The sequence below is a fragment of the Streptomyces ambofaciens ATCC 23877 genome, assembly GCF_001267885.1.
Taxonomy (GTDB): Bacteria; Actinomycetota; Actinomycetes; order Streptomycetales; family Streptomycetaceae; genus Streptomyces; species Streptomyces ambofaciens.
In genome coordinates, this window is record NZ_CP012382.1 from 7,172,234 (window position 1) to 7,228,743 (window position 56,510).

At 73.3% G+C, this 56,510-nt stretch carries 53 protein-coding genes (2 of these 53 running past the window's edge); 37 read left to right on the plus strand and 16 right to left on the minus strand.

The genetic code is table 11. From position 1 onward, the window contains the following. Both SAM23877_RS31470 and SAM23877_RS31475 read left to right on the plus strand, forming a co-directional pair. Positions 1-74, plus strand: the 3' end of a protein-coding gene (locus SAM23877_RS31470; protein ID WP_053140479.1) for an NAD(P)-dependent oxidoreductase. The gene continues 856 nt to the left of window position 1, outside the view; 74 of the gene's 930 nt are visible here — the last part of the coding sequence; its start codon lies off the left edge, out of view; its stop codon occupies positions 72-74. 80 nt (positions 75-154) lie between these two features. Then, positions 155-580: a PPOX class F420-dependent oxidoreductase gene (locus SAM23877_RS31475; protein WP_053140482.1), complete on the plus strand. Its 426-nt coding sequence runs from the start codon at positions 155-157 to the stop codon at positions 578-580. Positions 581-617: 37 nt separating this feature from the next. Here SAM23877_RS31475 and SAM23877_RS31480 read toward each other — a convergent pair whose 3' ends face one another. Then, complete coding sequence (locus SAM23877_RS31480) at positions 618-1,259, minus strand: LysE family translocator (protein ID WP_053140485.1); 642 nt, start codon at positions 1,257-1,259, stop codon at positions 618-620. A 163-nt stretch (positions 1,260-1,422) separates the two neighbouring features. Here SAM23877_RS31480 and SAM23877_RS31485 point away from each other — a divergent pair, with 163 nt between their 5' ends. Next, positions 1,423-1,851: a VOC family protein gene (locus SAM23877_RS31485; protein WP_053140488.1), complete on the plus strand. Its 429-nt coding sequence runs from the start codon at positions 1,423-1,425 to the stop codon at positions 1,849-1,851. Positions 1,852-1,939: 88 nt separating this feature from the next. Next, positions 1,940-3,070: a hypothetical protein gene (locus SAM23877_RS31490; protein ID WP_053140491.1), complete on the plus strand. Its 1,131-nt coding sequence runs from the start codon at positions 1,940-1,942 to the stop codon at positions 3,068-3,070. Here SAM23877_RS31490 and SAM23877_RS31495 read toward each other — a convergent pair. Next, complete coding sequence (locus SAM23877_RS31495; protein WP_053140495.1) at positions 3,067-4,308, minus strand: MFS transporter; 1,242 nt, start codon at positions 4,306-4,308, stop codon at positions 3,067-3,069. The two genes, SAM23877_RS31490 and SAM23877_RS31495, sit on opposite strands and share 4 nt — an antisense overlap. Positions 4,309-4,479: 171 nt before the next feature. Beyond that, the gene (locus SAM23877_RS31500; RefSeq protein ID WP_053140498.1) at positions 4,480-5,358 is read right to left on the minus strand and encodes an alpha/beta fold hydrolase; all 879 of its coding nucleotides are present in this window, start codon (positions 5,356-5,358) and stop codon (positions 4,480-4,482) included. Between the two features lie 148 nt (positions 5,359-5,506). On the opposite strand from SAM23877_RS31500, the gene SAM23877_RS31505 reads away from it, so the two are divergent. The 4 genes from SAM23877_RS31505 to SAM23877_RS31520 all read left to right on the plus strand — a co-directional run bounded on the left by SAM23877_RS31505 (position 5,507) and on the right by SAM23877_RS31520 (position 10,258). Continuing rightward, the gene (locus SAM23877_RS31505; protein WP_053140501.1) at positions 5,507-7,477 is read left to right on the plus strand and encodes an AfsR/SARP family transcriptional regulator; all 1,971 of its coding nucleotides are present in this window, start codon (positions 5,507-5,509) and stop codon (positions 7,475-7,477) included. Between the two features lie 117 nt (positions 7,478-7,594). Next, a complete protein-coding gene (locus SAM23877_RS31510) occupies positions 7,595-8,029 on the plus strand; it encodes a PPC domain-containing DNA-binding protein (RefSeq protein ID WP_053140504.1) in 435 nt (144 codons plus the stop codon). A 108-nt stretch (positions 8,030-8,137) separates the two neighbouring features. Next, positions 8,138-9,154: a sigma-70 family RNA polymerase sigma factor gene (locus SAM23877_RS31515; RefSeq protein WP_053140507.1), complete on the plus strand. Its 1,017-nt coding sequence runs from the start codon at positions 8,138-8,140 to the stop codon at positions 9,152-9,154. 96 nt (positions 9,155-9,250) lie between these two features. Continuing rightward, positions 9,251-10,258, plus strand: a complete 1,008-nt coding sequence (locus SAM23877_RS31520; protein WP_053140510.1) for a TerC/Alx family metal homeostasis membrane protein — start codon at positions 9,251-9,253, stop codon at positions 10,256-10,258. 7 nt (positions 10,259-10,265) lie between these two features. Here SAM23877_RS31520 and SAM23877_RS31525 read toward each other — a convergent pair whose 3' ends face one another. Then, entirely contained in the window at positions 10,266-10,613 is a 348-nt protein-coding gene (locus SAM23877_RS31525) for a hypothetical protein (RefSeq protein ID WP_053140513.1), read from the minus strand. A gap of 168 nt (positions 10,614-10,781) precedes the next feature. Continuing rightward, positions 10,782-11,345 carry an NAD(P)H-dependent oxidoreductase gene (locus SAM23877_RS31530; protein WP_053140516.1) on the minus strand — a complete coding sequence of 188 codons (564 nt, stop codon included), beginning with the start codon at positions 11,343-11,345 and terminating at the stop codon, positions 10,782-10,784. A 144-nt stretch (positions 11,346-11,489) separates the two neighbouring features. On the opposite strand from SAM23877_RS31530, the gene SAM23877_RS31535 reads away from it, so the two are divergent. Both SAM23877_RS31535 and SAM23877_RS31540 read left to right on the plus strand, forming a co-directional pair. Then, on the plus strand, positions 11,490-12,158 hold the full coding sequence (locus SAM23877_RS31535) for a TetR/AcrR family transcriptional regulator (protein ID WP_053140519.1): 669 nt from the start codon (positions 11,490-11,492) through the stop codon (positions 12,156-12,158). A 428-nt stretch (positions 12,159-12,586) separates the two neighbouring features. Beyond that, entirely contained in the window at positions 12,587-13,621 is a 1,035-nt protein-coding gene (locus tag SAM23877_RS31540) for a LacI family DNA-binding transcriptional regulator (protein ID WP_079030551.1), read from the plus strand. A 25-nt stretch (positions 13,622-13,646) separates the two neighbouring features. On the opposite strand, the gene trxA is transcribed toward SAM23877_RS31540, so the two are convergent. Next, complete coding sequence (gene trxA, locus SAM23877_RS31545) at positions 13,647-14,045, minus strand: thioredoxin (RefSeq protein ID WP_053140525.1); 399 nt, start codon at positions 14,043-14,045, stop codon at positions 13,647-13,649. A gap of 118 nt (positions 14,046-14,163) precedes the next feature. Here trxA and SAM23877_RS31550 point away from each other — a divergent pair, with 118 nt between their 5' ends. After that, on the plus strand, positions 14,164-15,597 hold the full coding sequence (locus tag SAM23877_RS31550) for a dihydrolipoyl dehydrogenase family protein (protein WP_053140528.1): 1,434 nt from the start codon (positions 14,164-14,166) through the stop codon (positions 15,595-15,597). A gap of 136 nt (positions 15,598-15,733) precedes the next feature. On the opposite strand, the gene SAM23877_RS31555 is transcribed toward SAM23877_RS31550, so the two are convergent. Beyond that, positions 15,734-16,378 carry a peptide deformylase gene (locus SAM23877_RS31555; protein ID WP_053140531.1) on the minus strand — a complete coding sequence of 215 codons (645 nt, stop codon included), beginning with the start codon at positions 16,376-16,378 and terminating at the stop codon, positions 15,734-15,736. A 141-nt stretch (positions 16,379-16,519) separates the two neighbouring features. Here SAM23877_RS31555 and SAM23877_RS31560 point away from each other — a divergent pair, with 141 nt between their 5' ends. Further along, entirely contained in the window at positions 16,520-17,941 is a 1,422-nt protein-coding gene (locus SAM23877_RS31560) for a PepSY-associated TM helix domain-containing protein (protein WP_053140533.1), read from the plus strand. 141 nt (positions 17,942-18,082) lie between these two features. Here SAM23877_RS31560 and SAM23877_RS31565 read toward each other — a convergent pair whose 3' ends face one another. Beyond that, positions 18,083-18,430, minus strand: a complete 348-nt coding sequence (locus SAM23877_RS31565) for a tetratricopeptide repeat protein (RefSeq protein ID WP_053140536.1) — start codon at positions 18,428-18,430, stop codon at positions 18,083-18,085. Positions 18,431-18,567: 137 nt separating this feature from the next. On the opposite strand from SAM23877_RS31565, the gene SAM23877_RS31570 reads away from it, so the two are divergent. Beyond that, the gene (locus SAM23877_RS31570; protein WP_053140539.1) at positions 18,568-19,533 is read left to right on the plus strand and encodes a pirin family protein; all 966 of its coding nucleotides are present in this window, start codon (positions 18,568-18,570) and stop codon (positions 19,531-19,533) included. Positions 19,534-19,633: 100 nt separating this feature from the next. Here SAM23877_RS31570 and SAM23877_RS31575 read toward each other — a convergent pair whose 3' ends face one another. Genes SAM23877_RS31575 through SAM23877_RS31585 form a run of 3 tightly spaced genes read right to left on the minus strand, consistent with a single transcriptional unit; the run spans position 19,634 to position 24,930 of the window. Then, positions 19,634-21,232, minus strand: a complete 1,599-nt coding sequence (locus SAM23877_RS31575) for a class I adenylate-forming enzyme family protein (protein WP_053140544.1) — start codon at positions 21,230-21,232, stop codon at positions 19,634-19,636. Between the two features lie 3 nt (positions 21,233-21,235). Further along, entirely contained in the window at positions 21,236-23,071 is a 1,836-nt protein-coding gene (locus SAM23877_RS31580; RefSeq protein ID WP_053140547.1) for an ABC transporter ATP-binding protein, read from the minus strand. Continuing rightward, positions 23,071-24,930: an ABC transporter ATP-binding protein gene (locus SAM23877_RS31585; protein ID WP_053140550.1), complete on the minus strand. Its 1,860-nt coding sequence runs from the start codon at positions 24,928-24,930 to the stop codon at positions 23,071-23,073. The genes SAM23877_RS31580 and SAM23877_RS31585 overlap by 1 nt, the downstream gene beginning before the upstream one ends. A 785-nt stretch (positions 24,931-25,715) precedes the next feature. Here SAM23877_RS31585 and SAM23877_RS41500 point away from each other — a divergent pair. Beyond that, complete coding sequence (locus SAM23877_RS41500; RefSeq protein WP_053140553.1) at positions 25,716-26,342, plus strand: response regulator transcription factor; 627 nt, start codon at positions 25,716-25,718, stop codon at positions 26,340-26,342. Here SAM23877_RS41500 and SAM23877_RS39760 read toward each other — a convergent pair. Next, entirely contained in the window at positions 26,332-26,526 is a 195-nt protein-coding gene (locus SAM23877_RS39760) for a hypothetical protein (protein WP_159042029.1), read from the minus strand. The genes SAM23877_RS41500 and SAM23877_RS39760 overlap by 11 nt on opposite strands. A 155-nt stretch (positions 26,527-26,681) precedes the next feature. On the opposite strand from SAM23877_RS39760, the gene SAM23877_RS31595 reads away from it, so the two are divergent. From SAM23877_RS31595 to SAM23877_RS31690, 20 genes are all read left to right on the plus strand, one after another. Next, complete coding sequence (locus SAM23877_RS31595) at positions 26,682-28,094, plus strand: condensation domain-containing protein (RefSeq protein ID WP_159042030.1); 1,413 nt, start codon at positions 26,682-26,684, stop codon at positions 28,092-28,094. An 818-nt stretch (positions 28,095-28,912) separates the two neighbouring features. Beyond that, on the plus strand, positions 28,913-30,361 hold the full coding sequence (locus SAM23877_RS31600) for an aldehyde dehydrogenase family protein (RefSeq protein ID WP_079030840.1): 1,449 nt from the start codon (positions 28,913-28,915) through the stop codon (positions 30,359-30,361). Beyond that, positions 30,358-30,903 carry a nucleoside 2-deoxyribosyltransferase gene (locus SAM23877_RS31605; RefSeq protein WP_053140559.1) on the plus strand — a complete coding sequence of 182 codons (546 nt, stop codon included), beginning with the start codon at positions 30,358-30,360 and terminating at the stop codon, positions 30,901-30,903. Before SAM23877_RS31600 ends, SAM23877_RS31605 begins: the two co-directional genes overlap by 4 nt. Then, complete coding sequence (locus tag SAM23877_RS31610; protein ID WP_053140562.1) at positions 30,900-31,793, plus strand: beta/alpha barrel domain-containing protein; 894 nt, start codon at positions 30,900-30,902, stop codon at positions 31,791-31,793. Before SAM23877_RS31605 ends, SAM23877_RS31610 begins: the two co-directional genes overlap by 4 nt. A gap of 10 nt (positions 31,794-31,803) precedes the next feature. After that, positions 31,804-32,625: a creatininase family protein gene (locus tag SAM23877_RS31615; RefSeq protein ID WP_063796800.1), complete on the plus strand. Its 822-nt coding sequence runs from the start codon at positions 31,804-31,806 to the stop codon at positions 32,623-32,625. A 47-nt stretch (positions 32,626-32,672) separates the two neighbouring features. After that, a complete protein-coding gene (locus tag SAM23877_RS31620) occupies positions 32,673-33,806 on the plus strand; it encodes a hypothetical protein (protein ID WP_053140565.1) in 1,134 nt (377 codons plus the stop codon). 49 nt (positions 33,807-33,855) lie between these two features. Continuing rightward, positions 33,856-35,160, plus strand: a complete 1,305-nt coding sequence (locus tag SAM23877_RS31625) for a nucleotide sugar dehydrogenase (protein ID WP_053140568.1) — start codon at positions 33,856-33,858, stop codon at positions 35,158-35,160. Further along, positions 35,153-36,136, plus strand: a complete 984-nt coding sequence (locus SAM23877_RS31630; protein WP_053140570.1) for an NAD-dependent epimerase/dehydratase family protein — start codon at positions 35,153-35,155, stop codon at positions 36,134-36,136. Before SAM23877_RS31625 ends, SAM23877_RS31630 begins: the two co-directional genes overlap by 8 nt. A gap of 5 nt (positions 36,137-36,141) precedes the next feature. Continuing rightward, positions 36,142-37,215, plus strand: a complete 1,074-nt coding sequence (locus SAM23877_RS31635; RefSeq protein WP_148663850.1) for a glycosyltransferase family 4 protein — start codon at positions 36,142-36,144, stop codon at positions 37,213-37,215. Continuing rightward, complete coding sequence (locus SAM23877_RS31640; RefSeq protein WP_063796801.1) at positions 37,212-37,976, plus strand: nucleotidyltransferase family protein; 765 nt, start codon at positions 37,212-37,214, stop codon at positions 37,974-37,976. The genes SAM23877_RS31635 and SAM23877_RS31640 overlap by 4 nt, the downstream gene beginning before the upstream one ends. Then, positions 37,973-39,118, plus strand: coding sequence for a DegT/DnrJ/EryC1/StrS family aminotransferase (locus SAM23877_RS31645; protein ID WP_053140579.1), 1,146 nt, complete (start codon positions 37,973-37,975; stop codon positions 39,116-39,118). The genes SAM23877_RS31640 and SAM23877_RS31645 overlap by 4 nt, the downstream gene beginning before the upstream one ends. After that, the gene (locus SAM23877_RS31650) at positions 39,106-41,031 is read left to right on the plus strand and encodes a beta-galactosidase trimerization domain-containing protein (protein WP_053140582.1); all 1,926 of its coding nucleotides are present in this window, start codon (positions 39,106-39,108) and stop codon (positions 41,029-41,031) included. Before SAM23877_RS31645 ends, SAM23877_RS31650 begins: the two co-directional genes overlap by 13 nt. After that, a complete protein-coding gene (locus SAM23877_RS31655) occupies positions 41,028-41,936 on the plus strand; it encodes an amidohydrolase family protein (RefSeq protein ID WP_053140585.1) in 909 nt (302 codons plus the stop codon). The genes SAM23877_RS31650 and SAM23877_RS31655 overlap by 4 nt, the downstream gene beginning before the upstream one ends. Before the next feature lie 6 nt (positions 41,937-41,942). Next, positions 41,943-42,749 (plus strand): class I SAM-dependent methyltransferase, encoded by an 807-nt coding sequence (locus tag SAM23877_RS31660; RefSeq protein ID WP_053140588.1) that lies wholly within the window; start codon positions 41,943-41,945, stop codon positions 42,747-42,749. A 23-nt stretch (positions 42,750-42,772) separates the two neighbouring features. Continuing rightward, positions 42,773-44,110, plus strand: a complete 1,338-nt coding sequence (locus tag SAM23877_RS31665; RefSeq protein ID WP_053140591.1) for a condensation domain-containing protein — start codon at positions 42,773-42,775, stop codon at positions 44,108-44,110. After that, positions 44,107-45,153: an alcohol dehydrogenase family protein gene (locus SAM23877_RS31670; RefSeq protein ID WP_053140594.1), complete on the plus strand. Its 1,047-nt coding sequence runs from the start codon at positions 44,107-44,109 to the stop codon at positions 45,151-45,153. The genes SAM23877_RS31665 and SAM23877_RS31670 overlap by 4 nt, the downstream gene beginning before the upstream one ends. Continuing rightward, complete coding sequence (locus SAM23877_RS31675; RefSeq protein WP_053140597.1) at positions 45,150-48,353, plus strand: non-ribosomal peptide synthetase; 3,204 nt, start codon at positions 45,150-45,152, stop codon at positions 48,351-48,353. The genes SAM23877_RS31670 and SAM23877_RS31675 overlap by 4 nt, the downstream gene beginning before the upstream one ends. A gap of 57 nt (positions 48,354-48,410) precedes the next feature. Then, on the plus strand, positions 48,411-48,776 hold the full coding sequence (locus SAM23877_RS31680; protein ID WP_053140600.1) for an acyl carrier protein: 366 nt from the start codon (positions 48,411-48,413) through the stop codon (positions 48,774-48,776). Between the two features lie 354 nt (positions 48,777-49,130). Beyond that, on the plus strand, positions 49,131-49,772 hold the full coding sequence (locus SAM23877_RS31685; RefSeq protein WP_053140603.1) for an RNA polymerase sigma factor: 642 nt from the start codon (positions 49,131-49,133) through the stop codon (positions 49,770-49,772). Further along, positions 49,769-50,770: a CU044_5270 family protein gene (locus SAM23877_RS31690; RefSeq protein ID WP_053140606.1), complete on the plus strand. Its 1,002-nt coding sequence runs from the start codon at positions 49,769-49,771 to the stop codon at positions 50,768-50,770. The genes SAM23877_RS31685 and SAM23877_RS31690 overlap by 4 nt, the downstream gene beginning before the upstream one ends. A 148-nt stretch (positions 50,771-50,918) precedes the next feature. Here the strand turns inward: SAM23877_RS31690 and SAM23877_RS31695 are convergent, their stop codons facing one another. From SAM23877_RS31695 to SAM23877_RS31710, 4 genes are all read right to left on the minus strand, one after another. Further along, on the minus strand, positions 50,919-51,314 hold the full coding sequence (locus tag SAM23877_RS31695; RefSeq protein WP_053140609.1) for a hypothetical protein: 396 nt from the start codon (positions 51,312-51,314) through the stop codon (positions 50,919-50,921). Positions 51,315-51,431: 117 nt separating this feature from the next. After that, complete coding sequence (locus SAM23877_RS31700) at positions 51,432-52,121, minus strand: class I SAM-dependent methyltransferase (RefSeq protein ID WP_053140612.1); 690 nt, start codon at positions 52,119-52,121, stop codon at positions 51,432-51,434. 33 nt (positions 52,122-52,154) lie between these two features. Then, positions 52,155-52,736: a class I SAM-dependent methyltransferase gene (locus SAM23877_RS31705; RefSeq protein WP_053140615.1), complete on the minus strand. Its 582-nt coding sequence runs from the start codon at positions 52,734-52,736 to the stop codon at positions 52,155-52,157. 229 nt (positions 52,737-52,965) lie between these two features. After that, on the minus strand, positions 52,966-53,616 hold the full coding sequence (locus SAM23877_RS31710; protein WP_053140618.1) for a fascin domain-containing protein: 651 nt from the start codon (positions 53,614-53,616) through the stop codon (positions 52,966-52,968). 551 nt (positions 53,617-54,167) lie between these two features. On the opposite strand from SAM23877_RS31710, the gene SAM23877_RS31715 reads away from it, so the two are divergent. The 3 genes from SAM23877_RS31715 to SAM23877_RS31725 all read left to right on the plus strand — a co-directional run. Continuing rightward, complete coding sequence (locus SAM23877_RS31715) at positions 54,168-54,701, plus strand: DUF2269 domain-containing protein (protein ID WP_079030556.1); 534 nt, start codon at positions 54,168-54,170, stop codon at positions 54,699-54,701. A gap of 62 nt (positions 54,702-54,763) precedes the next feature. Next, entirely contained in the window at positions 54,764-55,765 is a 1,002-nt protein-coding gene (locus tag SAM23877_RS31720; RefSeq protein ID WP_079030557.1) for an NADPH:quinone reductase, read from the plus strand. A gap of 276 nt (positions 55,766-56,041) precedes the next feature. After that, on the plus strand, positions 56,042-56,510 hold the beginning of the coding sequence (locus tag SAM23877_RS31725) for an NAD(P)/FAD-dependent oxidoreductase (RefSeq protein ID WP_053143062.1). The gene runs 833 nt beyond the window's last position; 469 of the gene's 1,302 nt are visible here — the first part of the coding sequence; its start codon is at positions 56,042-56,044; the stop codon falls past the right edge of the window.

Below are 56,510 nucleotides of genomic sequence, written 5' to 3' on the forward strand. Positions count from 1 at the left end.
TCGCCAGTTTCGACGAGACGACGTCCGATGCGGGCGGCGCGACGTCCGACGCGGAAGACAAGACGTCCGACTGAGCGCGTCCGGGGTACCGGGTGAGTGGAACGACCGGAACGCCGACGTAGCCTCGGCGCACACCAAGACCAGAGGAGTCCGCATGTCCAAGCCGCCCCTGCCGCCCGAGGCCGTCGACCTGCTGCGCCGGCCGAACCCGTGTGTCATGGCCACCCTCCGCTCGGACGGTGCGCCCGTCTCCACACCCACCTGGTACCTGTGGGAGAACGACGGACGGGTCCTCATCAACTTCGACGAGGGCCGGGTACGGCTGGGGCACGTGCGCCGCGACCCGCGCGTGACCCTCACCGTCCTGGCGGGCGACGACTGGTACACGCACGTCACCCTCATCGGCCGGGTCACGGAGATCAGCGACGACGAGGGCCTCACCGGCATCGACCGACTCTCCACCCACTACACGGGCAACGCCTACCCGAACCGGGACCGGGCCCGGGTCAACGCCTGGGTCGAGGTCGAGCGCTGGCACGGCTGGGGTGCGATGCGAGACAGCGACCAGGCGTCCGGCTGAGCCGCGGCCCGACGGCGCCCGCGGCCACGGACGCCACTCAGTCCCCGTGCCCGGTCGTGGCCACGGTGACGCCGAGACCGATCATCGCCAGGCCGCCCGCCCCGCCGACGGCGGACAGCCTGCGCGGTGAACGGGCGAACCAGTCGCGTGCGCCGGCCGCGAGCAGCCCCCACAGGCTGTCGCAGGCCAGCGCGATGGCGTTGAAGACCAGACCGAGCAGCAGCATCTGCACGGCTGCCCCGCCCCGCTCCCGGTCGACGAACTGCGGCAGCACGGCGGCGAAGAACACGAGGGTCTTGGGGTTGGTCACCCCGACGGCGAACCCCTCCCAGAAGGTGCGCCGCAGGCCTTCACCCCCCTGCGCGTCGTCCGCGAACACGGCCTGCGGACACCGGCGTTCGCGCCACGCCCGCACACCGAGGTGCACCAGGTAGGCGGCGCCCGCCAGCTTCAGCACGGTGAAGACGACGGCCGACCGCTCGACGACCGCCCCGACGCCCAGGGCGACGGCGGCGACGAGGACGTAGGCGCCGAGGGTGTTCCCGGCCACCGTGGTCAGCGCGGCGCGGCGTCCCCGCGCCAGCGCCCTGCCGACCACGAACAGCACGCTGGGACCCGGGACCACGATCAGGAGCAACGACAGCGCCGCGAAGGCGAGCAGACGGTCGGGGGACACCATCGCTCCATGCAAGCACGGGGCGGGCGCGGCGTTCCACGGGATATCACCGGGTATCGACACCCCGGGGGACCTCGCCTAGGATCCACGGCGCGGCATCGCGTGTCGGTCACCGTCCGGGTGAGGCATGGAGGCGCCGCGGAGATGCCCGTGGAGGCATTGACCCGTGTCAGTCGAGTTCAACCACACCATCGTCCACTCCCGGAACAGGGAGAAGTCCGCGCACTTCCTCGCCGGAATCCTGGGGCTGGAGGTCGGCGAACCCGCCGGAGTGTTCCTCCCCGTGACGACCGCCAACGGCGTCACCCTCGATTTCGCCACCGTCGACATCGACATCCCCGTGCAGCACTACGCGTTCCTCGTCTCCGAGGACGAGTTCGACGCGATCCTCGCCCGGCTGGTCGAGGGCGGCATCCCGGTACAGGCCGACCCGCAAGGTCGCCACCCGGGCCGGATCAACCGCAACGACGGGGGCCGGGGCGTGTACTTCAGCGATCCGTCCGGGCACGGCATGGAGGCCTTCACCCGCCCGTACGGAAGTGATCCGTCGTCGCCGCTGAACGGCGTCACACAGGACGTCCCCGGGGCACGCTGACCGGTCGGCGGCGGACCGTTGTCACACCCCCTCCCCATACTGGTGGCCTCAGGGACCTCAGGGAGCGGACGCCGAGGAGGGGGTGGGCATGCGGACGGTGTACAGCGGTGAACTGCACGTCGCCCACGGGCGGTTCCATGTGGACAGCAGACCCACGCGGGACGCTCCGGGCACGACCCCGGCCTGTGCCGGACAGGCCAACGGACTGTGCGGCGCGGCCGTCCCCGGGCACCTCCTCCTCGTCACCGGGCTGCACACCGGCCGGGTCGGTCTGACCGTCGAGGTGCACGGGGCGGCGCCACCGCTCGACGACGGCTGGGAGGACGTGGTGGAGGCGTCCTTCCGGCCGGCCTCCGCCTCGACGGTCGTCCTGCCGCCGGGCGACGGTCCGCTGTGCGCCCTGGACCTGCTCCCGACCGACCACCGGGTGCGCTACTGCGGGCGCGGCATGGACCGGGTCAGGGAGGAGGAGCGCGCCGTACGCGAGGACGGCCCGCCGGTCGACCACTACCTGCTGCAGTTCTGGCCGGCTCCACCCGCCCCGGACCTCGTCGTCCGGCAGACCTCGCACAGCGCCGCGCACCGGCACCGGCACGCCCGCGGCCTGCCGCCACCGCCGAGGCCCGAGGACCGGTCCGCGGCCGAACTTCGCCGGCGGGCGCAGTGGAGCGCGGGCGAGCGGCCCGCACGGGAGCACGCGGAAGCGCTGTCCTGGGGCGGACGGCTGCCCAGTCGCCGCCTGCGCGAGGCCGGCGGCGACGCGCGGGGACTCGCCTCGCTCGACCGCGAGCTGGTCGACGCCGTCGACACGGTGTGTCCGGCCACCCAGCGGGACCTCGCCCGCTGGGCCGCCCGTCGAGCCCTGTCCGTGGCCGGGCTGGACGGTATCGACTGGATCGAGTCCGCGCTGGCGGCGCTGGACCGCGGGGAGCCGCTGCCGGACCCCTTCGACGATCCCCGGCACGCCTGGGACCGGTTCTTCGCCGACGACCGCGTCTTCGGTCCGGCGGCGGACGCGCCGGACGGATGCCGTGGCGACCTGCTGCGACAGGCGATGGCCATGCCCGCGCTGCTCGCCGCGGCCGGGCCGGACCCGTTGAGCGCCGCCCTGGACGCGCTCTTCGCCGCGGCCGTCACCCACGGCACCGACTGCCCCGCCCTGTTCGCGCAGGTCCGCCGCCGGTTCCCCGCGCTGGACCGCGGAACACCGGGGCCCTAGACCGGCGCGTGGTCGTGCCGGGGCAGCAGCAACGGGGTCGCCAGCATGAGCACCCCCGCGAGAGCGATCGCGGCACGCGGCCCGGCGAGGCCGGCCAGCAGGCCCCACAGGGCGGTCAGGGCCGCGGTCGCCAGCTTGCCGCTGACCGTCCAGGCGGACAGGGTGCGGGCGACCCGGTCCGAGGGGGTCAGTTCGAGCCGGCGCGTGGCGAGCACCGGGCCGAACACACCCATGCAGGTGATCAGACCGAACTCGACGACCATCACGAGGACGAGCCCGCCGGTGCCGGGACCGACGAAGGCCAGCCAGACGGGCCAGCACACCCGCAGCACCCCACCGACGACCAGCACCCGGTGCTCCCCGAAGCGGGCCACGAGCCGACGGGCCAGGCGTGACCCGACCAGCCCGCCGACGCACGGCACCGCGAAGGCGAGGCCGTACTGCCACGGCGTGAAACCCAGGTCGCCCAGCATGAGGACGGCGAGCGGCGGCGCGGTCGCCATGATCAGACCGTTGACCAGCAGCGAGTTGAGGAACAGCGGACGCAGGCCCGGGGTGGCGAGGACGTACCGCCACCCCTCCAGCAGGTCACCGGCCCGCAGCCCGGCTGCGCCGTCGGCACGCCGGGGACGCGGCTCCCCGCCGCCGATCGCACGGATGCCCAGGGCCGACAGCAGATGGCTGACCGCGTCGACCGCCACCGTCACCACCGGACCGGCCAGCTGGATCATCACCCCGCCGACCGGCGGCCCGAGCATGGTCGCGGTCCAGGTCGTCGCCTCGAAACGGCCGTTCGCGGCCAGCAGGTCCTCCCGGCGCACCAGTGCCTTGAGACAGGCGCCCGCGGCGGCCCGGAAGGTGATGTCCGCCGCCGCCACGACGACCGACACCACCAGCAGGTGGGCGAAGCCGAGCCGGCCGAACGCGTACGCGACGGGCACACTCAGCAGCACCGCGCACCGCACCAGATCCGTCGCGATCATGACCGGTCGTTTGCGCCGGAACTCCACCCACGGCCCCAGTGGCACCGCCACCAGCGCGCCCACCGCGAGACCGGCCGCGGCCAGCGCCGCCACCCGCGCGGGACCGGCGTCCAGCACCACGACCGCGATCAGCGGAAAGGCGTCGAAGGCGAGCCGCGTGCCCAACGTGCTGACGGCGTACGCGCCCCACAGCCACCCGAACCGCCGCCCCAGCGACCCGCTCCTCGACCCATCCGACTTCGACACGCCCGCCATCCAAGCGAGCGGCGGCCCCCGTGATCAAACAACCGACCGGAGACGGGACACAACCGGCGGTTGTACGCGGGTGGCGCCGCCTTGTCGCGCGGTGGCCGTGCGGGTGGCGCGGCCTCAGCGCTCGGGCACGTGCCCGGCCCGCCGGCGGCCTCAGGCCGGCACGGACCCGGTCTACCGCCTCAGCAGCTCCCGCAGTGCCCCGCTGACCTCGCCGGGTGCCTCCTCCGCCATGAAGTGGCCGCAGTCGACGGTGTCGTGCCGCAGGTCCGGGGCCCAGGCCCGCCACAGCGCGGCGGCGTCGTAGCCGAGGGCGGCGCCCCAGTCCTGCTGGAGGACGGTGACCGGCATGCGCAGCCGGTTGCCACCCTCGCGGTCCGCCCGGTCGTGGGCGACGTCGATGCCGGCCGAGGCCCGGTAGTCGGCCACGATGGACGGCACCGCCTCGCGGGACGCCTTGAGATAGGCGGCGCGGACGTCGGCGGGCAGGGCGTCCGGGTCCCGGGTCCAGACGTCGAGGAAGTGACCGAAGAACGCGTCCGGCGCGGCACCGATCAGCTGCTCCGGCAGCCCGGGCGGCTGCGCCATCAGGTACAGGTGGAAGCCCACGGCGGCGGAGGTGCCGCGCAGGACGTCCCACATGTCCAGGGTCGGCAGCACGTCCAGCGCCGCCAGGTGGGTCACCGCGTCCGGGTGGTCGAGTCCGGCCCGCACCGCGACGAGCGCGCCCCGGTCGTGGCCGGCCAGTGCGAACCGCTCGTGTCCGAGCGCCCGGGCGAGGGCGACGACGTCGGCGGCCATGGTCCGCTTGGCGTAGGCGGTGCCGTCGGGGTCGGCGGGCTTGTCGCTGGCACCGTAGCCGCGCAGGTCGGGGCAGATGACCGTGTGGTCGGCCGCGAGGTCGGCGGCGACGTGCCGCCACATCAGATGGGTCTGCGGAAAGCCGTGCAGCAGCACGACCGGGCTGCCGGAGCCGCCGACGGCCACCCGCAGGGCGACGCCGTCGGCGACCGCGACGCGGTCGTGGGTGAAATCGGGGATGGTCGGTGCCATGGCTGGGCTGCGCCTCTCTGTTCCACGCCGGGTCCGTTCGCCGGCGTGCCGGTGACGTCTTCGAGCCTGCCGGGCGCGAATCAGCAACGGATCAGCACGCGTACCGTGGTGGCCGGGCGGGCGCGGTCTGGAGCGGAGCGGACGGAACATGGAAGCGGTCACGTTCTCAGTGCTCGGACCGGTCACGGCCGAGCGTGCCGGTGACGTGCTCGCGCTCAGGGGCCCTCGGCACCGTGCCGTGCTGGCCCGCCTGCTCGTCGCCCGGCGGCGGGTGGTCCCGCTCGACCGCCTGGTGGCGGACCTGTGGGACGAACCGCCACCGAGGGCCGTCGGCTCCGTACGCACCTTCGTCGGTGACCTGCGCCGCGCCCTGGAACCCGGCCGTCCACCCCGTGCTCCGGCGCGGCTGCTGGTCACCGAGGGCCCCGGATACACGCTGCGCGCGGCGCCGGACGCGGTGGACGCCTGGCGCTTCGAGGAGGCCGTCGCACAGGCGGACCGGATGCCCGCCGCTCGCGCCCCGGACCTGCTCCGGACGGCGCTGGGGGAGTGGCGGGGCCCCGCCTACGCCGAGTTCGGCGGGGCGCAGTGGGCCCGCGGCGAGCGCCTGCGGCTCACCGAACTGCGACTGCGCGCCGTCGAACGCCGGGCGGAACTGCTGGTGGGCCTGGGACGGGCGGCCGAAGCGGTCCCCGACCTGGACGCCCACCTGGCCGAGCACCCCTGGCGCGAGGAGGCCTGGCGGCTGCACGCCCTCGCCCTGTACCGGGCCGGGCGCCAGGCGGACGCCCTCGCGGTGCTGCGCCGGGCCCGCGCGCTGCTGGCCGGGCACCTGGGGGTCGACCCCGGTCCCCGGCTGCGCCGCCTGGAGGCCGACATCCTCGCCCAGGACCCCGGCCTCGACCCGCCCGGCGAACCGGCGGAGGCCGCGGCCCGGCTGTGGGCGCGCGCGACCGAGGCGTACGACCGCGCGGTCGCCGCCGGTGCCCGCGCCCGCCTGGAGTCCACCGTGGGCCTGCTGCGCCACCTCGCCGTGACCGGCGCCGGCGGCCTGGAAGCGGCCCGGGAGCACCGGGCGGCCGCGGTCGCCGCCGCCGAGGAGACCGGCGACGCGGAGCTGACCGCCCGGGTGATCGGCGCCTACGACGTGCCCGCCAACTGGACCCGCAGCGACGACCCCGAACCGGCCCGGCGGATCGTCGCGGCCGCCGAGCGCACCCTCGCCGCCCTGCCGGACGACACCACCGCCGACGCGGCGCGCTGCCGGCTGCTCGCCACCATCGCCCTGGAGTCCCGGGGCGTCCGCTCCCCGCGCGGCCCCCGAGCGGCGGACGAGGCCGAGCGGATCGCCCGCCGCCTGGACGACCCCGCGCTCCTCGCCTTCGCCCTCAACGGTCTGTTCATGCAGTCCTGCACCACCGCCGGACTGGCCCCGCGCCGGGACGCGATCGGCGCCGAACTCATCGCGCTCGCCGCCCGGCACGGCCTGGTCAACCACGAGGTGCTCGGCCGTCTGATCCGCCTCCAGGCCCGCTCCGCCCTCGCCGACTTCACCTCCGCGGACGAGCACGCCGCCGCCGCGGACCACCTGGCCGAACGGCATGAACGGCCGCTCGTGGGCGTCTTCACCGAGGGGTACCGGGCCCTGCGCCGGGCAGCCGACGGCAGCCCGTACGAGAGCGCGGAGGCCGCCTACCGGTCCGCCGCCGCGCGGCTCGACGGCGCCGGGATGCCGGGTCTGGCATGCGGCCTGCCGCCCCTCGCGCTGCTCGGCCTGCGACTGGCCCACGGCAGGCCGGCGGACGTGGACCCGCTCGCGGACTGGGGACCGTACCGGCCCTGGGCCGCGCCCTTCGCCCTCCTGGACGAGGGGCGTGACGCCGAGGCCCGGGCCGCTCTGGACGCCCTCGCGGAGCCACCTCCCGACCTCCTCTACGAGGCGCTGTGCTGTGCCGAGGCCGCGCTCGCCCTCCGGCTCGATGATCGCCCGGCCCTGGAGCGGACGTACCGGCGGCTGCTGCCCGCCTCCGGTCAACTCGCCGGCGCCGGCAGCGGGTTGCTCACCTTCGGGCCGGTCGACGGATGGCTCGCCGAGATCCGCGCGGCACTCGGCCCGTGACCGCACCACCGGGGGCCGCGCCCGCTCGCGAAGTCCGGCCGGGCGGACCGGCGAGGGACCGCGGCGCCGGAGGCCGGTCCGGCGGTTGTCCCCGCGCGTGCCGGGTACCCGCCGGGCATGGAGTGGCAGCAGGTGCAGGAGGGGCCGTCCGCGGTGTACGTGGTGGTGCTCGACCCCGGCGAGGACGCCGTCGCCGAGCTCACCGCCTTCGCCCGGGACCGGTCTCTCGGGGCGTCCCAGGTGACCGCCGTGGGCGCCTTCTCGGAGGCCGTGGTCGGCTGGTTCGACCGGGAGACCAGGGACTACCGGCGCATTCCCGTCGAGGAGCAGTGCGAGGTGCTGTCGCTGCTCGGGGACATCGCCGTCGGCGACGACGGGCCCACCCCGCACCTGCACGCCGTACTGGGCCTGTCCGACGGCTCCACCCGCGGTGGCCACCTGCTGTCCGGCCGGGTCTGGCCGACGCTGGAGGTCGTCGTACGGGACAGCCCCGCCGAACTGGCCAAGACCCACCGCCCCGACATCGGCCTGGCCCTGATCGACCTCGGCTGAGCCGGCCGCCGCGGAGCGGTGCACGGCCAGGAAGCGGACCGCGGGGCCCGTACGAAAGCCGGGCCGACACCCTCGTCGGACGCGGCACGAGGGGACGGAGGAAGCGACATGGCTCCCCAGGCAGGAACCCGCGGCACCGGCACGGAGGACCGCCGAGCCGCCACCCGCACCGCACGGCTGCGCAGCCGGATCCCCGAACCCGACGAGGAGCCCGACCTGCTCGGCCAGTACCTGGCCCAGATCGGCGCCACCGCGCTGCTGACCGCCGAGGACGAGGTGACACTGGCCCGCCGCATCGAGGCCGGAGTCCGGGCCATGGAGGAACTGGAGGCGGCCGACACCGGCGAACCGGCCCCGACACCCGCGCGCCGCCGCGCGCTGGAGGAGACCGTCCGCGACGGTCGGGCGGCCAAGGACCACATGGTGCGGGCCAATCTGCGGCTGGTGGTCTCGATGGCCAAACGCCACGCCCACCGGGGACTGCCCCTGCTGGACGTCATCCAGGAGGGCAACCTCGGCCTCATCCGCGCCGTGGAGAAGTTCGACCACACCAAGGGCTTCAAGTTCTCCACCTACGCGACCTGGTGGATCCGGCAGGCCATCGAGCGGGGCCTGGCGACCCACGCGCGTACCGTGCGCCTTCCGGTGCACGTCGTCGAGCAGTTGCAGAAGCTGGCCAAGGTCGAGCGCAAGCTGCGCGGCCGGCTGGACCGTGAGCCGACCGCGGACGAGGTGGCGGCCGAGAGCGGCATCGACGGCGACAAGGTCGTCTGGCTGCGCCGGGTGGGACGGGACGCGGTCAGCCTGGACACTCCCGTCGACGAGGCAGGAGAGACCGTCGTCGGCGACCTCATCCCGGACACGGAGGTACTCCAGGCCCCCGAGGTCGCCGAGTTCCAGGCGCTGGCGGCGGAACTGCGGGAGGCCGTCGGCACCCTCGCTCCCCGCGAGGCCATGATCCTCAGCCTCCGCTACGGCCTGCACGACGGCCGCCCGCGCACCCTGCACCAGGTCGCCCAGCACGTGGGACTGACCCGGGAACGAGTCCGCCAACTGGAGAAGGCCTCGCTCGACCACCTGCGCGCCCCCGAGACCCGCGACCGGCTGCTGGACTGGGCGGGCTGATCCGGCGACACGGGGCCGCGCCGGGTTGCCCGCGCCGCTCACCGGAAACACCCTGACCAAGAACCCGTACGCGGTCCCCCAGTGTCAGGAGCCCCGGTGAACGTTTCCCCCACGGTCTGGCTGCTGACCGTCGCGGGCCTGTGCGTCCTCGTCGCCGCCGACTTCTTCATCGGCCGCAAGCCGCACGACGTGTCGATCAGGGAGGCCGGCATCTGGACGGCCGTCTGGGTGGTTCTGGCAGCCCTGTTCGGCGTGGGGCTGCTCGTGTTCGGCGGGGGCGGACCGGGCGGCGAGTTCTTCGCCGGTTACATCACCGAGAAGTCGCTGAGCGTCGACAACCTCTTCGTCTTCGTCCTGATCATGGCGAAGTTCGCGGTGCCCTCCCAGTACCAGCAGCGCGTGCTGATGGTCGGCGTCCTGGTGGCCCTGGTCCTGCGCGCCGGCTTCATCGCGGCCGGCGCGGCGATCATCTCCGCCTTCTCCTGGGTGTTCTACGTCTTCGGCGCCTTCCTGATCTGGACGGCCTGGAAGCTCATCCAGGACGCGCGCAAGGGAGGGCACGACGAGGAGTACGAGGAGAACAAGCTGCTGAAGTCGATCGAGCGCCGTTTCGGCGTCGCCGACCGGTACCACGGCACCAAGCTGTGGATCGAGGAGAACGGCCGGCGGGTGATGACCCCGATGCTGGTCGTGATGCTGGCGATCGGCATGACCGACGTCCTGTTCGCCCTGGACTCCATCCCCGCCATCTACGGCCTGACCCAGGACCCGTACATCGTGTTCACGGCCAACGCGTTCGCCCTGATGGGCCTGCGCCAGCTGTACTTCCTCATCGGCGGCCTGCTGAAGAGGCTCGTGCACCTCTCGTACGGTCTGTCGGTCATCCTGGGCTTCATCGGCGTGAAGCTGGTGCTGCACGCCCTGCACGAGTCCGGGGTCCACGTCCCCGAGATCGGCATCCCCTTCTCGCTCGGCTTCATCGTGCTCGTCCTCGCGGTCACCACGGCGACGAGCCTGTGGGCCGCGAGGAAGCAGGAGCGGGAGCAGGAGGACAGGCAGGAGGAGAGGCAGGAGCAGGGGCAGCCGCGGGGACCGGGCGTCTGACGCCGGCCTACTGGATGGTCCAGCCCACGCTGCCGACGCCCGAGCTGTAGATCGCGCAGACGCCGGAGGACTCGTTGTACTGTCCCGGCGCCAGGGTCACCCACTGGCCCGACACGTCCGGAGCCCAGCCGCAGACGATCTCGGCGCGGAAGGTGACGGTGCGGTCGGTGTTGTTCTTGCAGCCGGCGATGCCGTGGTCCGGATTGTTGTTGTGCACCCAGCCGTCGCAGTCCACGCCGGCCGCCGCCGCGGACGGGGCGGCCTGCGCCGGGACGGCGGAACCCGCCACCGTGAGCGCCAGGGCCGAGACCGTGGCGGCCAGCCCGGCGGCGACGACGTTCTTCCTGCGGTTCATGTGTACCCCCATGAGGTCGCGCGTTCTTCGCTTGCGGGACCAGTCAAGGAGAAGACGGCTTCCGCCGGTACCTCGCACATGTGAGGGTCCGACGGCGCTCGTCCCCGGTACACACCGCGGGACCGGGGCTCGGCGGAGCCCCGGTCCCGTACGGCGTCGTGGCGCGGGTCAGGCGGCGATGGCCTCGTCGGCGTGGCCGTGCAGCCGGGCGACGACCTCGGTCAGCTGGGCGGCGACCTCGGCGTCGTCGGCCGGGTGGACCTCGGCGAAGCGGGTCACCGAACCGGGGATGGACAGCTTGATGTCCTCGATCACCTTGCCGCCGGCGATGCCCACGGCCTTGCGGGTGTCGTCCTGCGCCCACACGCCGCCGTACTGGCCGAAGGCGGTACCGACCACGGCGGCGGGCTTGCCGGCGAAGGCGCCCGCGCCGAACGGGCGGGACAGCCAGTCGATGGCGTTCTTCAGGACGGCCGGGATGGTGCCGTTGTACTCCGGCGAGAAGAGCAGGAAGGCGTCGGAGGCCTGGGCGGCCTCGCGCAGCTTCACGGCGGCGGCCGGGACGCTGCCCTCGACGTCGATGTCCTCGTTGTAGAAGGGGATGTCGGCCAGCCCCTCGAACAGCTGCACCTCGGCACCCTCCGGGGCGAACCGGGCGGCCGCCTCGGCGAGCTGGCGGTTGTGCGAACCGGCGCGAAGGCTGCCGACGAGCGCAAGGATGCGGACAGACATGAGTACTCCCACTGATGACGCGGACGCTGGGGGACAGACGCCGCTGAAACACTGCCGTTACGATCCGGACCGGGGTCCGTTTAATGTCTAACATCCTAACCGGACCGCGGTCCAGTTTTCTTCCCGATGCTTTACGCTGGCGACATGCCAGCCGCCCTGCCGCCCTTCCAGGAGCCCGAGAAGACCGCCGGTCCGCCCGAGCTGTTGCAGCTCGGGCCGTGGACCGAGGAGGACGAGCCCTGCCTGCGCGCCGACGCCGCCCGCAACCGGGCCCGGCTGCTGGAGGCCGCAGCCCGGCTGGTCGCCGAGCACGGCGCGGCCGGTCTGACGATGGAGGCGGTCGCCGCGGCGGCCTCGGTCGGCAAGGGCACGGTGTTCCGCCGCTTCGGCGACCGCACCGGTCTGCTCATGGCGCTGCTGGACCACTCCGAGAAGAAGTTCCAGGCCGCGCTCCTCGGCGGGCCCGCGCCGCTGGGGCCCGGAGCCCCTCCCGTCGAGCGGCTCCGCGCCTTCGGCCTCGCGACACTGCGCCGCTGCGTCGACGAGCTCGAACTGCAGCTGGCCGCAGAGCCCAGCGCCGAACGCCGCTACACCTCCGCACCGCGCCGCTTCCTGCGCGGGCACGTGGCCCTGCTGCTGCGACAGGCGGTCCCCGACGCGGACAGCGAGCTCCTCTCGCACACCCTGCTGGCGTACCTCGACCCCGCTCTGGTCCACCACCTCACCGAGCAGTGCGGGGTGCCTCCGGCGCGGCTGGAGGCAGGCTGGCTGGACCTGGTCGCGCGCGTGACCCGCACGGCACCCCCGGGCTGAGCCCGCGACCACTGCGGTCCTGTTTTGGCGGGCCACTACGTCTTCGGGTGGGGCGCTGTGCCCCTTCGGACGGGCCACCACGTCATCGGGTGGGGCGCTGTGCCCCTTCGGACGGGGCCACGACGTCCTGTCGGGCGGATCACTGTGCCCCGCCGGGTGGGTCGCTGTGCCCCGTCGGGCCGGACGCCCCGCCCAGCAGGGCGGGTCACGCGTCCCGCCGGGTGGGTCGCTGTGCTCCGTAGGGCGGGCCACCGCGTCCCGCCGGGCGGTTCGCTGTGTCCTGTTGGGCGGATCGTTGTGTCCCGCCGGGCGGATCACCGCGTCCGCCGGGCGGTATCGCCACCCCCACCGCGTGGGCCGCCGTCCGTCCGGAATGCGTCGCCCCGCGCGCCGCCCGGCTCTCGGCCTCTGCCAAGATGCCGTACGTCATGGTGCAGATACCGAAACCCCCCGCCGACGAGCCCCTGGCACCGCGCTCCGTCCCCACAAGTGCCGATGTGGCCCGCCTGGCCGGCGTCTCGCGCGCGACCGTCTCCTACGTCCTCAACAACGCCGACGCCGTCCGCATCAGTGAACCCACCCGCCGCCGTGTCCGCGAGGCCGCCAGGGAGCTCGGATACGTCCCGCACGCAGCGGCCCGCTCGCTGCGCGCCGGGCGCAGCCGTACGGTCCTGATGCCCGCGCCGTCCTTCCCCGCCGGACCGCTCTACAGCCGCTTCCTCAGTGAACTCCAGTGGGCCCTCGGCCGCCTGGACTACACCGTCGTGCAGTACGGCACCGCGGGTGCGCACGGCGACGAGGCCGCCCGGGCCTGGGCCGAACTGCGCCCGGTCGCGGTCCTCGTACCGGGCTCCGGCCTGGGCCCGCAGGGAGTGGAGATCCTCAAGCGCTCGGGCGCCCGGGCGGTCTTCACCCTCGGCCCGGAGGCCGTCGAGGGGGCGCACGCCCTGCTCATGGACCACGAGATCGTCGGTCACCGCGCGGCCCGGCACCTCTACGGCCGGGGCCGGCGGGGGATCGGTGTGGTCGTCCCCGCGGAGGACGGCCTGGGGATCTTCTCGACGCCGCGTCTGGAGGGTGTCCGTCGCGCCGTTCGCGGTACAGACGCCACCGTCACCGAGCTGCCGCTCGCCTACGACGAGCGGGACGCGGCCCGGGTGGCCGCCCGCTGGGGATCGCTCGGTCTGGACGCCGTGTTCGCGTACAACGACGAGTACGCGATGCTGCTGATGCGCGCCCTGCAGGACGCGGGGACCGACGTCCCCGGCGACACCGCAGTGATCGGCGCCGACGATCTGATGCTGGGACGGCTGCTGAGGCCCCGGCTGAGCACCGTCCACCTGGAACTGCCCTCCGGCCGCGACCTGGCCGCACTGGTCGACCGCGCGGTGAACGATCCCGGGGCCGCGCCCGAGCGGCACGAGGTGCTGGGCGCGGCGGTAGTGCACCGCGAGTCGACCTGACCGGCGACGGGTCCGCGGGGTCCGTCTACCGGCCGTCCTGCCCGGCCTGGCCCTCGGCCTGCGCCTGCTGGTCGGCGACCGCCTTGCGGACCTCGTCCATGTCGAGCTTCCGGGCCTGACCGATGACGTCCGTCAGCGCCTCCTCCGGCAGGGCGCCCGGCTGCGCGAAGACGGCCACCTGGTCCCGGACGATCATCAGCGTCGGGATCGACTGGATGCCGAAGGCCTGTGCCAGCTCGGGCTGCGCCTCGGTGTCCACCTTGCCGAACACCAGGTCGGGGTTGGCCTCGGCCGCCTTCTCGTAGACCGGGGCGAACTGACGGCACGGACCGCACCACGACGCCCAGAAGTCGATCAGGACGAACTCGTTGTCCGTGACCGTCTGGTCGAAGTTCTCCTTGGTGAGCTCCACGGTGCTGCTCATGGTGTGACCCTCTTCCTGGGTTCGGGGCAAAGCCGTCGGCACAACACTGCCGACCTGGTGGGTATTCCGCGCACGTACCCATGTGGCCACGTCGCACACCACCCACCAGACTGGCCCCATGACGCAATCGGATTCCATCGCGTACGACGTCGTCGTGATCGGCGCGGGCCCCGTGGGGGAGAACGTCGCCGACCGCACCCGGGCGGCCGGACTGGCGACCGCGATCGTGGAGAGTGAACTGGTCGGCGGCGAATGCTCCTACTGGGCGTGCATGCCCAGCAAGGCCCTGCTGCGCCCCGTCCTCGCCCGCGCGGACGCCCGCCGCCTGCCCGGTCTGAGCCGGTCGGTGCAAGAACCCCTCGACGCCGCGGCGGTCCTCGCCCGCCGAGACGAGTTCACCTCCCACTGGAAGGACGACGGCCAGGTCCGCTGGGTGGAGGGCATCGGAGCCGACCTGTACCGCGGCCAGGGCCGGCTGGCGGGGCCGCGCACGGTGGAGGTGACCGCGCCCGACGGCACCCGCCGGGTACTGACCGCCCGCCACGCCGTCGCCGTCTGCACCGGCAGCGGCGCCGCCTTGCCCGCCCTGCCCGGACTGGCGGAGGTGCGCCCCTGGACCAGCCGTGAGGCCACCAGCGCCGAGGCCGCGCCCGGCAGGCTGATCGTGGTCGGCGGCGGAGTCGTCGCCGTCGAGATGGCCACCGCCTGGCAGGCCCTCGGCTCCCGAGTCACGCTCCTGGTGCGCGGCACCGAGGGCCTGCTCGCGCGGATGGAACCGTTCGCCGGCGAGCTGGTCGCCGAGGCCCTCACCGAGGCCGGCGTCGACATCCGCACGGGTACCTCCGTCGCCTCCGTCACCCGGGAGGACGGCACCGTCGTGGCGGTCACCGACGCCGGTGACCGTGTCGAGGCCGACGAGATCCTGTTCGCCACCGGCCGCGTCCCCCGCACCGGCGACATCGGCCTGGAGACCGTCGGCCTCGAACCCGGCTCGTGGCTCCCCGTCGACGACAGCCTCCGCGTCGAGGGGCACGACTGGCTCTACGCCGTCGGCGACGTCAACCACCGTGCCCTGCTCACCCACCAGGGCAAGTACCAGGCGCGCATCGCGGGCGCCGCCATCGCCGCCCGCGCCTCCGGGGGGCCGGAACTGGACGCCGGCCCGTGGGGCGCGCACGCCGCCACCGCCGACCACGACGCCGTGCCCCAGGTGGTGTTCACCGACCCCGAGGCGGCGTCCGCCGGCCTCACCCTGGCCGAGGCCGAGCAGGCCGGCCACCGCGTCCGCGCCGTCGACGTGGACATCGCGGTGGCGGGCTCGAGCCTGTACGGCGACGGCTACAAGGGCCGCGCCCGCATGGTCGTCGACCTGGAGGAGGAGATCGTCCGCGGGGTCACCTTCGTCGGCCCCGGCGTGGGCGAACTGATCCACTCCGCGACCGTCGCCGTCGCCGGGCGGGTGCCGGTCAGCCGCCTGTGGCACGCGGTCCCGTCGTACCCGACGATCAGCGAGGTGTGGCTGAGGCTGCTCGAGGCGTACCGGGACAACTGACCGCACGGGGGCGGGACGGACCGGACTGCACCGGACCGGATCGGACCGCACCGGACCGGGCCGGGCCGAACCGGTCCGGGGGGACGGGCCAGGTGGAGCGCCCGTCCCCCGCCGCCACCCGCCCTCCCGCACCTCGTCAGGGCAGCTCGAAACCGAGCGCCGCCGCCGCCCGGTCCGGTGTCGCCTGCGCCCACCGCTCGGCCATCGCGTCGTTCGACGCGAACGACCGCAGTTCGGCCCGGTCCAGATACAGCACGCCGTCGAGGTGATCCGTCTCGTGCTGCACGATCCGGGCCGGCCAGCCCTCGAACACCTCGTCCACCGCGCGCCCGTGCTCGTCGCGCGCCACCAACCGCACCTCGGCGTGGCGCGCCACCACCGCCTGCCAGCCCGGCACGCTCAGACAGCCCTCGTAGAACGCGGCCCGGCCCGGACCGGCGGGCTCGTACGACGGGTTGACCAGCACCCGGAACGGCTGCGGCACCCGACCGCGCGCCACCCGCACCTCGTCCGGGACCGGTGCCGGGTCCTCGATCACCGCGATCCTGAGCCCCACCCCCACCTGCGGCGCGGCCAGGCCCACACCCGGCGCCGCGCGCATGGTGAGACGCAGCGCCTCCACGAACCGTGCCAGCAGCGCGGGTTCCAGCTGCCCGTCGAAGGGCTCGGCGGGGCGGCGCAGCACTGGATCGCCGGCCGCGACGATCGGCAACGGGCCGTCACCGGCGAGCAGTTCCGCGACCCGCTCGGCAAGGGGCGCGCGATCACTCGGAGTTCCCATCGCGCCAGGATGCCACGGCCCGCGCAGCCCCGAGACCCGCGAACGTGACGCACGCCACTTCCACCACGGGGAACCGGGCGCTCTCCCGTTCCGACCACTGGAACCACCCCGTCCCCACGACGTCCCCGGAGCACCCCACTGATGACCGCCACCACCTCCCCGCCCGCGACGGACGAGGCACCGGACCGGGCGGCGCCGCCCCCACCCGGCACCTGGGCCCCGCTGCGCCCGCTCGTCCTGCGCCTGCACTTCTACGCCGGGCTGTTCGTGGCACCCTTCCTGCTGGTCGCCGCGGCCACCGGCTTCCTCTACGCGGCCTCGTTCCAGGCCGAGAAGCTGCTCTACGCGCACGAACTGACCGTCCCCGACGCCGGTGAGCGCAAGCTCCCCGTCTCCGAGCAGGTCGCCGCCGCCCGGCAGGCCCACCCCGACGGCACGGTCTCGGCCGTACGCCCCTCGCCGGACGCGGACGCCACCACCAGGGTGCTGCTCTCCGGGGTCGAGGGCGTCGACCCGAACCACACACTCGCGGTCTTCGTCGACCCGTACACCGCGAAGGTGCGCGGAGCCCTGGAGCAGTACGGTTCGAGCGGCGCGCTGCCGTTGCGCACCTGGATCGACGAGTTCCACCGGGACCTGCACCTGGGTGAACCGGGCCGCCTGTACAGCGAGTTCGCCGCGAGCTGGCTCTGGGTGATCGCGGGCGGCGGCCTGGTGCTGTGGTTCTCCCGCCGCCGGGCCCGGCGCAAGTTGCGCGGCACCCGGGGCCGGCGCCGCAGCCTGGGCCTGCACGGCACGGTCGGCGCCTGGGTCGCCGCCGGGTTCGTCTTCCTCTCGGCCACCGGACTGACCTGGTCGACGTACGCCGGGGCGAACATCGAGGAGCTGCGCGTCTCCCTCGGGCAGACCACCCCGTCCGTGTCGGCGTCGGCCGCCGGGGGCGGCGAGCACGCGGGCCACGGCGCGGCGGCGGGGACCGGCGGGGACGCCGCGCACGGGGTCGGCCTGGACAAGGTCCTGGCCGCCGCGCGGGGCGAGGGCCTGAGCGACCCCGTGGAGATCGTCCCGCCCGCCGACGCCTCCTCGGCCTATGTGGTCAAGCAGGTGCAGCGCAGCTGGCCCGAGAAGCAGGACTCGGTCGCGATCGACCCGGTGACGGGCGAGGTGACCGACGTCCTGCGCTTCGCCGACTACCCGGTACTGGCCAAGCTCAGCCGCTGGGGCATCGACCTGCACACGGGGAGCCTGTTCGGCCTCGCCAACCAGATCGGGCTGATGGCGCTGGCCGCCGCCCTGATCCTGCTCATCGTCCTGGGCTACCGCATGTGGTGGCAGCGCGGCCGGGGCTCCGTCTTCGGCCGTCCCGTCCCGCGCGGTGCGTGGCAGCAGGTGCCACCGGCGGTCCTCGTACCGCTGCTGGCGGCCGTCGCCGTCCTCGGCTACTTCGTACCGCTGCTGGGCGTCCCGCTGGCCGTGTTCGTCGCGGTCGACGTGGTGCTCGGCGAGATCGCCCACCGGCGGGGGCGGCGGACGTACGCCGGTGGTACGACGGCGAAGCGGTGAGACGGACGGCGCGGCGGGAGCACGGAACCGCACTCCCGCCGCGCCGCGACCCAAGGGTGTCCGACGAGCGCTCGGCATCCGCCGGCCCGCCTCTCCTCGACCCGCCGGCCCGCCGACCGGCTCCGCCGTCAGGCCGCCCGCTCAGCGGTCGGCGAAGTCGCCGGCCAGGGCGGCGGCGATCCGCAGCTGCGCGTCGGCCTCCTCCTGCCGCCCCTGCCGTTCGAGGGTGCGTCCCAGCATCAGCCGGGCGTACCGCTCGACGGGATCGCGCTCGACGACGAGACGCAGCTCGGCCTCCGCGCGCCGGAGCTGGGCCGAGTGGTAGTAGGAACGCGCCAGCAGCAGCCGGGGCCCGGTCTGCTCGGGCACCTCCCCGACCAGCCCGCTCAGGACGCGCGCCGCGGCGGCGTAGTCCTTGGCGTCGAAGAACATCCGCGCGCGCTCCCAGCGCTCCGCCGTCGTTCCGTGGTCGTAGTACGTCGTGTCCACTGGTGACCTCCTTCGGTGTGCTGCAACCACCCCAGGTCGTTGAACATTCCACCACTGGTTCGGAGGGTTCCGCCGACCGTGGGGACGGCCGCGGGACGGTCTGACGCGGAGGCTCGTCCGGGGCTAGGTTGGGCGGCATGAGCAATCTCGATCGCGAGGCGGTTCCCTCCCTGTGCGGCGGCCGCGGCTTCGTGGTGGCGGAACCCGTGCGTGAACTCCTCAGCCCCCGGCAGGTGAGACTCGGCGAGTCCACCGAGGTCCGCCGACTGCTGCCCAACCTGGGCCGGCGCATGGTCGGCGCCTGGTGCTTCGTCGACCACTACGGCCCCGACGACATCGCCGACGAGCCCGGCATGCAGGTGCCCCCGCACCCGCACATGGGCCTGCAGACGGTCAGCTGGCTGCACGAGGGCGAGGTGCTGCACCGCGACTCGACCGGCAGCCTCCAGACCATCCGCCCGCGCCAGCTGGGTCTGATGACCTCGGGTCACGCGATCAGCCACTCCGAGGAGAGCCCGCGGTCGCACGCCCGCCACCTGCACGGCGCACAGCTGTGGGTCGCCCTCCCGGACGCCCACCGCCACACCGACCCGCACTTCGAGTTCCACGCCGAACTGCCCCGTGTCACGGCGCCCGGCCTCACCGCCACCGTGCTCCTCGGCAGCCTCGACGGCACCACCTCGCCGGGGACGACCTACACCCCGCTCGTCGGCGCCGACCTGTCCCTCACCGCCGGCACGGACGTACGCCTCCCGCTGGAACGGGACTTCGAGTACGCCGTCCTGTCCATGAGCGGCGAGGCCCACGTCGACGGCGTGCCCCTGGTACCGGGCTCGATGCTCTACCTGGGCTGCGGTCGCGGCGAACTCCCCCTGCGCGCCGACTCGGACGCGGACCTGATGCTCCTGGGCGGCGAGCCGTTCGAGGAGGAGCTGATCATGTTCTGGAACTGGATCGGGCGCTCCCAGGAGGAGATCGTCCAGGCCCGCCGGGACTGGACGGAAGGGACGCGGTTCGGAGAGGTCAAGGGGTACGACGGCGCCCCGCTGGCCGCCCCCGAGCTACCGGCGGTTCCGCTGAAGCCTCGCGGAAGGGCTCGTTGACCTGCGGAACACCTGGCCTTGGCGGCATGGGCCGGGGCAGGAAGTCCGATGGCCTGCGGGTGAGTCCCTGAGCCGGTGTGCGACAAGCGGTACGGCGCTCCTACCCGCCGTCGCCGTCGCCGTCGGGAGCGGCGCGTACCGCCGCACGCCGGACCTTGCCCATGGAGTTCTTCGGCAGGGCGGAGACGAAGTCGACCGCGGTGGGGACCTGGTGGGAGAGGAGGCGGGCACGGCAGTGGGACGTCAGTTCCGCCGCGGGCAACGGAGTCACGGCGACGACGGTGGCCCGGACGCGTTCGCCGGTGTCGCCCGTCTCCTCGCCCCAGACCACCGCCTCGGCGACCGACGGGTGGGCGAGGAGGACCCGTTCCACCTCAAGGGGGTTCACCTTCTTGCCGCCCACGTTGATGAAGGAGTCCTTGCGGCCGACCAGGTGCAGGTGACCCTCCGGGCCGATGCGGGCCACGTCGCCGGTGGCGTACCAGCCGTCGCGGAAGGCCCGCCGGGTGGCCTCGGGATGGCCGAGGTAGTGCGTGAACATCGCCGGTGTGCGGACCAGCAGCGCCCCCTCCCCGCCCCTCGGCACCTCCCGCCCGTGGTCGTCGACGACACGGACCTGTACGCCGGGCAGGGGGCGGCCCACGCCGCGGTCCGCGCCCGGGCCGTCCTCGGGCCGGTGCGCGGCGATGACCCCGGCCTCCGTGCAGCCGTAGACCTGTCGGACGTCCAGGCCGAGCCGCTCGCGGGCCCGCTGTGCCACAGCCGGCGGCAGGGCGGCCCCCGAAGAGAGGCACAGCCGCAGTGCGCCCGGCGGCCGCGGGGGACGAGAGGCGGCGGCCGCGCGTGTCGTCAGGTCGTAGGCCATGGGAGCGGCGACCAGCACGGTGCAGGCGTGCTCGTCCAGGGCACTCAGGAGCCGTGCGGGGGTGAAGCGGCCGAGGAGAACGAGCTGCGCCCCGGCCCGTAGCGCGGTGACCAGCCCGGCGACCATGCCGAAGGAGTGCAGCAACGGGACGGCGACCAGGACGCGGTCGTCCCCGGTGACGCCGTAGGCGCGCGTGTAGATTCCGCCGCCGTTGACGAGGTTGCGCTGCGTGTGGACGACCGCCTTGGGCTCCCCGGTCGAGCCGGAGGTGTACTGGTACAGGAAGGGGGCGTCGGGTGCGGCGGTCCGTGGCTCGTCGTCGTCGGGCTTGCGGGCGGGGCCTCGCCGTCCTGGTTCGTCCGCGGCGCCGGCCGGCTCGTCCACGGAGACGAGGACGCAGTCGTCGAGCGGGTCCTCTTCCTCGCCGCCGCCGAGCGCGTCCTGCTTCTCGCCGCCGCCGAGCGCGCGGAGTCTCGCCTCGTGTGCCGCGACGAACAGGCGGCCCGTCGCGGCCCGCAGGGCGGCCAGTTGGGGCCGGGTCGTGCCGGGTTCGAGGGGGATCAGGCGTACCCCGAGGCGTGCGGCGGCGAGGAAGGCGACGACGCATTCCGGGGTGTTCTCCAGGAGCAGCGCCGCCGTGCCGTGCTGGGTGAGGCCGAGGGAGTCCCATCGGCGCGCCGTGGCCCGCACCCTTGCGTGCAGTTCCCCGTAGGCCAGGACCTGGCCCCCGCAGCGCACCGCGACGGCGTCCGGGCGGGCGCGGGACGCGCTGTCGAGCAGGTCGTCGAGGGTCGCGGGAAGAGGCGCCTTCCCGGTGGCGGACTCGGTGGCCATCGCTCACGCCTTCCTCTCGACGGCGGACAGCAGACGCGGGTCGTCGGCGGGGTCCTCGTCAAGTCCCTGGTGACGGAAGTACCGGTCGTACAGGCGGTGATAGGCACCGCCACGGGCCAGCAGGGCCGTGTGGTCGCCCTCCTCGGCGATCCGTCCGTCGTCGACGACGACGATCGTGTCGGCCTTGCGGACGGTGGGCAGCCGATGGGCGACGACGATGGTGGTGCGCTCCCTGGCGAGGGCGTCCAGACCTTCCTGCACCTGTGCCTCGGTCAGGGGGTCGATGCTGGCCGTGGCCTCGTCGAGGATCAGCACCGGGGCGTCCTGGAGGAAGACCCGGGCGAGGGCGACGATCTGCCGCTGACCGGTGGACAGATTGCGTCCGCCCTCGTCGGTGGGGGTGTCCAGGCCCTGCGGGAGCTGGGCCAGCCAGTCGCCGTCCGCCACCGCACGTGCGGCGGCCTCGACGTCGTCGCGGGTGGCACCGGGTCGCCCGCGGGCGATGTTGTCGGCGACCGTCCCGGAGAAGAGGAACGGGGTCTGTGTCACGACACCGAGGCAGCGCCGGTACTGGTCGAGGTCCAGGGTGCGCACGTCCTGCCCGTCGACCTCGATGCTTCCCTCCTGGAACTCGTACGCGCGCGTGATCAGCCGCACCAGGCTGGACTTGCCGGCCCCGGTGTGTCCGACGAGCGCCACGGTGCGGCCCGCCGGGACGGTCAGGTTCACGCCCTTGAGGACGGGGTGCCGGGCGTCGTAGCCGAAGCGGACGTCGCGCAGCGTGATCTCGCCGCGCAGGCGCGGGACGGGGAGGCTGTCGCGCTGACGCACCGCGGGCTCGCGGTCGACGAGCGCGAAGACCCGTTCACCGGCGGCCAGGCCCTGCTGGAGCTGGCTCCAGAAGGAGGCGATGCTGGTGAGCGGCGACCAGAACAGGACCAGCGCCTCCAGGAACAGCACCCACTGACCCGCCGTCACACTGCCGGAGTCCACGCCGTGGCCGCCCAGCAGGACCACGGCGACCGTGCCCAGCCCGGTCAGCGAGATCAGCAGCGGGAAGATGCCGCTGAACATGCGGTTCAGTCGCACGCTCGCCCGGAACCAGCGGTGGTTGACCTCGTCGAGTCCTGCCTGCGCGCTCTGCTGGTGGCTGTGGTTGCGCGTCACGGCGATGCCGCGCAGGGTCTCCTGCACATAGCCGTTGACCTCGGCCAGTGCCTCCTGCTGCCGCAGGGAGGCGCTGCGCGCGGCGCGCCGGAAGGCGAGGCTGACGCCGACGACGACCGCGGCGACGAGGGCCGTCACCAGGGCCAGCGGCACGTTGATCAGGAACAGCGCGGTCAGCAGGACGACGATCATCAGCACTTGGCCGAGCAGGCTGAGTACCAGGCTGATCAGCGTCGCGAACGCCTGGGTGTCATTGGTGACCCGGCTGACCACCACACCGGTGGCGTAGGTGTCGTGGAACGTCATGTCCTGTCGCATGGCCGCTTCGAACACGCGTCGGCGCAGGCTGAGGACGACGTCGCTGACCAGGGTTCCGGCCATCCGCTCCTGGAGGTAGGTGAACAGCCAGGCGATCGTGCCCGCGGCGAGGACGGCCGTCACCAGCCAGGCCACCCGGCCGTCGCCGTCGTCGCTCAGGGCGGAGTCGACGGTTCTGGCCAGCAGCAGGGGGACGGCGCTGCCCGCCGCGGCAGCAACGACCACGGCGAGGGCCACGAACGCCACCGTGCCGCCCCTGTTGCGGAAGTAGGGCGCGATCCGGCGGGCCAGCTCGCGGTCGCGGTAGCGGCGGTCGTAGCCGTCCTGCTCGATGCCCTCCAGCAAGTGCGCCATCAGTGGCTCTCCTCCCTGGCGCCCACGGTGCGCGGCCCGGCGGGAGCCGGCTCGTCCAGGTAGGGCGCGAAGATCCGTCGGTAGAACGAGCAGTCCCGCAGGAGCTGTTCGTGGCTGCCCTGGCCGACGATCCGGCCGGCGTCCAGGACGAGGATGTGGTCCGCGGCGCGGATACGGGACAGTCGGGGTGTGACGAGGAACGTGGTGCGCCCGGCGGAGGCCTGCCGCATGGCGCGTTGCAGCTCGTGCTCGGTGACGGCGTCGACGGCGCTGGTCGCGTCGTCCACGGCGAGGACGCGGGGATCGGCCACCAGCGCGCGGGCGATGGCCAGGCGCTGACGCTGCCCGCCGGACAGGGTGACCCCGCGTTCGCCGAGGACGGTGTCGTAGCCGTGCTCGGTCGCCGTGATGAAGTCGTGGGCCTGGGCGGTACGGGCCGCGGCCTCCAGTTCGGCGCGGCCGGCGCCGCTCTCCGCGCCGAGCGCGAGGTTCTCGGCGACGGTGCGGGCGAAGAGCACCACGTCCTGCTCGACGACCGCGATCTGCGAGCGCAGCGACCGGGTGTCCCATTCCGTGGTGGCGACCCCGTCCATCAGCACGCGCCCCGCATCGGGGGAGTAGGTGCGGTTCAGCAGGTGCAGGAGCGTGGACTTGCCGCTGCCGGTGGCGCCGACGACGGCCACGGTGCTGCCGGGAGCCACCCGGAAGGACACGTCGGACAGCACCGGCTTGCCGGGTTCGTAGCCGAAGGTGACGTGTTCCATGGCGACTTCACCGGTGAGCGGCGCGGCATGCAGGCCGCCCTGCTCGTCCTCGCCGTCCGGGTCGTCGACGACCTCTTTGATCCGCTGGGCCCCGGCCATGCCGAGGTAGATGAGCCCGAGGCTGAAGGAGGCGAGCTGGGTGGGTGCGCGCAGGGTGCCCATCAGCCCCAGGACGGCGACGAGTTCGCCGATGCTCAGGGAACCCCCGCGCAGCAGGACCACGGCGTGCACCAGGGCGCCCGCGGTGGCCAGGGTCAGCAGCAGCGGGGGAAGGGACAGCGCCTGGGTGCGGATCTGGCGCACGGAGGCGTCGCGGTAGGCCGTGGCCAGTGCGGCGAACCGGCCACGCTCCTCGTCGACGCCGCCGGTCGACTCGACCACCTCGACCCCGGCGACGCTCTCGGTGGCCTGGGCCGTCATGTCGCCGAAGCGCTCCCGGGCCAGGTCCGACACGGGTTCCAGGCGCCGCCCGTGCTCCGCGAGGGCCACCGCGAACAGCACGACGAAGACGACCGGCGACAGCAGCAGTCGCGGATCCACCAGGGCGACGAAGACGATCGGCATCAGCACGTTGAGGGCCAGGTCGACCGCCATGTCGAAGCCGGGCGACACCATCAGGTTCAGGGACTCGGTGTCACCGGTGGCACGGGCGGACAGGTCGCCGATCCGTCGCCGGTTGAAGTAGCCCTGGCTCTTGCGGAGCAGACTGGCGAAGACCTGGGCGCGCGCCTCGCGCTCCAGCCCGCTGGCGAAGGACTCCAGGCAGTAGGTGGCCACGATGCCGCCCACCGCCCGGACGACCACGAGCGCCAGCAGACCGGCGACGATGGCGTGGAAGGTGCCGAAGTCGGGCGCGGACCCGCCCTGGTCGAGGACCGCGTCGAAGGCCAGGCCGACGACCAGAGGGATCGCCGCGTTCAGCGACTGCCAGACGAGGCTGCCCAGCAGATGGAGGGCGATGTACGGCCGGAACGGCCGCATCTGCGCCAGCAGCCAGCGGGGCACGCCGGCAGGCGCCTCGGCACCGTGAGCGGCGCCGCCCGGGCCCGCTGTGTCGGCCGGATCCTTCCCCGTGGGGACGGTCTCGGCGGTCATCGGCACTCCTTCTCTGGGGTGGGTGGCTGGGTCACATCCGAACCGGCGGGTCCTGGAAAAGCGATCGGCCATGGTTTCGGCCATTGCCTCTCGAATTTTGCGGCTCCCGGGCGCGCGGGGTTTTCCAGCCTGGCTTGAAAATGTCACCGGGGCGTCGCCGGGCGCCGCGGGGAGATGGTCGCTGCTCTCCGGTGGGTTCCGCGGGAGGGCCGCGTACAGGAGATCCGAGCAAGGCGCCGGCCCACGGGCCGAGGCAGGCGAGTGGTCATCCGGCGCGCGGCGAGGCGGCGTGGCCGGGATGGCGGCGCCCCCGGCCGGACGGATGTCGCCCCTGCTCAGAGGGTGTTTCTGTGGCGTGGTGGATCGAGGTTCGGGCTGCGTCGCCACATTTTCCCGCAGCAGTGCAATGGGGTGCGGGGTTGCCCCCGGCATGGAAGCTACTTGTTTTTCGAGAAAAACGAAAGCCTGACTCTGAGGTGTGAAATGCGGCGAGTAGGTGAAAATTAAACAGTGAGTGGAAAGCGTGCGCTCCGGGCATTGCGGAGGCGAGCCGGCCACTCATGCGAAACCATGGAAATGGTTGATCCGGAACCATTCGTCTGGGTACCGTGAGCGTCGTTGTTGAGCATGAGTCGCTATTGCGTACCCATGGCAACTCGGCCGCACTCGCGTGCCGGTACGGGGCAGTCGCGTTCTCCCGGGGGGCCAGAGGCGCAAGGCGGCAGTGAGGAGGAGTACGAGTGAGTCAGACGCTGTGCCACCCCCCCTGTCAAGGAGACCAGCTCGTGGTGACCACTCTTGTGCGCAACGGAACCCCGCGGCTCGGGCTGCGAGCCGTGCTGTCGGACGCCCCTTCCGTGGGCGAGGTCAGGCACTGCGGTGACTGGAGGGAGGTGGAGGATGCCTTGGGCGCGGGTCGAGTCGATGTCCTGCTGCTGCACGAGGACGACTACGTCCGCGATCGGGGAGTGCTCGCCGGCGTCCGGCGCCGACGGCCCAAGTTACTGCTGTTACTCAGCAGTGACGACGTGCGCGAGGAGATACTGGCAGGACCCCCGGTTCCCGACGGATTCCTGGTGGAGGACGAGTTGACCGCCTCCGCGGTCGAGGACGCGCTTCAGCGGACGTTGGCGGGGGAGGTACCCATGCCCACCTCCGTCACCAGAGGACTGCTGGACCGCCTCCGTGAGTCGGGGCAGCACCGGCCGCGCGAGGTCTCCCTGACCGCCCGCGAGAACGAGGTGCTGCTCCTGCTCGCCGAGGGCATGAGCAACAAACAGATCGCCCGGCGCCTCGGCATATCCAGCCATGGCGTCAAGCGCATCGTCGCCAGCCTGTTGCTGAAGCTGGGTGCACCCAATCGGACCGCCGCCGTGGTGACGGCCATACAGAACGGTCTCATCACCTGCTGACGGGCCTCAGCGGCCGGGGGACGTCCCCGTCCGTGCGCCCGGTCACCGTGCCGTCCGTCTCGCGGCGCGGTGACCGGGCGCGGGTGGTCCCGCCCGCGGTCGCGGGTGGCGGCCGGGGTGTCGGCCCGGCCGCCACCTCGGTGACCGGGCCGCCACGCGTCGTGGCGCGACGGGCAACGTTCATGGGGCGATCTTCCAGGGACGGGTGACCCGGGGGGAAGTCTCAAGCGGGCGCACGACCGGTGTACCCGAACGGGCAGGGCCATATGTACCGGTGCCGCCCGCGCCAGGCGGTCGCTACGGTGAGCGGGGCGTGACAGCCCCGGAGAGGAGCGAGCCGTGGCGCTACCCGTTTCGCACCGTGTTCCGTTCCGCGGGAGACGGACCGCCGTCGCGCCGGCCACCTGCGCCCAGCGGCACATGTGGAACCTGATCCAGCGTCAACTGCCCGATGCCGCCTTCTACAACGTGTGCCACTGGGTCGACCTGCCCGGCCGCGGCACCGCACAGGATCTGCTCGCGGTCTTCGCCGAACTGCTCGGCCGCCACGAGTCGCTGCGTACCGGCTTCAGCCGCGCCCCGGACGGCACCCTCGTCCAACGGGTCGCGGAGACCGGGTGGTTCGAGGCCGAAGTGTGGGCCATCGGTCCCGGTGAGGACAAGGAGAGCGTGCTGCACGCCTGGCGGCTTCGCATGCGGCACTCCCCTTTCGAGCCGGCTCGCGCCCCGCTGGTCCGGTTCATGGTCGCCGTCGTCGACGGAGCACCGGTGCTCGCCGGCTTCTGCGTGTCCCATCTGGCGGCAGACCTCGCGTCGCTGCGCCTGCTGGCCGACGAGGTGACCCGGCTGCTCGACGCCGCCTCCTTCGGGCGCCCCTTCCCGCCCGCTGTGCCGTCCCGGCAGCCCGTCGAACAGGCGTGGTTCGAGCGCTCCCCGCGCGGCCGGGCCCTGCTGCGTCGCGCCCATGCGTACTGGCGCCGCCAACTCGCGAGCGCGCCCGCCACCTTGTTCCCCGTGCGTGACGGGACCGGAGGGCAGTCGGCCGGCACCGACGGCGCGTCCACGGCGGCCGTGCGCCACAGCGCCGCTCTGGATTCCCGGGCGGTGGCACTCGCGCTGCCGGTGCTGGCACGGCACTGGCGGGTGAGCACCTCCGCGGTGCTGCTGACCGTCGTCGCCCAGTTCCTCGGCCGCCGGGCCGGATCGTCCTCGTGCACCCTGCGCCTGCTCACGGCCAACCGGGCGGACCCCGAGCTGCGCGGCACCGTCGCCAACCTGCATGCCGAGGTCGCCGTGACGATCGACCTGGAGGGCGATCGCGTCGAGGACGTCGCCCGACGCGCCTTCGCCGCCTGCACCACCGCCTACGCCAACGGTCTCTACGACCCGGACGAGGTGACGGACCTGTTCGAGGCCACCACCCGTGAGCGGGGCGCTCCCGTCGACCTGTCGTATTGCTTCAACGACATCAGGGCGGGCCACGGGTCGCCCGAGGCGTCCGGGGACCGGACACGCCTCGTCTCCGGCGCCGACCTGCGGACCGCGATGGCGGACACGGTGGTCGCGTCCCACGAGTTCGAGGAGGGCGAAACCTTCTTCCTGGTGATCGACGACGAGGAACCGGGCTGGATCCGGGTGGTACTCAACGCCGACAGCAGGGCGCTCACGCCGTCCGAGGTCCGCGGTTTCCTGTACGACGTCGAGCGGACGCTCGTCGAGCACGCCGAACACGCGGTGGCCGACGGGCGTTGACGGGCCTCGTCCCCGGGTGGGCTGACACGGCCGAGGGCACCGGACCGCATCGCAGGGGCTGTGGCCGAAGGCTCCGAGGCATGGCCCCTTGCCGGCTTCATCGCGCCTCGGGGCGCCGCTTGCGCCGACCCCCTGCCGCACTGCCCGCGGTACCGGCGCGGTGGCCCGCGCGGCCGGGCACCTGAACAACCCGCCGCTCTGAGTCGCGGTGAGGCGGATGCCCCGGAGCGGCCCGCGCAGAAGACATGCGGGGGACACCTCCGGCGAACACGTCCGGTGGAGGCCTCCAGCGGTCGCGAGGAGTCCGGGGAGAGGAGAGCACCCTCGCGGGCGCCCCGCGCCGGCCGACCCTCGCGTTGTCGGCGGGAATCCGCGTGTCCCATGGTCCCCGCACCTGTCCACGCCCGCCAGGCGCATCCGGCCGGGCGTTCGGCGTAGCCGGATGACCATAGCCCAAAGTGGGGGTGGCACCATCATCGTGCCCTGGCAAGACTGTTCTCCGAGCCACCCGGAACGGGTCAGGTCGGGCAACGACGCGGCGGTCCTGCAACCGGACGCCGGCCAGTGCCCGGGGCCCGCCGTCCCGGCGGCCACTGCGCGCATGCCCGGCGAGCGCGCCCACCGCTGACCGTCCACCGCCGACCGGCCGGCTCGCGGGATGCCCCGGCACCCCGTACCGGTCCGCCTCCCCTCCTCGGCCACCGTCCCGACGCGACCTCCTCCTGGCGGGAGCATATGCCCGTACTCGTAGTCCGACTCGCCCACCGATCAGCCGAGTTCCGTCTCGACCGCGTGCCGCAGCGAACGGGGTGCCGCAGGTGAACGCCCGCGCCGCCGGGCCGGTCACCTGCGCACCCCCGGCCGAAGGCGCCGGGGCCGAGCGGTACGGACCGGCACCGGTCGAGAACCCCGCCCTCGGCGAGGTGTTCGCCCACACCCCGGGGTGCACGCCCCAGCAGTTCGACGCGGTCCTGGACGACGCGGTCCGCGCCCGTCCCGGCTGGGCGGCGACGCCGCTCGACGTCCGTCGCGAGCACCTTCTCGCCTGCCACCGCGCCCTGCTGGCCGTCGTGGAGCCGATGGCGGACCTGCTCACCCGGGAGCAGGGCAAACCCCTGAGGCACGCCCGGGCCGAAGTGCGGCTGGCGGCCGACTGGTTCGCCCATACCGCCCGGCTGGACCTGAGCCCGCAGCGGTTGGTCGACGAGCCCGCCGTCCGCGTCGCACTGGAACGCGTCCCCCACGGCGTCGTCGCGGCGATCGCGCCCTCCAACTACCCCGTCCTGCTGGCCGTGTGCAAGATCGCGCCCGCGCTGCTGGCCGGCAACACCGTGGTCCTCAAGCCCTCCCCGGACACGCCGTTGTCCAGCCTGATGATGGGCGACACCTTCAGGGAGGTGCTGCCCGCCGGCACCTTCGCGGTCGTGGGTGGCGGCACGGAGCTGGGCGCCCGGCTCACCGTCCACCCCGCGGTCCGGCTGGTGTCCTTCACCGGTTCGGTCGACACCGGACGCGCCATCGCCCGGCAGGCGGCGGCGGACCTCAAGCGGATCGTGCTGGAACTCGGCGGCAACGACCCCGCCGTCGTCCTGCCCGGCGCCGACGTCGACGCCGTCGCCGGGGATCTGTTCGCCCGGGCCATGACCAACAGCGGGCAGTTCTGCGCCGCGGTCAAGCGCGTCTACGTGCACCGCACGCAGTACCACCGCCTCGCGGCGGCCATGGCCGACCTGGCGAGCGCCGCCGTCATGGGCGACGGCCTCGACCCGGCCACCGAGTACGGCCCGCTCGTCAACCGCGCCCAGCGGGACCGCGTCGCGGGCATGGTGGACGAGGCCGTCCGCTACGGCGCCCGGGTCCTGGCCGGAGGCCGTGTCCCCGACCGGCCCGGCCACTTCTACCCTCCCACCGTCGTCACCGACCTCCCGGCCGGCACCCGCCTCGAAGAGGAGGAGCAGTTCGGCCCGGTCGTCCCGGTCGTCCCGTACGACGACCCGCAGGAGGCGATCGCCCGTGCCGACGCCTCGCCGTACGGGCTGGGGTGCTCCCTGTGGGGTGACGAGGGCCGGGCGCGGGCCCTGGCCGACCGGCCGCAGTGCGGAACGGTGTGGATCAACACCCACGGCGACCTGCGGCACGACGTGCCGTTCGGCGGCCATCGGGACTCGGGGATCGGCGTGGAGTACGGCCCCTGGGGTCTTCACGAGTACACGCAGCTCAAGGTGCGCCACATCGCGCTTCGCCAAGCAGATCGGGAGATGTCATGAGGGACACCACGGTGGCCGGCGTCGACAGGACGGAGGGCCTCGACATGACCGGAGTCAGTGTCTTCGTCGGCGGGCCCATCCAGCACGCCATCCGCGACGAAGGCTTCCACCAGCCGCTGCGGCACGCGATCCGGGACATCATCGACGCCGTCTCGGCCGCGAACGGCACGGTCTTCTCCGCTCATGTCGCCGAGAAGTTCGGCGCGGACACCGCCCTGTTCTCCCCGGACCAGGTCAGCGTCCGGGACTACGACTGGATGCGCCGCTGCGACGTGTTCGTACCGGTGCTGCCGGTGGACGCCGCGGGCGAGCTGATGCGCACCGACGGCACCCACGTCGAACTCGGCTGGGCCTCCGCGCTCGGCAGGCCCATCGTCGTCGTCACGCCGACGCCCATGGCGCCCAACGCCAGCCACCTGCTGCGCGGGCTGCCCTCCGTCGGTGACGTGACGGTCTTCGACCTGGCCGAGGCCCGCGCCCATCCCGCCGAACTGCTCCGGCTGCTCGACAAGCTGGGCCGGGAGGCCGTGATGTCCGAGTGAACGGCACCGCGCGGATTCTGGGGCTGCGGCTGTCGTCCCCCGTCGTGGTGGGCTCCGGCCTGCTCACCGACCAGGAGCGCAACATCCGCCGCCTCTTCGACGACGGGGCTTCAGCCGTGGTCACCAAGACCATTCACCCCGACCCCGGCCCCGCGGGCGAGGAACGTCTGCTGCGCCTGCCCACCGGCATGCTCAACAGCACCACGTACTCCCGTCGGCCGGTCGGTGACTGGTGTGCGATGCTCCGCCGCTTCGCCGACGACGGGCTGCCGGTGATCGCCTCCGTGCACGCGGAGTCCCCGGACGAACTCGCCGAGCTCGCCGACCTCGTGGGGCAGGCGGGCAGCCCCGCCCTGGAACTGGGCATCTCCTGTCTCAACGAGGGGGGCGGGCTGGACGACACCCCGGAGCGCGTCGCCGCCTACACCGACGCGGTGCGCCGCCGGACGCCGGTGCCGTTCAGCGTCAAGCTGGCCGCCGGCGAGCGGCTGCGGGAGCGAGTCGAGGCGGCCCTGGCCTGCGGTGCGGACGCCATCACCCTGAGCGACACCGTCGCCGGACTGGCCGTCGACGCGGACACGGGTGAGGTGCGCCTCGGAGGAGCGTTCGGTTACTCGGGGGCCGGCATCAAACCGCTCGTGCTCGCCGAGATCTTCGGCCTGCGCCGCGCGGGGCTGACGGTGCCGGTGATGGCCAGCGGCGGGGTCGAGAACGGCAGGGACGTGGCGGAGTACCTGAGCGTGGGCGCCGACGCCGTCCAGGTCTACACCGCACTGCACCGGGAGATGCACGCCACGCTCCGGGCCATCCGCAGGGGCTTCGACGAATGGCTGGGCGCGCACGGCGGCACGGTGGCGGACCTGGTCGGACGCAGTGTCAAGAGGTCATGAGGTGAGGGCGATGCGGCAACGCGACACGAACGTACCCCGTTACGGAGACCTGACCAGTCCGGAGGTGCCGAGGGCCCTGCGCGGCGCCACCCTGGTGTGGCCGGTGGGAGGACTGGAGCAGCACGGCCCCCACCTTCCGCTCTCCGTCGACATGGACATCCCCGAGGCGCTGGCCCGGCAGGTGGCCGCGGAGGTCGGCGGGCTCCTGCTGCCGGGCCAGCCGGTCTCGGCGAGGTCGCTGCCGCAGAGTGGTGGCGGGCTCCACTTCCCCGGCACCGTGCATCTCGGCGGCGCCACCTTCCTCGCGTACCTCACCGACTGCCTGACGGCCCTGTCCCGCCTCGGCCTCGGCCGGCTCGTCGTGATCAACGGGCACTACGAGAACGAGGGCCTGCTCTTCGAGGCGATCGACGGGTGTGCGCCGGGCACCGTGTTCCCCGACACCGAGGTGGTCGCCTTCAGCTGGTGGAGCCTGGTCACCGAGGACTGGCTCGGCGAGCACATCCCGCGCTTCCCCGGCTGGCACGCGGAGCACGCGGGGCTGACCGAGACGAGCCTGATGATGTACCTGCGCCCCGAGGTCGTGCGCGCGGAGCGGCCCAGCCACGCCTCGCCGCCGCCCGCGGGTGTCTACCGGCATCCCGTCGACGTCGGGAAGATCTCCAACCAGGGCGTGCTGTCCTCCGCCACCGGCGCCTCGGTCGAGCTGGGGGAGCGCCTGTTCTGGCACCTGGTCGACGGCATCGTCGAACTGCTGGGCAAACCCGCCCGGGACGCCGCCGGACAGCCCGCGGTCTCCGCCGGCCCCGGGCAGGTCGCCGCGTCCCCGTGAGCAGGACCGTACTCGTGCACCGCGCGCCTTCGACCAGAGGAGAACCCATGCGCCTGCCTCCCCATGAACGCGATGAGTTCGAAGCCCGCCTGGAGAGCCTCTTCGGGGACAAGCTGCGCCCCGTGGAGGAGTCCTTCGACGCCATCCAGCGATTCAAGGACGGGTCGTTCGCGATGGGGCACCTGGGGCTGATGCTGTACACCAACGGCTACAACCTGCGCGGCACCAGCACCCGCCATCCCAACGGCCTGGTCTACCACGATGGCGAGAACCTCTTCGGCGTCGGCTACTTCAGCAAGGAGGACGGCCCGGCCAAGCACCTGCACCTCGTCGCGCCGAAGGGCCCGGAGAAGGTGGCGGCCGTCACGTCCTTCATCGCCGCTGTCCGCGAGGCCGGGCTCGCCCCGACCTCGGTCTACGTCCGCCACCTGCCGCCGGAGGACCACGCCGCCTTCCTGGACGCCGGTTTCGCCCCGGTGACCAAGGATCCGTGGCACCCGGTGGCGCCCGAGGAGGACGAGACCCACCCCAATCGCGTCTACTACCTCGACACGCTCTTCGACGAACAGCCGGACGGCAGCCTGCGCGTACGCAACCTGCCGAGCGAGGAGCACCGCCGGTACAAGAGCAAGAGCCGCCTCGCCTTCCGCCGGTTCGAGAACTTCCTTCGGCGCAACGACCACCTGCAGTTCCGTATCCGCCCGTACGGCTACACCGAGCCGGAGACGCGCAAGGCCCGCGCCATCGTCGAGGGCTACTTCGAGGCACGCCGGGAGCAGGGCACCCTGGTCGGATCCACCCCCGAGGACTACCGCGCGCTGATCACCCAGCGCCCTGGCGGGCAGAACGAGCGGGACTACTTCGCCTACCTCGGCGGCCTCTTGCTGCCGGACGGCGAGGAGATCCCCGTGCTGTTCTTCGCGGGCGAGCGCACCGGCCCGGTCCGGGCCTCGCTCTACTGCACGATGACCATGCGCTTTCCCGAGCGGCTGACCGGCGTCCTGAAGGATCCCACCGGCTTCACCGCCATTCCCCAGTACGTCTGGCTGACCGTGTTCCAGAAGATGTGGCGGCACGGCATCCGCGAGGTCGACGCGGGCGGTTCCGAGGTGAAGGGCCTCGACGACCAGAAACGGCAGCTCGGCGGCCGAGCCGAGAAGACCCACTGGGTCGTCGGCTGACCTGCCGCCGCTCCACCTTCCCACGCGCCACATCCAGGGAGTCATGTCAATGCCAGCGAACAGGCCGTACGAGGAATTCGACGTGTGCGTCGTCGGGCTGGGCTACGTCGGCGTCACACTCGCCGCCGCGCTGCTCAGCACCGGCAGAAGCGTCCTCGGCTACGAGAACGATCCGGCGGTGGCGGAGGAACTCGCCCAGGGCCGGCTCCAGGTGGCCGAGCCGGGCGTCGGGGAAGCCGTCCGGGACGGCGTCGCGTCCGGCGCCTTCGCCGTCACCGGCGACCTCGGTGAGCGGAGACTGCCGCCTGTCGTGATCATCTGCGTCGGCACACCCATCCAGGCCGGTGGCGCCACGCCCGACCTGAGCCATCTGCGGGCCGCCACCGAGGCGATCGCGGCGGGCACCGACGACAACACCCTGGTCATCGTGCGCAGCACCGTCCCGGTGCGCACCTCGCGCGACCTGGTGCTGCCCGTCCTGCGCCGCAGGACCGCCGAACCGCTGCTCGCCTACTGCCCGGAGCGCACCATCCAGGGGCAGGCGCTCGCGGAAGTGCTGTCGCTGCCGCAGATCGTCGGCGGCCTGACCGACGAGGCCGGCAAGCGGGCCGCGGAGTTCTTCGCCACCCTCACCGACCAGGTGGTGCCCGTCTCCTCCCTGGAGGCCGCCGAACTGGTCAAGCTGGTCTGCAACTGCCACACCGACCTGATCTACGGCTTCGGCAACGAGGTCGCTCTGCTGACCGAGAAACTCGGTCTGGACGCGCGGGAGGTCATCGACTCCGCCAACCTCGGCTACCCGAGGCCCACCCTCCACAAGCCGGGCTTCGTCGGCGGCAGCTGCTTGACCAAGGACCCCTACCTCCTCGCCCACTCGGTCGCCGCGTACGGCCACACCCCGCAGATGATCACCGCCGCGCGCAGCCTCAACGAGTCCATGCCCCGCAAGGTCGGCGAACGCGTCCTGGCCGCGCTTCGGGAGCGGGGCCAGGACCCGGCCGACGCCCGGATCCTGCTCTCGGGTCTCGCCTACAAGGGTCGCCCCGAGACCGACGACCTGCGCGGCGCCCCCTACGAGCGCCTGCTGCCGTTCCTCAGGGAGCGCGTCAAGGAGATCGTCGGCCACGACTTCGTGGTGCCGTCGGCCCGCATCGAGGCGCTCGGCGTCCGCGCGGTCGACCTGACCGAGGGCTTCACCGGTGCCCACGCGGCCATCCTCCTCAACGACCACCCCCGCTACGGCGACATCGACGCCGCGGACCTGGTGGCGCGGATGGCGGAGCCGGCCGTGGTCTACGACACCTGGCGGGTCCTCCCGCCCTCGACGAAGGCGATGAGGCTCGGCCGTGCGTAAGAAGACCCTGATCACCGGAGGGGCCGGCTTCATCGGCCTGCACCTGGCCCGCCGGCTGTCCGCCACCCGCGACGTCACCTTGCTCGACGACTTCAGCAGGGGCCGGTCCGACACCGCGCTGTCCGATCTGCTCGGCCATGTCGAGCTGGTCGAACACGATCTGACCACCCCCGTGCCCGACGGGCTGCTCGCCGACGACTTCACCGAGGTCTACCACCTGGCCGCCGTGGTGGGGGTCGCCGAGTCCAACGACAACCCCCGACGGGTGCTGCGCACCAACCTGCTCACCACCGTCCACCTCCTCGACTGGCTCTCGGGGCTGACCGGCGCGACCCTGTGCTTCGCCTCGTCCAGCGAGGCGTACGCGGGCAGCGTGGAGGCAGGCCTCGCCGCCGTACCCACCGCCGAGGACGTGCCGCTGGCGCTGCCCGACCCCTCCGTGGCCCGCTCCTCCTACGGCTTCAGCAAGATCGCGGGGGAGGTGCTGTGCCGCACCTACGCACACGCCCACGGCTTCCCCCTGCGCATGGTGCGTTTCCACAACGTGTACGGCCCGCGCATGGGCTACGACCATGTGATCCCGCAGTTCGTCGAGCGGCTGCTCAGTGGTGCCGACCCCTTCGAGATCCACGGCGCCGACCAGACCCGCGCCTTCTGCCACGTCGACGACGCCGTCGACGCGATCATCGCGCTGACCGCCCTGCCGACCAAGGAACCGCTGCTCGTCAACGTCGGCAACGACGAGGAGGAGATCCGCATCAGGGACCTGGCCCGGAAGGTCTTCGACACCCTCGACCGGCACCCGGCCGTCGACGTCCACCCCGCGCCCCCGCTGTCCCCGGCCCGGCGCCTGCCCGACCTCGCCCGGTTGCGGGAACTGACCGGCCACCGCTCCAAGGTCGGTCTGGACGAAGGACTGCGCCGCACCTGCGCCTGGTACGCGCAGGACATCGCGGCCCGCGGAACCGGGGCGTGAGCGGCTTGCGCGTACGATACGTCCACCGAGGCTACTTCCCGGCGCGAGCCGGCGCCGAGCTGATGACGCAGTACCTCGCCGCGACGATGAGCCGGCGCGGGTGGGACGCCGGCGTGTACTCGGGCCACGTCGACCAGGACACCGCGCGGTTCATGCAGGAGACCGGCGTGAAGGTCCAGCCGTTCCCGGCCACCCCCGACGACGCCGACCCCGCGGACCTGGTCCACGCCTTCGACGCCTACCACCCGCAGGACATCGCGGTCGGCCTGCGCCTGGCACGGGCCTGGGACGTGCCGTTCGCCGTGACCCCCGCGTCCGCGCCCGAGGTCTGGCCGGACCGGGCGGCCGTACTCGACGCGTGCCGGCGCGCCGACGCCGTCTTCGCGCTCTCCACGGCGGAGCGGGACACGCTGCGCGACGCCGGTGTCCGCGATGCGGCCCTGCACATCATCGGCCAGGGACCGCACCTGCCCGGCACCCCCGACCCCGCCCGGTTCCGCCGCGAACACGGCATCGACGGGCCCATGGTGCTCTTCCTCGGCCGCAAGATGCGCTCGAAGGGCTACGTCACGCTCCTGGAGGCGACCCGGCTCATCTGGGAGGACCACCCGGACACCTCCTTCGTGTTCATGGGACCCCGCTGGGACGACGACTGCGCACAGCGGTTCGCGGAGTACGCCGACCCCCGCATCATCGAACTCGACATGGCCGACGAGGACGCCAAGCACAGCGCGCTCGCCGCCTGCGAGCTGGTGTGCGTGCCCTCCACCGTCGACCTCTTCCCCCTCGTCTACGTGGAGGCGTGGGCCTGCCGGAAGCCCGTCGTCGCCTCCACCTTCCTCGGCAGCGGGGAGGTCGTCACCCACGGACGGGACGGCCTGCTCGCCCGGCCCGCCGCCGGGCCCGTCGCCGAGGCGGTCGGCCGGCTCCTCGCGCGGCCCTCGGAACGCCGCGCCATGGGGCGGCACGGCCACGACAGGGTGCGCCGAGAACTCGGCTGGGACGCGGTCGCCGACCGGGTCCACACCGTCTACCGCACGCTGATCGCCGCCCGGAAGCAAACGGAGAAGGCCCGATGAGAGCAGTGGTACTGGCCGGAGGCGAGGGACGCCGACTGCGGCCCGCCACCCTGACCGTCCCCAAGCCCCTCATGCCGATCGACGGCATCCCGATCCTGCACATCATCCTCACGCAGCTGAAGAACGCGGGCTTCACCCGTGTGACGCTCTCACTCGGCTACCGGGCCCACATGATCCGGGCCAGTTTCGGCGGGAACCGCTGGTCCGGACTGGAACTGGACTTCTCGCTGGAGGAGGAGCCGCTGGGCACCGCCGGTCCGCTCGCCCTGCTGCCGCCCTTCGAGGAGTCCGTCCTCGTGATGAACGCGGACCTGCTCACCGACGTCGACTTCGCCGACCTGTGGTCCCACCACAAGAAGTCGCGTGCCGCCGCCACGATCGCGCTCAGCCCCCAGGACATCGACGTCGCGCACGGAGTGGTGGAACTCGACGAAGAACGGCGCGTGACCGACTTCCGCGAGAAGCCGCGGCTCAGCTTCCTGGTCAGTGGCGGCATCTACGTCCTCGAACCCTCCCTGCTGCGCTTCCTGCCGCCCCGGGGACGGCACGACATGCCCACCCTGCTCGACCACGCCCGCGCGCACGGCGAGCGCGTCGAGGGCTACGTCATCGAGGGCGACTGGCGTGACATCGGCACACCTGAGCAACTCGACCTCGCCACCACGGCGTTCCGCACCGACCGGGCCCGCTACCTGGGCCGGCGGGGTGTGGCCGAGCTGTGCGCGGGTACCGGCGCGTTCTCGAGGGCGGTGACCGGATGACGGCCTTCGACGTCCCGCTGTACCGCCCGGGGTTCGGTCCCGCCGAGATCGAGGCGGTCACGGAGGTCCTGCGCTCCGGATGGCTGTCGGCCGGGCCCGTCACGGAGGACTTCGAGGGCAAGTACGCCGCCGCCCTCGGCGTGGAGTCCGCGATCGCCGTCAGCAGTGGCACCGCCGCCCTGCACCTGGCGATGCTGGCCCTGGACATCGGCCCGGGCGACGAGGTGGTGCTGCCCTCGCTGAACTTCGTGTCGGCCGCCGCGACCGTCGCCCTGTCCGGCGCGACCCCCGTGTTCGCCGACATCGCGGGCCCGCACGACCTGTGCCTCGCCCCCGAGGACGCCGCCGCCCGCATCACCCCGCGCACCCGGGCGATCGTCGCCATGCACTACGGCGGACACGCCGCCGACCTCACGGCTCTCTCCCGGCTGGCCCGCGCCCACGGGCTGGCCCTGATCGAGGACTGCGCCCACGCCCCCGTCACCGACTCGGTCCACGGGATGCTCGGCACGGTCGGCGACATCGGCTGCTACAGCTTCTTCGCCACCAAGAACCTGGCCATGGGCGAGGGCGGCATGGTGGTCGCCCGCGACCCCGCCCTGCGCGAGCGGATCAGGCGGCTGCGCTCGCACGCCCTCACCGTCAGCGCCAAGCAGCGCCACCGCGGTGGACCCTCCGGCTACGACGTCGACGCCCTCGGCCTCAACTACCGGTCCACGGAGATCGCCTGCGCCATCGGACGTGTCCAGCTCGACGCCCTGCCCGCCGCGCAGGCCCGCCGCCGGGCAGCGGTCCTCGGATACCGCGAGCAGCTGGCCGGGCTGCCCGGACTCACCGTGCCGTTCGCCACCCGGCCGGCCGAGGAGGGCGCCCACCACCTCTTCGCGGTGCTGCTGCCCCCCGGCACCGACCGTGAGGCGCTTCAGGACCGGCTGCGCGCGGCACGGGTGCAGAGCGGAGTGCACTACCCGCCCACCCACCTGTTCACCGCCTACCGGGAACGGTACGGCCTCGGACCGGGTCTGCTGCCCGTGACGGAGGACGTGATGGCCCGCCAGCTCTCCCTGCCGCTGTACCCGGACCTGGGCGAGGCCGGGGTCGGACGGGTCGCGGAGGCGGTGAGCTCCGCATGGCGCCCGTGAGCGGCGGCCGCGTCGCGCTCGTCGACGGTGTCCCGCACCGCGACGGACGGCCCTTCGTCAGCGTCGGCGTCAACTACCACCCCTCCGCCACCGGGTGTGACTACTGGCGGGAGTGGGACGGCGCCCGCATCGACGACGACTTCCGCCGCATGGCCGCGGTGGGCGTCGACACCGTGCGGTTCTTCGTCTTCTGGGCCGACTTTGAGCCCGAGGAGGGCGTCTACGACCCGGTCATGACGGACCGGGTGCGGGAACTGGCCGGGACCGCCGACCGGCACGGCCTGTCCTGCCTTCCCTCCCTGCTCACCATCTGGATGAACGGCCAGCGCTTCGACCCGCCGTGGCGGGACGGCCGGGACCTGTGGCGCGACGACGGCCTGGTCGAGCGTCAGCGGGCCTTCGCCCACCACATCGCCACCGCGCTGCGGGACGCGCCCAACGTTCTGGCGTACGACCTCGGAGACGAGATCATCCACGCGGACTCCGCGTCGTCGGCGGCGCTGGACGCGGACGAGGTCCGTGCGTGGTGGGGGAAACTCGCGTCCGCGATCCGTGCCGCCGACCCCGCCGCCCTGGTCCTCCAGGCCAACGAGGCGTCCGCGGTCCTCGGCGGCCACGCCTTCCGCCCGGAGCACGCCCGGCCGCTGGACATGCTGGGACTGCACGGCTTCCCGGTGTGGACGCCGTTCCACATCGAGTCCGTCGCCGCCCGCAAGGCCACCGCGTTCGTGCCCTACCTCGTCCGGCGCGGCAGCGCCCACCGGCCCGTGTACGTCGACGAGCTGGGCAGCTACGGCTGCGACGAGGCGACGGCCGCGGGCTATCTGCGGGCCGCGGCCCACTCCGCCTTCGCGGCCGGAGCCGTCGGCACGGCCGTCTGGTGCTGGCAGGACTTCACCACCGACCGCAGGCCGTACGCCCTGCGGCCCAACGAGCGGCGCGTCGGCCTGCTGGCCGCGGACGGCCGCGAGAAGCCCGCCCTGGCCGAGTACCGGGCGTTCGCCCGGCGCGTCACCGGCGAGCTGGCCGGATTCCGGCCCCTGCCCGCCCCGGTGGGCGTCTTCGTTCCCGAGCACGACCCCGAGGACGGCGCCGGCTATCTGACCCCGTCGGGCAGCGACGCCCCCGCCCCCTTCTACGCCCATCTGCTCCTCCAGCAGGCACACCTGCCGTACGAGTTCACCCACCGCGACGCGGAGCTGGAGCGCCACGCCCTGCTGATCTGCCCTTCGGTTCGGCAGCTCTCACTGCCCGACCGTCGCCGGCTGGAGCGGTACGTCACCTCCGGCGGCGTACTGCTCTACTCCACCGGCAGCCTGCTGGACGCCGCCGGCGACGAGGAGCTGTTCGGCATCCGGATCCGCGACTTCACCCTGGCCGCCGGCACCCACGCCGGCTTCACCTGGGCGGGCGACCACTACCCGCTGCACTGGGAGCCGGGGCCCGTTCCGGTGATCGACGCGGTGGGGGCCGAGGTGCTGGCCGCGTTCGCCGACGGCTCGCCCGCGCTGACCCGCCACCGCCTGGGCGAGGGCACCGCCCACTACCTCAACGCCCCGCTGGAGGCCCAGCTCAACGCCCCCTACCGCCTTCAGGAGGCGTCCTGGCACCGGCTGTACGCGGCCCTCGCCGAGGCGGCGGGCGTACGCGCGCCGCTGACCGTCGACGACCCGGTCGTGGAGACGACCGTGCTCGGCCGCGGCGCCGAGCGCTGCGGCGTGGTGATCAACCACTCGCCCGAGCCGGTGCGGACGACCGTGCGGCGTCCGTCCGCGGACGGCACCCCGCGGGCCACGGAGCAGCTGTGGCTGGAACCCAAGGGCGTGCGCCTGCTGTTCTGGCGCGACGGTGCCCCCGAGCAGGACCCGGGCCACCCCAGCCACCGGGAACGGTCCGAGGAGCGACGCTCGTGATCATCGACGCGCATGTGCACGCGGGGGAGTACTACCGCCACTACTCGGCCCGGTTCGCCGCGCAGATGACCGCCACGACCGGCATGTCACCGCGGGAGCTGTCCGCGCCGGAGGCGAAGCTGCTCGCCGAGATGGACGCGGCGGGCGTCGACCGGGTCGTGCTGCTCGCCTTCGACGTGCGGCGTGTCGAGGGCTTCTCCGTACCCAACGAGTTCGTCGCCGAGCTGTGTGCCCGCCACCCCGACCGGTTCACCGGCTTCGCCTCCGTGGACGCGGGCACCCCGGGCGCGGCCGCGCGCCTGCGCCACGCCGTGACCGCCCTGGGACTGAGCGGACTGAAGACCGCCCCCTGCTACCTGCGCATGTCCCCGGCGGACCGCCGGTGGTACGACGTCTACGAGACCGCCCAGGACCTCGGCGTCCCGGTCCTGATGCACACCGGGTACACACCCTCCCGGAACGCCGACCCCCGCTACTTCTCCCCGCTGCTCGTCGAGCAGGTGGCCAAGGACTTCCCCGGTCTGACGGTGATCCTCGCCCACCTCGGCACCCCCTGGACCCGGCAGTGCGTCGACCTGCTCGCCCGCCGTCCCCGCCTCTACGCGGACCTGTCCATCTTCGGCTCGTACCAGCCGCCCGCGACCGTGGCCTCGGCACTGGCGTACGCCCGTGACAGCGGCGTCCTGGACCGCCTGCTGTGGGGGACCGACTTCCCCTTCGCCTCCATGACGGGATCCGTGGCCAGGATGGCGCAGTTGGCCCACGACCAGGGCTTGTGGCCACCGGGCAGCGCCCCGCTCTCACCGCCGGAGTACCACGCCCTCATGGGCGGCACGGCCGAGCGGCTGCTCGCCCGCACCGCCCTGCCGGGGCGTTCCGGCTTCCCGTCCGAACCGATGAGTTGAGGTGCGATGTCCTTCGTCCACGGCTACGAGTTCGACGCCATGTCGCGTCGCCCCCTGTACGGCGACGTGACCCAGCGTCTCGTCGACATCTGTGAGGCACCCGCCGGTGGCGTCGTCGCCGACGTCGGCTGCGGCTCGGGCCTCGCCACCGAACTGCTCCTCGCCCGCGCCGCGCACGTCGGCGCCGTCATCGGCATCGATCCCTCGGAGCACGAACTCGCCATCGCCCGCACACGACTGCGCGACCCCAAGGTGCGCTTCGTACGGGGACGCGCTCAGGACGTCGAGTCCCTGACCGGACCCGTGGACGTCGCCGTCCTCAGCAACGTCATGCACCAGATACCGGCGGCGGAGCGCGGCGCCGTCGTCGAGGGCTGTCACCGGCTGCTCGCACCGGGCGGGCGATGCGCCCTGAACACCCTGTTCTACGAGGGGGCCGTCCTGCCCGAGACCCGGCCCTTCTACGCCTACTGGCTGCGTGCCACACGGGAGGCCCTGCGTACGGCGGGCAGCGACCTCGTGGTCGCCCGGACCAAGCCGGTGGCGATGCAGACGCTCACCCCGCAGCAGCACGAAGAGCTGTTCGCCGCCGCGGGATTCTCCCGCGTCAAGTCGGAGGAGGCCGTGTACGCCTGGACGCTCCGGGACTGGGAGGCCCTGTGCCGGTACTCGGTGTTCATCGAGGGCGCGACCGGGATCGACGATCCGGCCCTCGGCTGCGCGGCGCTGACCCAGGGCCTGCGGACCACCTTCGAGCGGCTGGAGCTGACCGAGGTGCCCCGCCGCTGGCTCTTCGCATGGGGCGTCAAGTAACCGGGGACGAGGGGGAGGCGCGCATGGAGAAGAGAGCCGGGACGCCCGAGCGCACGGCGTCACGGGACGGCGCCGGCCTCCCCCTGTCGTACGCCCAGCAGGGCATGTGGTTCCTGGAGCGGCGCGCCGGCACGACCCGGTACGCCGACCCCATGACCTTCCGCCTCACCGGCCCACTGGACGCGAGGGCGCTGCGGGAGAGCATCCAGGAACTCGTCCGCCGCCACGAGGCGCTGCGCACCCGTTTTCCCGTCGTCGACGGCAGGCCCGTCCAAGCGGTGGCCCCGGACCTGGCCGTGCCGCTGCCCCTGACCGACCTCACCGCGCTCCCCGCGGCGGAACGCGAGGACGCCGCCGCCCGGTTCCTGGCCGAGGACCTGCGCCGCCCGTTCGACCTGGCCCGCGGGCCCCTGGTGCGGGCGGCGCTGCTCAGGCTGGCACCGCGCGAGCACATCGTGCGGATCACCCTGCACCATCTGGTCTCCGACGCCTGGTCCTGGTGGGCGGTGCTCCTGAGGGAACTGGAACGGCTCTACGCGGCACGGCTGGTCCGGCAGCCCTCCCCCCTGCCGCCCGTGCCCACCCAGTACGCGGACTTCGCGCGCTGGCAGCACGGCTGGGTCACGGGACCGGCCTACCCCGAACACCTCGCCTACTGGAAACAGGCGCTGGCGGACGTGACGCCCCTGCCGCCGCTCAGCCTGGCCCGCCCCGCGCCGCCGAGGGACGCACGGCCTCCGCGGACGAGGTGGCTGACCTTCCCGCGGCCCCTGTACGACCGGCTGCGGGCCACCGCCCGCCGTGAGCGCGCCACCGTGTTCATGCTGCTGCTCGCCGCGTTCACCCGGGTGCTGCGCCGGTACGTGGACACGGACGACATCCTCGTCGCCACCCGGGGCGGATTCCGTACCCGGGCCGAGTTCGAGAAGGCCGTCGGCTTCTTCGTGAACATGCTGCCCGTCCGGACCAGGGTGACCGAGGACGGAGCGTTCCGGGACCTGCTGCACCAGGTCCGCCGCACCCTGCTCGACGTGTATGCCCACCGCGACGTGCCCTTCGAGCGGCTCACCGCCGACCTGGGGCTGTGGCGGCCCGGATTCCAGCCGGTGATCAGCGTGTGCGTGTCCTTCCAGACCACACCGGAGGTACCGCCCGCGCTGGAGGGGCTCGACGTGACACCGGTCGACCACGACCCCTTCTCGCCCTACCCCCTGGACCTGGGCTTCTACGAGGACGCAGGCACACTGCGCGCCCTGCTGACCCATCACCCCGACCAGTACGACGACACCGCCGCCGGACGTCTGCTCGACGACCTGCACCAGGTGCTCGACGCCGCCTGCCGCGAACCGGAGGACACATGAGAGCGCTGCAGTGGCACGGCACCCGCCGGGTGGCTGTCGCCGACGACCTGCCCGTGCCCCGGATCGAGGACCCGAGGGACGCCGTCGTCCGTGTCGTGCGCAGCGCGATCTGCGGCACCGACCTCCACCCGTACCGCGGCGAGATCGCCGGCTTCACGCCGGGCACGGTCACCGGCCACGAGTTCACCGGCGTGGTCGAGGCTGTCGGACCCGAGGTGCACGGCCTGCGGACCGGCGACCGGGTCGTCGCGTCGGACATCATCGCGTGCGGCCGGTGCCGGCCCTGCCACGCCGGCTGGCACTACCAGTGCCACCGGGTCGGCCTGTTCGGCTACGACACCGTGGTGGGCGCCCGGGCGTACGCCGGAGGGCACGCCGAGTACGTGCGGGTGCCCTTCGCCGACGTGGTCCTGCTCCCGATCCCCGACGACGTCGGTGACGAACGCGCGCTGTTCATCGGCGACGTTCTCGCCACCGGCTACGCGTGCGCCATGGGTGCGCAGGTGCGGCCGGGGGACACGGTCGCCGTGGTGGGCTGCGGTCCCGTGGGCCTGCTCGCCCTGGAGGCGGCCTGGACGCTGGGCGCGGCCCGGGTGCTCGCCGTCGACCCGCTGGAGAGCCGGCGCCGACGGGCCGCCGAACGCGGCGCCCACCCGGTGCCCGGCGGGCCCGACGCCGCCTGGGAGATCGCCGACCTGACCGACGGGCGTGGCGCGGACGCCGTACTGGAGGCCGTCGGCACGGATGACGCGCTGCTGACCGCGCTGGACGCGGTCCGGCCCCGCGGGGTGGTGTGCGCCGTGGGTGCCCACGCCTCCGACGCCATGCCCCTGCCGACACGCCTCGCGTTCGCCAAGGAGGTCACGCTGCGCTTCGCCGTCGGCGACCCGATCAGCGACCGTGAGCCGCTGATGAACCTGGTGCGGGGCGGCCGGATCGATCCCACCTTCGTCGTCTCCCACCGGATGCCGCTGGCCGAGGCCCCGGAGGCGTTCCGGTTGTTCGACTCCGGGGCGGCCGGCAAGGTGGTGCTGATCCCGTGAGCATCTCCACCACCGCCCCCGCGGCGGCCGGGGGCACGGCCCGCGCCCAGGACCGCCGCGCGCACGAGCAGGTGGAACGGCACGCCCGCGACACACCGGACGCCTGCGCCCTGCTCTGCGGCGACCGGCGGCTCAGCTACGCGGAACTCGACCGCCGCGCCGCCCGGCTGGCCTCGCGCCTGCGCCGCCTCGGCGTCGGCCCCGACGTGCCCGTCGGCCTGCACCTGACCCGTTCCGTCGAACTGGCCGTGGCGGTACTCGCCGTGCTCAAGGCAGGCGGGGCGTGCCTGCCCCTGGACCCCGCCCATCCGCGCGAGCGGCTGAGGCTCGCCCTGGAGGACAGCGGTGCCCCGGTCGTCCTGGCCCAGCGACGGCCGGCCTTCGACGCCACGGCGTACCCGGGCACCGTCCTGTGCCTGGACGGCACGGGGGAGGGGGACGAGGGGGGCCGGAGCGACCAGGAGGGCACCGCCGTGCCCCATCCGCGGAACCTGGCGTGGATCGCCTACACCTCCGGGTCGACCGGGACGCCCAAGGGCGTCGCGCTCGAGCACGGGCCGCTCGCCGACCTGGCCCGGCAGATCGCGCTGCGCCTGGACCTGGGGCCGGGCGACCGCGTCCTGCAGTTCGCCTCGATCGGCTTCTCGGTGGCCGCCGAGGAGATGCTCGCCACCTGGGCCGCCGGAGCCTGTCTGGTGATGGATCCGGACGAGGCGCTCGCGGACAGCGCCCGCCTGACCGCCGCCGTGGAGCGCTACGGCGTCACCGTCCTGCAGCTCACTCCCGCGTACTGGTACGAGTGGCTGCGGGAACTCGACGACGACGGCACCCCACGCCCACCCGCCTCGCTGCGGCTGCTCGTCGTGGGCAGCGAGCAGGTCTCCGTCCACCGCGTCGCGGACTGGCTGCCCACCGGGGTGCGCCTGGTACAGGAGTACGGCGCGACGGAGGGCACCGTCTCCCAACTGCTGTACGAGGGGCCCCGCGACGCCGAGCAGGTGAGGGCCTGGCCCCGGCTGCCCATCGGCACCCCACTGGCCGGCGTGCGGGTGCGGGTGCTCGACGAGCGTCTGCGCCCGGTCCCGGACGGCCGGACCGGCGAGCTGTACCTCGCCGGTGACTGCCTGGCGCGCGGATACCTGAAACGGCCGGAAGCGACCGCGCAACGCTTCCTGCCCGACCCGTACGCCGACCGGCCGGGCGCCCGGATGTACCGCACCGGCGACCTCGTACGCCGCCGGGACGACGGTGTGCTGGAGTTCCTCGGACGTGCCGACCACCAGATCAAACTCCACGGCGTGCGCATCGAACCCGGTGAGGTGGAGTCGGCGATCGGCCGGTACCCGGGCGTCTTGGCGAGCGCCGTGTTCGCGCGCACGACGGCGGCCGGAGGGGACCAGCTGTGCGCCTGCGTGGTCTGGGAGGACGGCGAGGACCCGGCGGGCCTGCGCGCCCACCTCGCGGCCCTCCTGCCCCGGGCGTCGGTGCCGGCGCGCCTCTTTCCGGTCGCGGACCTCCCGCTGAATCCCAACGGCAAGGTCGACCGCCGCGCCCTGCCGCACCTCCCCCTCGACGAGCGACCCGACCCGCCGCACGGCGCCGTGACCCACACCGCGCTGGAGGCGGCCGTCGCCGGAGTGTGCGCGAGGGCCCTCGGCCTGCCCCTGGTCGGTCCCGACGACGACTTCTTCGCCCTCGGCGGCGACTCCCTCACGGCCACCCGTATCGCGGCCGGTCTGCGGGAGGCGCTCGCCCTGGACATACGCCAGCGCACGGTGTTCGACGCGCCGACGGCGCGGGCGCTGGCGCGCATCGCCGCGGATCTGCGCCGCGCGGGCGACGCCGAGGCCGCGGCGGACCCGGGCGCGGGCCCCCGCACGCGCGAGGAGGGCGGCGCGGACACGGAACCTGAGCGCGTGCCCCTCACCCCCTCCCAACTGCGGATGTGGCTCCAGTACCGGATGGTGCCGGCGAGCGCCGCCTACAACGAACCGGTGGTCCTGCGCCTCAGGGGAGACCTCGTGCCGTCCGCTCTGGAGCACGCGCTCCAACAGGTCGTCCGGCGGCACGGGGCGCTGCGCGTCACCCTCGGCACCGAGGACGGACACCCCGTGCAGCGCGTGGCCCCGCCCGGCACCGCCGTCCTCCCGCTGCGGATCACCGACCTGTCCGACGCTCCGGGACAGGAGGTGGACCGGACCCTCACCGAACGGGCCACCGCCCCCTTCGACCTGGCCCGTGGGCCCCTGCTGCGAGCGGACCTGCTGCGCACCGGCCCGACCGACCACGTACTGGCGCTGGTGTTCCACCACATCGTCTTCGACGGCTGGTCGATCGATGTCCTCTTCCGTGAACTGCCGGAGCTCTATCGGCAGGCCCTGACCGGAGTGCCGGCGCGGCTGCCGCCCCTGCCGGTCTCCTACGCCGCGTACGCGTCCCGGCAGGCCGCGCCGGACCCGGCCGCGACGGACGCACAACTCGCCTACTGGAAAAGCGTGTTGGACGGTGCTCCGGCCCAGACGACACTGCCCCCCACCCGTGACGCGGCAGGACCGCCCTCGACGGGACTGGCCTGCCCCTTCTCCGTCGGCTCCGGCGTCGCGGCACGCCTGCGGGAGCTGGCCGCGAGTGAGCGTGCCACGACCTACGCGGTGCTGCTCGCCGGCTTCCTGGCGTTCGTCCACCGGGAGAGCGGTGCCCGTGACCTGGTCGTGGGCTCCCTCGTGTCGGGCCGTGGCCGGCCGGAGTCCGCCGGGATGATCGGGCTGTTCACCAACACGGTGGCGTTGCGGGTGCGCCTCACGCCGCACATCACCTTTCGGCAGCTGCTGCGCCGGACCAGGGAGGCGGTGTACGGGGCGCTGGAGCACCAGGACGTCCCCTTCGACCGCGTGGTGCGGGAACTCCGGCCCGCCCGCGACCGGCAGCGCAACCCGCTGTTCCAGCTGATGTTCTCCTACGGCGGCCTCTCGGTCCGCGCACCCGAGCTCCCCGGTCTGGTCGCGGAGCCCGTGCGGGTCGACACCGGCTCGGCCAAGTTCGACGCCACCGCGATGCTCGAGGAGGACGCGGACGGCGGCTTCTCGGGTGTCCTCGAGTACGACCTGGCCCGCTACGACGAGGCGACCGCCGGCCGCCTCACCGCGGCGTTTCCCCCGCTGCTCGCCGCGCTGGCCGAGCACCCCGAGGCCGAGCTGTGAGGAACTGATGAGCCCCTGCCCCGACGACCGGCCCCTTACGGCGACCCTGGAGGAACTGTGACGAACCATGCGGACAACCCGACGACCCACGTCTGGGCCACCCTGGCGGACCGAGAGGCCGAGCACCTGACGGGTGACGCGGAAGCGGCGGCGGAGGTGGTGCGCGGGATCTGGGCGGAGGTACTGGAAGCGGACGCCGAGTCGATCGACGTACACCGCGGTGACTTCTTCGAACTCGGCGGATACTCGCTGCTCGCCCTGCAAGCCATAGGCAGGATCCTGACGGAGTACGGGGTCGGCGAAGTGGAGTCGGTGGAATGGGAGGGAGAACTCCTCAACCGTCTCTTCGAGAACGCCACTCCCATGGGCCAGGCCGAGTTCCTGGCGGAGAAGGGCTACGGCCGGCCGAACGAGACCCCCTGACCACCACGACCCTCGACCGGGGCGCCCGGCGCCCCGGTCGAGAGCCTTTTCCTGCCGTCGGCAGAGGACGCAGACGGCGCCGCCGGCCGCCAGGCCGATCCCCCCGGAGGCCGGGAGCCACAGCAGCGTCGCCTCACGGGCACGATCACCGCGCTGACCTTCTCCCGGGCGGCCAGGAGACCGTTCGCCGGTGCCGCTGAGGCCGCGCGGGCGACCAACGGTGAGGGCCACAGTGACGCCGGCCGGGCCGTCACGCGGGCGAGTGCGGGTTGCGGGCCAGGGGCCGGTTGAGCCGGGCTCCGTATTCGGCGCCGTCGAAGTGGAACCGTTGTGGCTGTGCGGACACTTGTTGCTGTGGACTTCCTCTTACATGAACGGGTCCGGTCCGGCGATCGGGCGGCGTTCGCCGAGATCTTCGACGAGCACGCGCGCGTCGTCTACGCCCACGCGATCCGGACGACGGGCGACTGGGCCGTGGCCGAGGACGTCCTGTCGCTCACTTTCCTGGAGGCGTGGCGGCTGCGTGACAAGCTGCGCGAGGAAGTCAGAAGCGTCCGGGCGTGGCTCTTGGGCATCGCGACGAACGTGATGCGCAATACCGCCCGGGCGGCACGCCGGCACCGGGAGGCGATGGCCCGTCTGCCGCCGCCGGAAGCTTCGCCGGACTTTTCGGACGAGGTGGTCGGTCAGATGGCCGACGCTCAGCGGCTGGCCGCCGCGGCCAGAGCGCTGCAATGTCTCAGACGCGGCGAGCGCGAGGTCTTCACGCTGGTCGTCTGGTCCGGCCTGGGGTACGCGGCGGCCGCTGAGGCACTGGGTGTTCCGGTGGGCACCGTACGTTCCCGGCTTTCCCGGGCGAGAGGGAAACTGCGCAGGCTCGTCGAGGAGGAACTGGCGGTGCCGAATGCGGACGGTGCGGAACCGCGGACCGGCAGCGGACACATCGCACAGCGGGGTGACCGCAGCCCGCACGCCCACCGAAGGAGACCACGATGAATCTGGAGCAGCGGGAACAAGTCGAGCGTGAACAGGCGAGCCGGACGCTGCCTCCCGCGCCCTACCCGGACCCGGCACCCGAACGCGTGGCAGCACGCCGCGCACACTTCTTGAGCGAGGCCGACCGGCACGCGCGATCCCGCCCTTCCCGCCTCGCCTCGCGGCCGAGAGTTCGCTGGGGCCTGCTCCTGGGCACAGTGGTGGCTGCCGGAGCTGCCGTCGTCGTCCTCAGTCTCGCGTCCGGATCTCCTGACACCGCGCGTACTGTGCCACCGGCCTCGGCAGCATCGGTCCGGCTGCTGGAAAGAGCGGCCCTGGCCGCCGCGACGACGCCGCGGACGACGGTGCGCGCCGGCCAGTACTCCTACGTCAAGACGGTGGGCCACACGTCGGTGCTGTCCGAGACCACAGCCGGCGAAATGGAGCTCCTGCGCGAGGACGAGAGCATGGAGCGGTGGACCTCGGTGGACGGCAGCAAGCCGACCATGCAGCGCAAGGGCGGCAGCGACAGCCTGCTGCCGGGCACTGCGGGTGGAGGGAACCTGAACGCGCCGACCTACACCTTCCTCGCCGCCCTGCCGGCCGATCCTGACGCCCTGCTCGAGCAGATCCGCGACGACGCCGAGAAGAACCACGGAGCCGGATCCGGCTCCACGACAGGACCCGACCAGGAAGCCTTCGTCACGATCGGCGACCTGCTGCGCAACGGGGTGACTCCCCCCAGGACCACTGCGGCTCTCTACCGCGCCGCTGCGCTCATTCCCGGAGTCGGCATCGTCCCCGACGCCGTGGACGCGGCGGGCCGGCACGGGGTCGCCGTCGCCCGGACCCACGACGGCGAACGCACGGAATGGATCTTCGACAAGAGCACGGCCCGGCTGCTGGGTGAGCGCACGGTCCTCGTGGAAGACAACGCCTGGGGCCGAGCCGGAACCGCCGTCACCTCCGTCGCCCTCATCGACTCGGGCATTGTCGACGAGGCCGGACGGACCCCATGACGGCAACTCCGCAAGGCGGGACGTCAGGACGATCGTGATCGTGGATCTCCGACATACTCGATTCGCCGTCGCCCCATCAGTGCCGAGTCGCGCGGGGCTCCTCGACGGCCTGTGGCCCGCCACTTCCAGCAAGGCCGTCGCGCCCGACTCAGTGGCTGTGCGGGCGGAGCCAGTTCGGGCGGTGCAGGGTGGGGCCGCGTCGGTCCGGTGCACCGGGCGCCGTTGCGGCGCCGCCCTCGCCGTCCATGCGGCCGGCCAGTTCGTCGCGCTCGGCGGTGGCCCGCAGGGCGGTCTCCCTCTCCCTGCGGTGTTTCTTGCCGCGGCGGCGCGCCAGCACCGTCCCGGCGAGCAGCATCCACATGCCCAGGCCGAAGATCAGGGTCAGGGCGATGCCACCGAGGAACGCGCCGAGTGTGCTGACCGTGAACGGCTGGCTCCCCAGCAGGGTCACGGTGTAGTCCGGACCGCCGGACAGGTTGTACGCGATCAGTAGTCCCGCGAATGCGGCGGCGCCCGCCATGAGCAGGAGTCCCAGCACCAGCATGGTTCTCACCTCGTCACATGTGGTTGGGCTCCCGGACCGGGTTACCAGGAGACAAGCCGCAAAACGCGCGTATCGCCCACCGCTGTGCCACTCCGGTACCGGGCTCCGGCGGCGGGTTCAGCGGCGGCGCCGGGCCCGGACGAGCTGGAGGACGGCGAGGTTGTCGCCGTCGGGGGCGCCGAGGAGTTGTGCCGATTCCACCGTGAAACCGTGATCGGCCAGAAGCGCCTCCCAGAGCTGTGGGGAGAGGGCCCACAGCCACACCGGGATGGGCTCCTCGTCGCGCAGCCGTACGACGCCCCTGCGCGGAACCACCTCGTCCGACGGGCCCCGCCCCTCGGCGTCGGTGTGGAGGGCGGAGAAGACGAGGGGCGCGCCGGGGACGAGTCCCTCCCGCAGCGCGGGCAGCAGGTGGCAGGGGTCGACGCAGCCGAAGGTCCGCAGGCCGTAGGCGGCCTCGTACGGCCGCGCGTGCCGAAGGTGCTCGGCGACGTCACCGCAGTGGAAGCGGACTCCCGGCTCTCCCGCGTGATCGTTCACCGCGCGCCGGTACTGGGTCGGGGAGAGGTCCACGCCGTCCACCAGGGCACCGTGAGCGCGGGCGAGGTGGACGGCGTGGTGGCCCGGCCCGCATCCGACGTCCAGGACCCGCTTGCCGCGGATGTCCCCGAGGATCTCCGCACCGGGGCCGACGCCGGGCCAGAAACCCCAGTCGATGCGGTCCGGTACGGGAGGCGAATAACCCCGGTCCAGCTGTCGTTGCCCGTACACGGTCCAGGTCTGTTCGGTCGCGGGGTCCGGCGTCACGGGCGGCTCCCTCGGGTCGGCGAGGCGGACGGGTCAGGGGCGCAGGGCGTAGCAGCGGAGGGACGGACCGAGCGCGTGGACCTGGGCCTTCGACCAGCCGGAGGTGAGGAGTTCCACGTCGGAGGCCTCGGCGTCCCAGGATCTGGCGGGCCCCTGGGCGGGGTCGTGCACGGAGGTGACCACCCAGAAGACGCCGCCGGGCGCGAGGAGCCGGCGGACGCCGGAGAGGAAAGCGGGTTTGTCGGCGGCCCAGCGGTAGACGAGACGGCAGGTGATGACGGCGAAGGCGGGGTGGGGGAGCCGGGCGGCGTCGTCGGCGTCGAAGTCGAAGAGACGGATGTCGGCGGCCGGATGCCGGGCGCGGGCGTCGGTCACGGCGGTGGGGGCGCAGTCGATGCCGACGGCCCGGTATCCGAGCCGGTCGAGCAGCGCGGTGAGCGCGCCCTCCCCGCAGCCGATGTCCAGCGCGGGGCGGCCACGGCCGGTGCCGAGGTGCCCCCTCAGGGCCTCGGTCTCGGCCGTGTCGAGGGGCCGGTAGCGCCGGCCTTGCTGCCACGCCGCTTCCCAGTACGAAGTGCCGCCGCGGGCCGGGTACGGCGTCCGGGCGCCGCTCATCCCGGTCGGGTCGTGCTGTCGTCGCGCACCGGCTCGGGCTCCTTCGCTCGGGCGCCTCCCCCATGGGGCGGAGCGGGGGCGGGAGATTCGGACGGAGGCTCAGTGTCGGGCCGGGCCGTACCGATCCGCAAGGTGGCGATCGCGCCGGACGCCGGGCCCGTGCCCGCCCCGGGGCGGGCCCGCCGGTGCCCGAGTCTCCTCGGTCACCGGCGGGCCGGTCCGGCGGGCGTCAGGCGCTGATGTCGTAGAGGACGAACTCCTCCCAGGAGCCGGTGGGCTCGGCGGAGCGGGCGCGCAGGGCGTACTGGAGCGAACCGGTGTAACCGTTCTCCATGGTGACGAACATTCCGTTCAGCGTGGACTGGAGCGCCCAGCGGTCCAGCGTCTCGCTGTAGTACAGGATGAACCGCTCCCAGCCGCCGACGCTCGTGGAGCGGGCCCGCAGCACGTTCTGCGCGCTGCCGGTGTAGTTCTTCTCCACCGCCACGTAGCGGTCGTTCGCCAGGGACTTCAGGGCGTAGGTCTCGGTGGCCTCGTCGTACTCGAAGGAGAAGCCCTCCCAGGAGCCGCCGAACTCGGCCGAACGGGCGCGCAGCACACCGGTGTTCGGGGCGGCGTAGTTCGCCTCGGTGGCCACGAACCGGCCGTTGCGCACGGACTGCATCGCCAGCAGCTCGGGCTCCGCGGCCGCGTCCGCGGCGAGCGGGGCCTTACGGGCGTTCGTCTCCTCGGTGATCCGCGCCAGGCCGGCGGCGTCCACCGCCTCCCAGCCGGCGGGCGCGGCGGCCGGCCGGTCGGCTCCCGGGGCCGCCCCGGCCGCGGGAGCGACCAGCGCGGAGGTCGCCAGCACGGCGCTCAGGGACAGAAGGACGGAGGTCATGCGTCTCACAGGATTTCCTCAGCTTTCGTCAAACGGATACCGGGGTGGCGGGGCAGAAGGCCCGCGACGGATTTACGGCCGCCTTCTCGGGGCTTTCGCGGCAGGACGGCAATGGCCGCTGTGCGCGCGATGAATCGCGATGAATTCAGCCCCCGGCGACGACATCCCCCGAATTTCTCCGCACCCCCCGAAACCGCGTTCGGCACCCCTCCCCAGGGCGCCTCGGCAGCCGCTGCGCCAACTCGGCGAAGCGAGATCAGCATAGTGAAGCGGACGTGTGTATCGGAACGGATCTGTCGATTCTTCGGCGGGAACCGTACGGAAAAGCTCTCAATTACGCATGACGCAGGTCCCCGTTAATACGGGTGCCACGCGCTGTTTCCGAATCAGCCACTTCGCGGCGAATGCACGCCGGGCGGGAACCCGGTGAACCCGGTGACCCGGACCGATTCCCGGGTTCGGGACCGCGCACCGCGTACGCCCGGCTCAGTACAGGGGTCTACTCCCGTCGCCGGACGACGGCCCGGCCGCCACGCGGCAGCGTGGGAGGGGTGAAACTCAGCCGTCCCGCACGCCGGGTCCTCGTCGTCGTCCATGCCGTCGCCTCCGCCGGCTGGCTCGGGCTCTCGCTCGGACTGCTGGCGCTCGGCGCGACCGCCACCACCACCACCGCGTCCGCGATGACCCTGGAGGCCGCTGTCCGTGGCATGAAACTCTTCGCCGACTGGCTCGTGCTGCCGCTCGCCCTCCTCACCCTGTCCAGCGGCGTGCTGCTGGCCCTGGGCACGCCGTGGGGGCTGGCCCGGCACCGGTGGGTGTACACGAAGTTCTGGCTGACGCTGGCCACGACGACCGCCACGGTGTTCGCGCTGCGCCCCGGGGTGAACGCGGCGGTGGCCGCGGTGGCGGCGGGCGGACCGCTGCCCGACGCCGGCGACGTGCTGTTCGGCCCGGCCGTCTCCCTGTCCGCGTACGTCTTCATGACGGCGGTCTCACTTCTCAAGCCCTGGGGGCCGACGCGGCGCGGTCGCGGGCCGCGCGCGCGGCCACGCCGGGCGCTCACGCGGGGCGGGACGCCGACATGACCTTCCACCGGCGCCGGGCTCCCACCGCTGCGCGGCCGACGGCCGGTTCGTAGCATGAGGTCATGACCGGCACAGTCCCCGACATGATGCGGGCGGCGTACATCGACTCCGTCGGCCCGCCGGACCGCATCCGCCACGGAGAGCTCCCCGTGCCGCCGACGGGGCCCACGGACGTGCTCGTGCGGGTCGAGTCCGTGGCCGTGAACCCCGTGGACACGTTCGTGCGTTCCGGCGCGTACACCACGCCGCTGCCGTTCCCCTTCGTCGTCGGCCGGGACCTGGTGGGCGAGGTCGTCCTGGCGGGGCCCGGCGCCGCGGGCTTCGCCCCCGGGCAGCGGGTCTGGTGCAACAGCCTGGGCCACGAGGGCCGGCAGGGCTCGTGCGCCCAGTACGCGACGGTCGCCGCCGAACGGCTCTACGCGGCGCCGCCCGACATCGCCGGGGAGGATCTCGTGGCGGCCGCGCACCCGGCGGCGTCGGCCCATCTCGCCCTGTTCCGGCACGGCCGGCTGAGGGCGGGGGAGACCGTCTACGTCGGAGGCGGCGCCGGGAACGTGGGCGGCGCCGCCGTGGCACTGGCGGCCCGGGCCGGGGCACGCGTGGTCGCCACGGCGCGCGCCGAGGACGCCGAGGCGGTCCTGGGGCTGGGCGCCGCCGAAGTCCTCGACCACCGGTCGCCCGACCTCGGCGAGAGGGTGCGCCGAGCCGCTCCCGACGGGTACGACGTGCACCTGGACACGTCCGGGCGCGGGGTGCTCGGCGACGCCGTGGACGTGCTGGCCCGAGGCGGCCGCCTGGTCGCGATGGTCGGACTGGGCCAGGGCGCCGCCACGCTGCCCCTCGGCCGCCTCTACACCAAGGACGCCGCCATCGTGGGCTTCGCCATCAGCAACGCCACGACGGCCGACCTCGCCGACGCGGCGCAGGGCGTCCTGCGCCTCCTGCGGGACACGCCCTGGCGTCCGCGCATCGCCGGCCGGCTGCCGCTGTCGGAGACGGCGGAGGCCCACCGCATGCTGGAGGCCGGCGAGGTCCGGGGCCGTCTGGTGCTCACCCTCTCCTGACGCCGTCTGGCGCTCACCCTCTCCTGACCCTCCTTCGGGCAGGACGCTCCTTCGGGCTTGACCCTCCTTCGGGCGAGATGGCCGGGTGGTCCGGCCCGGCGGGGGAGACCGCCGGCATGCCCGGGACGGATCCGCGGCCGACGGCGGGATCGACGCCCCCGAACAGGGGGACCCGGAGCTCCGCCGGGCCGTCCCGGGACGGTGGGCGGCCCGTGGCCGAGTGGTGGAACCCCGGTACCGGGTTCACGCTGTTGCACAGTCTAAGGAGCGCGCATGATGAGCAACGGGCACGGCCGGGAACCGGACGTCCTCGTGGTCGGGGGCGGTCTCGCCGGGCTGGCCTGCGCCTTCGACCTCAGCCGTGCCGGTCTGCACGTGACGGTCCACGAGGCCGCCGACGAGGTCGGCGGACGGATGCGCACGGACCGCCGGGACGGCTTCCTGCTGGACCGCGGCTTCCAGGTCTTCAACACCGCCTATCCGCAGGTACGGCGACGGCTGCCGCTGCGCAGACTGGGACTGCGGCCGTTCACCCCGGGGGTGCTGGCCCACACGCCGTCCGGCGTCGTACGTCTCACCGACCCGAGCCGCCGCCCGCGCGAGGCCGGCCGCCTGCTGCCGGGCAGGGCCCTGGGAGCCCGGGACCTCGCCGCCCTGACCGCACTCACCGCCCGGGACGTGGTGGCCCCCGCCGCTCTGCTGAAGCGCGGCCGGGACCGCACCACCGCCGAGGCCCTGGCCCGCT

Coding starts and splice junctions, on each gene's coding strand:
- SAM23877_RS31650 (WP_053140582.1), top strand. CDS start 39,106: ATGGCGCCCGTGAGCGGCGGCCGCGTCGCGCTCGTCGACGGTGTCCCG.
- SAM23877_RS31695 (WP_053140609.1), bottom strand. CDS start 51,314: ATGCTGGTGCTGGGACTCCTGCTCATGGCGGGCGCCGCCGCATTCGCG.
- SAM23877_RS31645 (WP_053140579.1), top strand. CDS start 37,973: ATGACGGCCTTCGACGTCCCGCTGTACCGCCCGGGGTTCGGTCCCGCC.
- SAM23877_RS31505 (WP_053140501.1), top strand. CDS start 5,507: ATGGAAGCGGTCACGTTCTCAGTGCTCGGACCGGTCACGGCCGAGCGT.
- SAM23877_RS31495 (WP_053140495.1), bottom strand. CDS start 4,308: ATGGCGGGCGTGTCGAAGTCGGATGGGTCGAGGAGCGGGTCGCTGGGG.
- SAM23877_RS31475 (WP_053140482.1), top strand. CDS start 155: ATGTCCAAGCCGCCCCTGCCGCCCGAGGCCGTCGACCTGCTGCGCCGG.
- SAM23877_RS31555 (WP_053140531.1), bottom strand. CDS start 16,378: ATGGGAACTCCGAGTGATCGCGCGCCCCTTGCCGAGCGGGTCGCGGAA.
- SAM23877_RS31530 (WP_053140516.1), bottom strand. CDS start 11,345: ATGTCTGTCCGCATCCTTGCGCTCGTCGGCAGCCTTCGCGCCGGTTCG.
- SAM23877_RS31535 (WP_053140519.1), top strand. CDS start 11,490: ATGCCAGCCGCCCTGCCGCCCTTCCAGGAGCCCGAGAAGACCGCCGGT.
- SAM23877_RS31660 (WP_053140588.1), top strand. CDS start 41,943: ATGTCCTTCGTCCACGGCTACGAGTTCGACGCCATGTCGCGTCGCCCC.
- SAM23877_RS31540 (WP_079030551.1), top strand. CDS start 12,587: ATGGTGCAGATACCGAAACCCCCCGCCGACGAGCCCCTGGCACCGCGC.
- SAM23877_RS31665 (WP_053140591.1), top strand. CDS start 42,773: ATGGAGAAGAGAGCCGGGACGCCCGAGCGCACGGCGTCACGGGACGGC.
- SAM23877_RS39760 (WP_159042029.1), bottom strand. CDS start 26,526: ATGAACGTTGCCCGTCGCGCCACGACGCGTGGCGGCCCGGTCACCGAG.
- trxA (WP_053140525.1), bottom strand. CDS start 14,045: ATGAGCAGCACCGTGGAGCTCACCAAGGAGAACTTCGACCAGACGGTC.
- SAM23877_RS31560 (WP_053140533.1), top strand. CDS start 16,520: ATGACCGCCACCACCTCCCCGCCCGCGACGGACGAGGCACCGGACCGG.
- SAM23877_RS31710 (WP_053140618.1), bottom strand. CDS start 53,616: ATGACCTCCGTCCTTCTGTCCCTGAGCGCCGTGCTGGCGACCTCCGCG.
- SAM23877_RS31620 (WP_053140565.1), top strand. CDS start 32,673: ATGCGCCTGCCTCCCCATGAACGCGATGAGTTCGAAGCCCGCCTGGAG.
- SAM23877_RS31580 (WP_053140547.1), bottom strand. CDS start 23,071: ATGGCGCACTTGCTGGAGGGCATCGAGCAGGACGGCTACGACCGCCGC.
- SAM23877_RS31525 (WP_053140513.1), bottom strand. CDS start 10,613: ATGAACCGCAGGAAGAACGTCGTCGCCGCCGGGCTGGCCGCCACGGTC.
- SAM23877_RS31575 (WP_053140544.1), bottom strand. CDS start 21,232: ATGGCCACCGAGTCCGCCACCGGGAAGGCGCCTCTTCCCGCGACCCTC.
- SAM23877_RS31625 (WP_053140568.1), top strand. CDS start 33,856: ATGCCAGCGAACAGGCCGTACGAGGAATTCGACGTGTGCGTCGTCGGG.
- SAM23877_RS31480 (WP_053140485.1), bottom strand. CDS start 1,259: ATGGTGTCCCCCGACCGTCTGCTCGCCTTCGCGGCGCTGTCGTTGCTC.
- SAM23877_RS31510 (WP_053140504.1), top strand. CDS start 7,595: ATGGAGTGGCAGCAGGTGCAGGAGGGGCCGTCCGCGGTGTACGTGGTG.
- SAM23877_RS31490 (WP_053140491.1), top strand. CDS start 1,940: ATGCGGACGGTGTACAGCGGTGAACTGCACGTCGCCCACGGGCGGTTC.
- SAM23877_RS31585 (WP_053140550.1), bottom strand. CDS start 24,930: ATGACCGCCGAGACCGTCCCCACGGGGAAGGATCCGGCCGACACAGCG.
- SAM23877_RS31605 (WP_053140559.1), top strand. CDS start 30,358: ATGAGGGACACCACGGTGGCCGGCGTCGACAGGACGGAGGGCCTCGAC.
- SAM23877_RS31705 (WP_053140615.1), bottom strand. CDS start 52,736: ATGAGCGGCGCCCGGACGCCGTACCCGGCCCGCGGCGGCACTTCGTAC.
- SAM23877_RS31500 (WP_053140498.1), bottom strand. CDS start 5,358: ATGGCACCGACCATCCCCGATTTCACCCACGACCGCGTCGCGGTCGCC.
- SAM23877_RS31670 (WP_053140594.1), top strand. CDS start 44,107: ATGAGAGCGCTGCAGTGGCACGGCACCCGCCGGGTGGCTGTCGCCGAC.
- SAM23877_RS31640 (WP_063796801.1), top strand. CDS start 37,212: ATGAGAGCAGTGGTACTGGCCGGAGGCGAGGGACGCCGACTGCGGCCC.
- SAM23877_RS31515 (WP_053140507.1), top strand. CDS start 8,138: ATGGCTCCCCAGGCAGGAACCCGCGGCACCGGCACGGAGGACCGCCGA.
- SAM23877_RS31615 (WP_063796800.1), top strand. CDS start 31,804: ATGCGGCAACGCGACACGAACGTACCCCGTTACGGAGACCTGACCAGT.
- SAM23877_RS31570 (WP_053140539.1), top strand. CDS start 18,568: ATGAGCAATCTCGATCGCGAGGCGGTTCCCTCCCTGTGCGGCGGCCGC.
- SAM23877_RS31720 (WP_079030557.1), top strand. CDS start 54,764: ATGACCGGCACAGTCCCCGACATGATGCGGGCGGCGTACATCGACTCC.
- SAM23877_RS31690 (WP_053140606.1), top strand. CDS start 49,769: ATGAATCTGGAGCAGCGGGAACAAGTCGAGCGTGAACAGGCGAGCCGG.
- SAM23877_RS31550 (WP_053140528.1), top strand. CDS start 14,164: ATGACGCAATCGGATTCCATCGCGTACGACGTCGTCGTGATCGGCGCG.